The sequence below is a fragment of the Paenibacillus illinoisensis NBRC 15959 genome, assembly GCF_004000925.1.
Lineage (GTDB): Bacteria > Bacillota > Bacilli > Paenibacillales > Paenibacillaceae > Paenibacillus > Paenibacillus illinoisensis.
Genome location: NZ_BIME01000003.1, coordinates 576,714 through 631,660, shown reverse-complemented (window position 1 = coordinate 631,660; position 54,947 = coordinate 576,714). Strand labels below are relative to the sequence as shown.

Annotated in this window: 49 protein-coding genes and 1 tRNA gene (1 of these 50 only partly in view); 37 read left to right on the top strand and 13 right to left on the bottom strand. The window is 45.8% G+C overall.

Annotation, left to right across the window (positions count from 1 at the left end):
* Nucleotides 1-66: 66 nt before the first annotated feature.
* Both PIL01S_RS11395 and gyrA read right to left on the bottom strand, forming a co-directional pair.
* Nucleotides 67-1,173: an HD-GYP domain-containing protein gene (locus tag PIL01S_RS11395; protein ID WP_127537623.1), complete on the bottom strand. Its 1,107-nt coding sequence runs from the start codon at nt 1,171-1,173 to the stop codon at nt 67-69.
* Nucleotides 1,174-1,399: 226 nt separating this feature from the next.
* A complete protein-coding gene (gyrA, locus tag PIL01S_RS11390) occupies nt 1,400-3,952 on the bottom strand; it encodes a DNA gyrase subunit A (protein ID WP_127537622.1) in 2,553 nt (850 codons plus the stop codon).
* Nucleotides 3,953-4,375: 423 nt separating this feature from the next.
* Between gyrA and PIL01S_RS11385 the strand changes: the two genes are divergently transcribed.
* Nucleotides 4,376-5,311 (top strand): YheC/YheD family protein, encoded by a 936-nt coding sequence (locus PIL01S_RS11385; protein ID WP_127537621.1) that lies wholly within the window; start codon nt 4,376-4,378, stop codon nt 5,309-5,311.
* Nucleotides 5,312-5,383: 72 nt separating this feature from the next.
* Here PIL01S_RS11385 and gyrB read toward each other — a convergent pair whose 3' ends face one another.
* The 9 genes from gyrB to PIL01S_RS11340 form a co-directional block, all read right to left on the bottom strand.
* Nucleotides 5,384-7,294 (bottom strand): DNA topoisomerase (ATP-hydrolyzing) subunit B, encoded by a 1,911-nt coding sequence (gene gyrB / locus PIL01S_RS11380; RefSeq protein WP_127537620.1) that lies wholly within the window; start codon nt 7,292-7,294, stop codon nt 5,384-5,386.
* Nucleotides 7,295-7,440: 146 nt separating this feature from the next.
* Nucleotides 7,441-7,689, bottom strand: a complete 249-nt coding sequence (gene remB, locus PIL01S_RS11375) for an extracellular matrix regulator RemB (RefSeq protein ID WP_095293520.1) — start codon at nt 7,687-7,689, stop codon at nt 7,441-7,443.
* Between the two features lie 13 nt (nt 7,690-7,702).
* Entirely contained in the window at nt 7,703-8,815 is a 1,113-nt protein-coding gene (recF, locus tag PIL01S_RS11370) for a DNA replication/repair protein RecF (protein WP_095293519.1), read from the bottom strand.
* A gap of 54 nt (nt 8,816-8,869) precedes the next feature.
* The gene (yaaA, locus tag PIL01S_RS11365) at nt 8,870-9,085 is read right to left on the bottom strand and encodes a S4 domain-containing protein YaaA (RefSeq protein WP_056697580.1); all 216 of its coding nucleotides are present in this window, start codon (nt 9,083-9,085) and stop codon (nt 8,870-8,872) included.
* 16 nt (nt 9,086-9,101) lie between these two features.
* Nucleotides 9,102-10,244, bottom strand: a complete 1,143-nt coding sequence (dnaN, locus tag PIL01S_RS11360) for a DNA polymerase III subunit beta (RefSeq protein WP_127537619.1) — start codon at nt 10,242-10,244, stop codon at nt 9,102-9,104.
* Between the two features lie 220 nt (nt 10,245-10,464).
* On the bottom strand, nt 10,465-11,811 hold the full coding sequence (gene dnaA / locus PIL01S_RS11355; protein ID WP_095362173.1) for a chromosomal replication initiator protein DnaA: 1,347 nt from the start codon (nt 11,809-11,811) through the stop codon (nt 10,465-10,467).
* Between the two features lie 754 nt (nt 11,812-12,565).
* Nucleotides 12,566-14,113, bottom strand: coding sequence for a gluconokinase (gene gntK / locus PIL01S_RS11350; protein ID WP_127537618.1), 1,548 nt, complete (start codon nt 14,111-14,113; stop codon nt 12,566-12,568).
* A 63-nt stretch (nt 14,114-14,176) separates the two neighbouring features.
* The gene (locus tag PIL01S_RS11345) at nt 14,177-15,538 is read right to left on the bottom strand and encodes a GntP family permease (protein ID WP_127537617.1); all 1,362 of its coding nucleotides are present in this window, start codon (nt 15,536-15,538) and stop codon (nt 14,177-14,179) included.
* A gap of 211 nt (nt 15,539-15,749) precedes the next feature.
* Entirely contained in the window at nt 15,750-16,424 is a 675-nt protein-coding gene (locus PIL01S_RS11340; protein ID WP_127537616.1) for a GntR family transcriptional regulator, read from the bottom strand.
* Nucleotides 16,425-17,229: 805 nt separating this feature from the next.
* Between PIL01S_RS11340 and rpmH the strand changes: the two genes are divergently transcribed.
* The 12 genes from rpmH (at nt 17,230) to PIL01S_RS11280 (ending at nt 29,135) form a co-directional block, all read left to right on the top strand.
* The gene (gene rpmH / locus PIL01S_RS11335) at nt 17,230-17,364 is read left to right on the top strand and encodes a 50S ribosomal protein L34 (protein ID WP_024629517.1); all 135 of its coding nucleotides are present in this window, start codon (nt 17,230-17,232) and stop codon (nt 17,362-17,364) included.
* Nucleotides 17,365-17,645: 281 nt separating this feature from the next.
* Nucleotides 17,646-17,996 (top strand): ribonuclease P protein component, encoded by a 351-nt coding sequence (rnpA, locus tag PIL01S_RS11330; protein WP_095293513.1) that lies wholly within the window; start codon nt 17,646-17,648, stop codon nt 17,994-17,996.
* A gap of 74 nt (nt 17,997-18,070) precedes the next feature.
* Complete coding sequence (locus PIL01S_RS11325) at nt 18,071-18,949, top strand: YidC/Oxa1 family membrane protein insertase (protein ID WP_127537615.1); 879 nt, start codon at nt 18,071-18,073, stop codon at nt 18,947-18,949.
* The gene (gene jag, locus PIL01S_RS11320) at nt 18,946-19,647 is read left to right on the top strand and encodes an RNA-binding cell elongation regulator Jag/EloR (protein ID WP_095293511.1); all 702 of its coding nucleotides are present in this window, start codon (nt 18,946-18,948) and stop codon (nt 19,645-19,647) included. Before PIL01S_RS11325 ends, jag begins: the two co-directional genes overlap by 4 nt.
* Nucleotides 19,648-19,795: 148 nt before the next feature.
* Nucleotides 19,796-21,172: a tRNA uridine-5-carboxymethylaminomethyl(34) synthesis GTPase MnmE gene (gene mnmE, locus PIL01S_RS11315; RefSeq protein ID WP_127537614.1), complete on the top strand. Its 1,377-nt coding sequence runs from the start codon at nt 19,796-19,798 to the stop codon at nt 21,170-21,172.
* 215 nt (nt 21,173-21,387) lie between these two features.
* Nucleotides 21,388-23,277 carry a tRNA uridine-5-carboxymethylaminomethyl(34) synthesis enzyme MnmG gene (mnmG, locus tag PIL01S_RS11310; RefSeq protein WP_127537613.1) on the top strand — a complete coding sequence of 630 codons (1,890 nt, stop codon included), beginning with the start codon at nt 21,388-21,390 and terminating at the stop codon, nt 23,275-23,277.
* Entirely contained in the window at nt 23,277-24,002 is a 726-nt protein-coding gene (gene rsmG / locus PIL01S_RS11305) for a 16S rRNA (guanine(527)-N(7))-methyltransferase RsmG (RefSeq protein WP_127537612.1), read from the top strand. The genes mnmG and rsmG overlap by 1 nt, the downstream gene beginning before the upstream one ends.
* Before the next feature lie 494 nt (nt 24,003-24,496).
* Nucleotides 24,497-25,315, top strand: a complete 819-nt coding sequence (gene noc, locus PIL01S_RS11300) for a nucleoid occlusion protein (RefSeq protein ID WP_095293507.1) — start codon at nt 24,497-24,499, stop codon at nt 25,313-25,315.
* A 192-nt stretch (nt 25,316-25,507) separates the two neighbouring features.
* Complete coding sequence (locus PIL01S_RS11295; RefSeq protein WP_095293506.1) at nt 25,508-26,269, top strand: ParA family protein; 762 nt, start codon at nt 25,508-25,510, stop codon at nt 26,267-26,269.
* A complete protein-coding gene (locus PIL01S_RS11290; protein ID WP_095293505.1) occupies nt 26,262-27,107 on the top strand; it encodes a ParB/RepB/Spo0J family partition protein in 846 nt (281 codons plus the stop codon). Before PIL01S_RS11295 ends, PIL01S_RS11290 begins: the two co-directional genes overlap by 8 nt.
* 186 nt (nt 27,108-27,293) lie before the next feature.
* Entirely contained in the window at nt 27,294-28,448 is a 1,155-nt protein-coding gene (locus PIL01S_RS11285) for an aminotransferase class V-fold PLP-dependent enzyme (RefSeq protein WP_127537611.1), read from the top strand.
* Nucleotides 28,449-28,634: 186 nt separating this feature from the next.
* Nucleotides 28,635-29,135 (top strand): DUF4446 family protein, encoded by a 501-nt coding sequence (locus PIL01S_RS11280; RefSeq protein ID WP_127537610.1) that lies wholly within the window; start codon nt 28,635-28,637, stop codon nt 29,133-29,135.
* On the opposite strand, the gene yyaC is transcribed toward PIL01S_RS11280, so the two are convergent.
* Nucleotides 29,110-29,715, bottom strand: a complete 606-nt coding sequence (gene yyaC, locus PIL01S_RS11275; protein ID WP_095362187.1) for a spore protease YyaC — start codon at nt 29,713-29,715, stop codon at nt 29,110-29,112. The genes PIL01S_RS11280 and yyaC overlap by 26 nt on opposite strands.
* 162 nt (nt 29,716-29,877) lie before the next feature.
* On the opposite strand from yyaC, the gene PIL01S_RS11270 reads away from it, so the two are divergent.
* From PIL01S_RS11270 to PIL01S_RS11255, 4 genes are all read left to right on the top strand, one after another.
* Nucleotides 29,878-30,129, top strand: a complete 252-nt coding sequence (locus PIL01S_RS11270; RefSeq protein ID WP_095293526.1) for a putative Se/S carrier protein — start codon at nt 29,878-29,880, stop codon at nt 30,127-30,129.
* Nucleotides 30,130-30,144: 15 nt separating this feature from the next.
* On the top strand, nt 30,145-31,104 hold the full coding sequence (locus PIL01S_RS11265; protein ID WP_246058171.1) for a mechanosensitive ion channel family protein: 960 nt from the start codon (nt 30,145-30,147) through the stop codon (nt 31,102-31,104).
* A complete protein-coding gene (locus tag PIL01S_RS11260) occupies nt 31,094-31,303 on the top strand; it encodes a DUF951 domain-containing protein (RefSeq protein WP_095362223.1) in 210 nt (69 codons plus the stop codon). The genes PIL01S_RS11265 and PIL01S_RS11260 overlap by 11 nt, the downstream gene beginning before the upstream one ends.
* 102 nt (nt 31,304-31,405) lie before the next feature.
* A tRNA-Ser gene (locus PIL01S_RS11255) sits at nt 31,406-31,496 on the top strand.
* Between the two features lie 408 nt (nt 31,497-31,904).
* Here the strand turns inward: PIL01S_RS11255 and PIL01S_RS11250 are convergent.
* The gene (locus PIL01S_RS11250; RefSeq protein WP_095362189.1) at nt 31,905-32,099 is read right to left on the bottom strand and encodes a YjzC family protein; all 195 of its coding nucleotides are present in this window, start codon (nt 32,097-32,099) and stop codon (nt 31,905-31,907) included.
* A gap of 199 nt (nt 32,100-32,298) precedes the next feature.
* Here PIL01S_RS11250 and rpsF point away from each other — a divergent pair, with 199 nt between their 5' ends.
* The 20 genes from rpsF to PIL01S_RS11150 form a co-directional block, all read left to right on the top strand.
* Complete coding sequence (rpsF, locus tag PIL01S_RS11245) at nt 32,299-32,592, top strand: 30S ribosomal protein S6 (RefSeq protein ID WP_024629534.1); 294 nt, start codon at nt 32,299-32,301, stop codon at nt 32,590-32,592.
* Between the two features lie 48 nt (nt 32,593-32,640).
* On the top strand, nt 32,641-33,126 hold the full coding sequence (gene ssb / locus PIL01S_RS11240; protein ID WP_095293499.1) for a single-stranded DNA-binding protein: 486 nt from the start codon (nt 32,641-32,643) through the stop codon (nt 33,124-33,126).
* A 54-nt stretch (nt 33,127-33,180) separates the two neighbouring features.
* Nucleotides 33,181-33,453 carry a 30S ribosomal protein S18 gene (gene rpsR, locus PIL01S_RS11235; RefSeq protein ID WP_062327715.1) on the top strand — a complete coding sequence of 91 codons (273 nt, stop codon included), beginning with the start codon at nt 33,181-33,183 and terminating at the stop codon, nt 33,451-33,453.
* Nucleotides 33,454-33,654: 201 nt separating this feature from the next.
* Complete coding sequence (locus tag PIL01S_RS11230) at nt 33,655-34,245, top strand: M15 family metallopeptidase (protein ID WP_127537609.1); 591 nt, start codon at nt 33,655-33,657, stop codon at nt 34,243-34,245.
* Between the two features lie 727 nt (nt 34,246-34,972).
* Entirely contained in the window at nt 34,973-35,971 is a 999-nt protein-coding gene (locus PIL01S_RS11225) for an ABC transporter ATP-binding protein (protein WP_127537608.1), read from the top strand.
* A gap of 4 nt (nt 35,972-35,975) precedes the next feature.
* Nucleotides 35,976-36,908: an ABC transporter ATP-binding protein gene (locus PIL01S_RS11220; RefSeq protein ID WP_127537607.1), complete on the top strand. Its 933-nt coding sequence runs from the start codon at nt 35,976-35,978 to the stop codon at nt 36,906-36,908.
* A gap of 7 nt (nt 36,909-36,915) precedes the next feature.
* The gene (gene opp4B, locus PIL01S_RS11215) at nt 36,916-37,878 is read left to right on the top strand and encodes an oligopeptide ABC transporter permease (RefSeq protein ID WP_127537606.1); all 963 of its coding nucleotides are present in this window, start codon (nt 36,916-36,918) and stop codon (nt 37,876-37,878) included.
* Between the two features lie 29 nt (nt 37,879-37,907).
* On the top strand, nt 37,908-38,822 hold the full coding sequence (locus PIL01S_RS11210; protein ID WP_127537605.1) for an ABC transporter permease: 915 nt from the start codon (nt 37,908-37,910) through the stop codon (nt 38,820-38,822).
* A gap of 17 nt (nt 38,823-38,839) precedes the next feature.
* Entirely contained in the window at nt 38,840-40,666 is a 1,827-nt protein-coding gene (locus tag PIL01S_RS11205) for an oligopeptide ABC transporter substrate-binding protein (protein WP_127537604.1), read from the top strand.
* Between the two features lie 303 nt (nt 40,667-40,969).
* Nucleotides 40,970-41,863 carry a D-alanyl-D-alanine carboxypeptidase family protein gene (locus PIL01S_RS11200; protein ID WP_127537603.1) on the top strand — a complete coding sequence of 298 codons (894 nt, stop codon included), beginning with the start codon at nt 40,970-40,972 and terminating at the stop codon, nt 41,861-41,863.
* A gap of 105 nt (nt 41,864-41,968) precedes the next feature.
* Nucleotides 41,969-44,401, top strand: coding sequence for a S9 family peptidase (locus PIL01S_RS11195; RefSeq protein ID WP_127537602.1), 2,433 nt, complete (start codon nt 41,969-41,971; stop codon nt 44,399-44,401).
* A 282-nt stretch (nt 44,402-44,683) separates the two neighbouring features.
* On the top strand, nt 44,684-46,276 hold the full coding sequence (locus PIL01S_RS11190) for an MFS transporter (protein ID WP_127537601.1): 1,593 nt from the start codon (nt 44,684-44,686) through the stop codon (nt 46,274-46,276).
* A 257-nt stretch (nt 46,277-46,533) separates the two neighbouring features.
* A complete protein-coding gene (locus tag PIL01S_RS11185; protein ID WP_127537600.1) occupies nt 46,534-47,568 on the top strand; it encodes an LCP family protein in 1,035 nt (344 codons plus the stop codon).
* Nucleotides 47,569-47,743: 175 nt separating this feature from the next.
* Nucleotides 47,744-48,169 carry a CBS domain-containing protein gene (locus PIL01S_RS11180; RefSeq protein ID WP_127537599.1) on the top strand — a complete coding sequence of 142 codons (426 nt, stop codon included), beginning with the start codon at nt 47,744-47,746 and terminating at the stop codon, nt 48,167-48,169.
* A gap of 184 nt (nt 48,170-48,353) precedes the next feature.
* Nucleotides 48,354-48,656: a MazG-like family protein gene (locus PIL01S_RS11175; RefSeq protein WP_095290575.1), complete on the top strand. Its 303-nt coding sequence runs from the start codon at nt 48,354-48,356 to the stop codon at nt 48,654-48,656.
* Between the two features lie 5 nt (nt 48,657-48,661).
* The gene (locus tag PIL01S_RS11170) at nt 48,662-49,573 is read left to right on the top strand and encodes a DUF2232 domain-containing protein (RefSeq protein WP_127537598.1); all 912 of its coding nucleotides are present in this window, start codon (nt 48,662-48,664) and stop codon (nt 49,571-49,573) included.
* Between the two features lie 11 nt (nt 49,574-49,584).
* A complete protein-coding gene (locus PIL01S_RS11165; RefSeq protein ID WP_127537597.1) occupies nt 49,585-51,573 on the top strand; it encodes a DHH family phosphoesterase in 1,989 nt (662 codons plus the stop codon).
* Entirely contained in the window at nt 51,570-52,013 is a 444-nt protein-coding gene (gene rplI / locus PIL01S_RS11160; protein WP_095290578.1) for a 50S ribosomal protein L9, read from the top strand. The genes PIL01S_RS11165 and rplI overlap by 4 nt, the downstream gene beginning before the upstream one ends.
* A gap of 1 nt (nt 52,014) precedes the next feature.
* Nucleotides 52,015-53,376, top strand: coding sequence for a replicative DNA helicase (dnaB, locus tag PIL01S_RS11155; RefSeq protein ID WP_095290580.1), 1,362 nt, complete (start codon nt 52,015-52,017; stop codon nt 53,374-53,376).
* 441 nt (nt 53,377-53,817) lie between these two features.
* Nucleotides 53,818-54,947 carry the 5' portion of an adenylosuccinate synthase gene (locus PIL01S_RS11150; RefSeq protein ID WP_127537596.1) on the top strand. Its footprint extends 157 nt past the window's final position, so 1,130 of the gene's 1,287 nt are visible here — the first part of the coding sequence; its start codon is at nt 53,818-53,820; the stop codon falls past the right edge of the window.

Genomic DNA, 54,947 nt, shown 5'->3' with positions numbered 1-54,947 from the left:
GAAAAGATTTATAAAGAAAAGAACCACTCCTAATAGAATGGCTCTCCTATATATAAAAAATAAATCTTATCCTATAACTTCTTGGATATATAGCTGCCGCTGTTGCATAAGGTTAATGATTGTCCCCTCCACGGAGACCATTGGACGAGTTGGATGATCCCGATCGGAGAAAATGATCTCGCCAACTTGATTATTGCTAAGTTTAACCCGAATGCCGTTATGAATTTGTGTGGAACGCTGTATAAATACATTGACGATGGCAGGATCCAATTTGCCAAATGCCTCGCTTTTGATTTGTTCCAGAACGAGATATGGAGACTGTGCTTTACGATAAATCTTCTCCAGTGTCATGGCGTGGAAAATATCAGCGATGGCAACGATTTTGGCATAGATATGGATCTGCGTGCCGCTCAGCTGTAATGGATAACCTGAACCATCCACTTTCTCATGATGCTGCAGTGCTGCCAGCCTTGCTCCTTCATTAATGGCCTTGGCTTGTTTTAGGACCTGATAGCCATACTTCGTATGTTGTCGGATCTCTTCCTGCTCAGAAGCGGTTAGTGCAGTAGGTTTATGGAGAATCTGTGGGTCTACTTTGCTGTTACCGATATCATGGAACAATCCTGCAAAAGCAACCTGCATCCAGTCCTTGGAGGGTAATTCCATCCACTGAGCCAACTGATACGAGGTCATTGCACTCAGTACAGCATGATGATAAACGTAATCATGCTCCTGCATCACTCTTGGACTAAAAGTCAGTACATTATATTGTTTGAGATGTACAAACAAGGCTTCGAGCTGAGTGCGCAGCTCATAAACAGGTAATTCAGCTGCCAGGGAGGATTGAAAGGCGTTCCTGGTCAATACCACCATCTTCTCATACTCTTCGTGTAGGGAGGATACTGCAGGGGCTGATACAGCAATACTACCTTTACCAGTCTGATCCCCATTTCTCTCACCGCTTGTTGAAGCGGCCGCCTTAGTACCTGCACCATTCGTTCCGACTCTTTCTTGTTCGATATCAATCTGGTGAATCATAAAGGCTCTTAGAACTTCTACATCCTTAGGCAGAATAACCTTGCCTTTCTGAAATAGAACGTTACCACGCACCGTATGTACGTCATTCCCCAGTTTAAGCCCAGGTTTGACTTCAGACAGGGTTATTAATCCCATGTTAATTCTCCTCACTCTTCGTTCTTCTCAATGGTAAACAAGACCATAGTCCCGGTTTTCACGATATTTCCCATTATATTACTCATAAATCAGGCTGTACATCCTATATTCCTATATTTTTATATCAAGGAGAGACTATAAAAAAAGGAGCTCCCGAATGGGAACCCCTCTTTTCTTCATATCTAACTTCCACTACTTCATGACTGGGTCATGCTGTAAAGGTATTTTAAACCTCAGAATCAGAATCGTCGCCTTCAGCTTCCGCCTCTATACCTGCGTCTTCACTTGGGCTTATAGCTGTACCTTCCACATCTCCTGCTTCCAGTCCTTCCAGTAGCTCTTCATCTGGTTCTTCTTCATTTTTGTCAATCCGGCTGACTGTGGCTACGGCATCTTCATCACGAATATGGATCAGCTTCACACCTTGCGTATAACGACCCATCGTGGAAATGCCCTCCATACTCATGCGGATCAATGTACCACTCGACGTGATAATCATCAGATCCTCTTCCGTTTTAACCATTTTGAGACTGACTACCGCACCATTCTTATCTGTAACGTTAATGGTTTTAATCCCTTTACCGCCACGAGTCTGCATACGATAATCGCTGACAGGGGTACGTTTACCGTAACCTTTGGCTGTAACAATCAGAACATCAAGTTCCTGATCGACAACGTCCATACCAATGACAACATCGCCCTCATCCAGCGTGATCCCTTTTACCCCGGTTGCACTCCGTCCCATGGAACGAACATTACCTTCGGAAAAACGAATAGACATTCCGTTTGAAGTACCCATGATGATCTCTTGCTGACCATCTGTGAGTTTAACCTCTATGAGAGCATCGTCATCACGCAAGGAGATCCCGATCAGACCACCTTTACGGATGTTGGTGTAATCCTCAAGCGGTGTCTTCTTCACAACACCCTGACGGGTAGCGAAGAACAGATACTTGTCGCTCTCGAATTCCTGCACCGGAATCACGGCGTTAACCGACTCTCCCTGTTCAATCTGAATCAGGTTGATAATCGGTGTTCCACGAGCTGTACGTCCAAGCTCTGGGATCTCATAAGCTTTTAGACGGTATACCTTACCCTTGTCCGTAAAGAACATGAGGTAGTTGTGAGAATTGGTTACAAATAGATGCTCGACAAAGTCGGTATCCTTGGTATCCATACCCACGACTCCACGTCCGCCACGCTTCTGACTGCGGTATGTTGATACCGGCAGACGCTTCACATAACCTGTGTGTGTAATGGTGATAATGACCTCTTCACGCGGAATCAGATCCTCATCCAGGATACTTTCTTCGCCAATAGTGATTTCTGTACGGCGATCATCACCGAAACGCTCACGAATTTCTTGCAGCTCTTCACTGATAATTTCGAGTACCAGATGCTCATTGGCCAGAATCTCGCGATACTCCGCAATCTTAACCATAAGCTCGTTATATTCATTCTCAATGCGTTCCCGTTCCAGACCTGTAAGGCGCTGCAAACGCATATCCAGAATCGCTTGAGCCTGATCATGACTAAGCGAGAACCGCTCAATCAACCCTTCTCTGGCTGCGTCTGTATTGCTGGAGGAACGAATCAACGCAATAATCTCGTCGATATGATCCAGTGCAATGCGCAAACCTTCCAGAATATGTGCACGGGCTTCCGCTTTTCTCAATTCGAATTGTGTACGTCTGCGAATAACCTCAATCTGATGCTGCAGGTAGTGATACAACACCTCACGCAGGTTCAGGATTTTTGGCTCCTTATTCACAATTGCAAGCATATTGATACCGAAAGTCGACTGCATTGCCGTGTGCTTGTACAGATTGTTCAGTACAACACCCGGGTTCACATCTCTGCGAAGCTCAATGACAATGCGCATGCCGGTACGGTCGGATTCATCCCGAAGATCTGTAATACCATCAATTTTCTTGTCGCGAACCAACTCAGCAATCTTCTCCACCAGTCTTGCCTTATTGACCTGGTAAGGAATCTCGGTAACCACAATACGTGCCTTGTTGTTATTTTCCTCGATGTTCGTTTTGGCCCGCATTGTAACAGAGCCGCGGCCTGTCTGGTAAGCCTGACGAATACCGGAGCGTCCCAGAATATAACCGGCCGTTGGGAAGTCTGGTCCATGAATGTAATCCATCAATTCCATGGACGTAATATCCGGATTTTTGATCATGGCCTGAACGCCGTCAATCACCTCTCCCAGATTATGAGGAGGGATGTTCGTTGCCATACCTACCGCAATCCCGCCGACACCATTGACAAGCAAGTTAGGAAAACGAGCAGGTAAAACAACGGGTTCACTCTCTTCACCGTCATAGTTCGGTTGGAAATCGATCGTATCCTTGTTGATGTCTCTAAGCATCTCCATAGCAATCTTGGACAAACGTGCCTCCGTATAACGCATGGCTGCCGCCATGTCGCCATCCACGGATCCAAAGTTACCATGTCCATCAACATGCATATAACGCAGGGAGAAATCCTGTGCCATCCGTACCATCGTTTCGTATACGGCAGAGTCACCGTGCGGGTGATACTTACCGATAACTTCGCCGACGATTCTGGCTGATTTTTTATGTGGTTTATCGGGTGTCATGCCTAGCTCTGACATTGCGTACAAAATACGCCGGTGAACCGGCTTCAATCCGTCTCGTACGTCAGGCAGGGCACGGCTAACAATGATGCTCATCGCATAATCCATAAACGATTCACGCATCTCGACGCCAATATCCCGATCTTTAATCTGCGAGTTCATTTCTTCCGCCATGCTGGACCTCCTTCTTGTCCTTCAACAAACGTTCCATTCAGTCATTAAAATAGTATATGTGAAAAGCCTAACAAGGCTAAAACCGCGCAAGAACGCTACTCTTTATTATATTACTTTCACAAAAGTTACACAATTAAACGTCCGCTGGGTAATAGCCTTTCTTCCGGGAACTTTAAGCAGTCTGGGGATTAGCCCTGCCTTCCTCTCCGTTTACACATACAATGCTAGAAAAGCGGCATATGTACTGCGTGTATTAAGGCTGGTGCCGTTCCCGTTCTACGTCCAAACTAGCAATTGTGCAGCCAAACGCACAAAACGTCATATTTCTCTATTATACCACTGATATCATCTCTTGTCCTTTGATTTCTCCGTACTGCTGCTCTTAGAGAACTCTGATAAAAACAAGAAAGGACTGGTGGCTTCTTGAGTATCCAGCGTGTCTCCAGCAAATGGACCAAAACAGTTGTGTTGCAGCGCAGCCGTACTGTGAATGAATATATCCCTGTCACAAGGCAATACGATCGCCAAACTCTTGAACGGATGACCGAACTGTTTGAGCTCAATTATATTAAGCCTGACCATGGGACCTACGGTAATGGGGTAATGCGAGTAAAAACAGTCCACTCCTTCAGTGAACCTCCAACCCCTGATCACTCCAATGCAGAGGAGGACATTACTGACGAACCCTCCCTTGCCGAATCCAGCTCACAGGATCTGGAGACTTCCTCACTCCAGGTGACATCCTATGAGCTACAATATGGCACGAAACAGGAGTCGTATTCGTCTCTTGAGGAGCTCCATCAAGCTCTGGAAGAGCGAATTCAGGGACACCTTTACCTTATTCAGCAGGGCATCCCTCTCCTCAAACACGAAGATCTGCCATTTGACTTACGCGTGCTCACGCAAAAGAATCTGAAGAACAACTGGGAGACGACGGGCATTCTCGGCAGAATTGCTGCACCTGGAAAAATCATAACCAATATTCATGGTGGCGGACGGCTGGCCACATTCGAAGAACTGGTTCTACCCCATCTCCAAGCAACCGGATTACAGAAGCTGCGCAGCGAGCTTTACCGACTTGGTGTTCATACTGCTGTTCAGCTGCAAAAGTCGTTTCCAAGACTCAAAGAGATCGGTATTGATATTGCCCTCGATGAAACAGGCCGCCCCTGGATCCTAGAGGTCAACACACTACCTGGTATCTATGCCTTTGGCTTACTGCCTGACAAAGAGGCCTATCGCAGGATTAAACGATATGCAATTGCCTACGGCAGGTTGCCCTCCAAAAAAAAGAAAACATCACGCAATGCTGCCAAACCACAAGCATCCTCTTCAAAAGTGAAAAGTCGGGCACGTTAGCCTTTGGATTTCCTGTTTTCAACAGCCCACTAAAGTGAAAAAGGCGCCCAGCAGGCGCCTCTTCCCGTATCATCAGATATCGAGGTTTTTCACATATTTCGCATTTTCCTGAATAAAGTCACGACGAGGTTCAACATTATCTCCCATCAGGGTGTCAAACATTGCGTCCGCAAGCATTGCATCACTGATCGATACTTGCAGCATCGTCCGGCTTTCAGGGTCCATCGTGGTTTCCCACAGTTGTCCGGCATTCATCTCGCCGAGACCTTTGTAACGTTGGACATTGAACTTGGCATTTTCACCGAGACTCGCAATAATTTCATCACGTTCCTTCTCGGAACCGGCATAACGAATCACTTTGTTGCGCTCAATTTTGAACAATGGCGGTTGTGCAATGTACACATAGCCTGCTTCAATAATTTTGCGCATGTAACGATACAGGAATGTCAGCAGCAGTGTCCGGATATGAGCACCATCGACATCGGCATCGGTCATCAAAATAATTTTGTGATAACGGGCTTTCGAAATATCGAAGTCGTCACCAATACCCGTACCCATTGCAGTGATGATCGCCCTGATCTCCGCATTGCCGAGAATCCGGTCAAGACGGGCTTTTTCCACGTTTAGAATTTTACCGCGCAGCGGCAAAATCGCCTGGAAGTGACGGTCACGACCCTGCTTCGCAGAACCTCCTGCAGAGTCACCCTCGACGATGTACAGTTCACTGATCGAAGCGTCCTTGGAGGAGCAGTCAGCCAGTTTACCTGGCAGGGAGCTCACTTCAAGTGCGCCCTTACGTCTTGTCAATTCCCGAGCCTTACGTGCTGCTTCGCGTGCACGAGCAGCTTGCAATCCCTTTTCCAGAATGCGGCGGGATACCGAAGGATTCTCTTCCAGGAACTCCTGAAGCTTCTCGGCAAACAGGGACTCTACAATTCCGCGCACTTCGCTGTTACCCAGCTTCGTCTTGGTCTGCCCTTCAAACTGCGGCTCAGGAATCTTGACAGAGATAATAGCTGTGAGACCTTCACGTACGTCATCCCCGGACAAGTTACCTGTGCTGTCCTTGATTACACCCGCTTTGCGGGCATAGTCATTAATGATCCGCGTCAATGCACTCTTGAAGCCCGATTCATGCGTTCCGCCCTCATGCGTATTGATGTTGTTGGCAAAAGAATAAATATTCTCGGTGTAGTTGTCATTGTATTGCAGGGCAACTTCCACCTGGATATTATCTCTGGATCCTTCAACGTAGATCGGATTTTCATGCAATACTTCGCGCTTCTGGTTCAGGAAGGAGACGTATTCGATAATACCGCCTTCGTACAGGAACGAATTCGTTGCACCTGTGCGCTCATCTGTCAAAGTAAGACCGATGCCCTTATTCAGGAACGCCAGCTCACGAATACGGGTAAGCAACGTATCGTAATCGTATACCGTGGTTTCCGTGAAAATTTCCGGATCCGGGTGGAACGTAACCGTTGTTCCCGTTTCATCCGTTGTTCCTAATGTTTTCAGGTCATACTGCGGAGCACCACGGCGGTATTCCTGTTGATAAACATGTCCGTCACGTTTAACGGTAACGACCACTTTTTCGGAGAGGGCATTCACAACAGAGACACCGACCCCGTGCAAACCACCGGATACCTTGTATCCGCCGCCGCCAAATTTACCGCCTGCATGGAGCACGGTCATAACAACCTCAAGTGCAGGACGTTTCATTTTGGCATGCTCGCCGACAGGGATACCCCGTCCGTTATCGACGACAGTGACGCTGTTATCTTCGTGAATACTGACCTCAATATGGTCACAGTAACCCGCAAGCGCCTCATCGATACTGTTGTCCACTACTTCCCAGACCAGATGATGCAGACCTTTGGCACTGGTGGAACCGATGTACATCCCCGGACGCTTCCGTACGGCTTCCAGTCCTTCAAGGACTTGAATTTCATTCGCATCATATGACGGTTGATTCATAGACATGCCTTTCACCTACTTCTATAGATTCAATATCGTAAATATGCGTTAACTAAGAATGCATGCTGAATGATCATCTTTGCTTCGTTTCAGCAAGTAGTCAAAACTAAAGACAAGCAGCAGAAGACACACTATACCCTACCTGTAGAGGTCTAAAGATCAGGGAAAATGTGAGCCCGCTTCTTAAGCGTGGCTGAGGAAATAGGTGAATAGTACACAATATTCTTGGTCACGACAATAGACTTGGCTTCCTCTTCACCGATGCGTTCCACTGTTTTTTCCTGCTCGGCATGCGTGACATACTGCTTGGAGATTTTAGAGGATTTTTCAATCGATATATCAAAAATAGCGACCAATTCGGAAGAACGGATAATTTTCTCGCCGCCCAGATGAATGTACATGTACCCTCACTCCTTAGCGTTCAACCTGTCCGGCATGAACATGATAAATACTGGCATCTTTGAGCTTGTCAACGTTCAGGCTCTCGATTCCCGTAGCTGTAATAAAGGTTTGCACCTTGCTCTGGAACGTTTCGATCAGCTGCGTCTGACGAAAAGGATCCAGCTCGGACAACACATCGTCAAGCAGCAGGACCGGATATTCTCCGATTTCTTCGTGGATCAATTCAATCTCCGCAAGTTTAAGGGACAACGCCGTTGTGCGCTGCTGCCCCTGCGAACCATACGTTTGTACTTCCCGGTCGTTAATGAAAAAGGACAGGTCATCCCGGTGCGGCCCACTAAGGGTTGTGCCCCGGCGAATCTCCTGCTCTTTCATTTGTGATAATTTTATCATAAATTGGTCCATTAAAACAGCTTCATCTTCCTCAGCGGCTTCGCTGAAGGATGGAAGATAGGCCAGACGCAGCACTTCCCCGCCTCCGGTGATCCCCTGATGAATCGTTTCGGCCCACTTTTGTAGTTTCTTTATGAATTGTTTCCTTTTTTTGACGATTTTAACACCATGTTCGGCCAGCTGTTCATTCCAGATCTCAAGCATCGTCTGGGCAGAAGCATCCTTGCCCCATAACTGCTTCAGCAGATTGTTTCGCTGCACCAGCACTTTCTGATACTGCTGAAGATGGTACAGGTAGCCTGGTGCCACCTGACCGATCTCCATGTCAAGAAACCGGCGGCGTACCCCCGGTGTGCCTTTGACAATCTCCAGATCTTCCGGTGCAAACATGACCACATTAAGTGCACCGACAAAATCGCTTAACTTTCGCTGCTCAAGCCCGTTGATCTTGGCCTTCTTCCCTTGTTGCGACAAAGACAGCTCCAAATTGACGGTTCCATACTTTTTGTCGACTTCTGCTGCAAGTCTGGCACGTTCCTCACCGAAACGAATCAGCTCCTTGTCGCGGGAAGTACGGTGGCTCTTGGTGAGCGCAAGCACAAAGATGGCCTCTGCAAGATTGGTCTTCCCTTGGGCATTTTGCCCGATTAACAGATTCACTGGACCGAAAGATTCCAGTTTCAGATGTTCATAATTGCGGAACTGCTGCAGATCAATGCTGTTGACAAACAAGCGGTTAACCTCCCTTTTATCCCGTCCGTCAGGAGGCAGCAGGGATCAAACTGTTTATTCTGCGGCAACTTCGAACGCGCCTTCTCCGTCCACCTCAACGATATCCCCAGGGTATAACTTGCGTCCCCGGCGTTCCTCTGGCTCTTTATTCACACGTACAAGTCCTTCCTGAAGCAGGGCTTTGGCCATGCCTCCGGTCGGAATGCAATCTGCCAGTTTCAAAAATTGGTCAAGCTTAATATATTCCGTACGAATCGTTACTCGGTTCACTGGAATCTTCCTTTCGTTAGTTGGTCGTCCGGTAAGGCAAGATGACGTAAAGGCTGTGACTGTCATCCAGCGGTTTCAAAATGATCGGACTCATGACGCCGGTAAAAGCGATCATCAGCTGCTCACTCTCCACCACTTTCAGCACATCCAGCATATATTTGGAGTTGAACGAGATTTTCAGCGGATCACCGGTAAACTCGGCCGGTTCAATTTCTTCTCTTACTTTTCCCAGCTCAGAAGAGCTTGATGAAATTTCGATCGTTCCGGATTCCATCGTCTGCATGCGCACAATGTTGGTTTTCTCTTCACGCGACAGCAAATAAGCCCGGTCAATCGACTCACTTAATTTTTTGGTATCCAAAACAAGTTCTGTTTTGTACGAAGTCGGAATAATTCTAGAAGTATCCGGATATGTTCCGTCCAAAATGCGTGAATAGAACAGGACACGGTCAATTTTGAACAGGACCTGGTTGTCAGCGACTACGATATCCACAAGCGTATTTTGATCAGGCACGATTTTGCTGAGTTCGTTCAGCGTTTTACCCGAAATGACAACATTGTTGAAACGCACTCCCTCTGCATTATCCAGCATTGCTGAACGAGTAGCAAGACGGTGGCGGTCTGTTGCCACAAATTTCAACTCATTGTCAGCAAGGCTCCAGAGTACACCTGTCAGGATTGGAGTCGTCTCATGGGTGGAAATGGAGAATACCGTTTGCTTCACCATGTTCTTAAGCAGATCACCTGGAATGGATACCGTTTGGTTCTCTTCAATGCTTGGCAATACCGGGAATTCCTCCGGATCCAAACCTACGAGCTGAATTTCGGTAGCACCTGCCGAGATGAAGGTGTTGAAATTGTCTTTGACTTCCATGTGGATTTCCTGGGAAGGCAGTTTCTTGATGATCTCGACAAAAAACTTGGCTGGCAGTACAACACTACCTGGTTGTTCAACCTGAACTACGCTTTTATCTCCCTCTTCAAGCGGGATAAAGGATTGAATTGATATATCCGTGTCACTTGCTGTCAACGTCACACCTTGATGATTAACGTCGAATTTGATCCCGCTCAAAATGGGGATTGTCGTACGGCTGGAGATGGCTTTGGATACATGCTGGATGGATTCGTTCAAGTAGCTTTTCATTATGCTGATTTTCATGGTTTCACTCCTAGCGGATTTTTTGGGTGTTTGGGTATTGAAAGGTGTTAAACAAAAGGCCGAAGGCCGAGCTTTAAACGGCGTATTTGGAGATGATATCTTTTAGATCTTTTTAGTAATAATAGTAATAGGGGCACTGAATATGTGGATAAGTGGGTATAAACCCATAAAATTAAGCCTATCCACATGTGTACACGTTGTGCATAGGCTTGGGACTTGTTCAGGTTGGATTCTTAATTTTTTCGGTTAAGTTGTTGATAACTTTGTAGAGCTCCTGATCGGATTTGATCGATTGGGAGATTTTTTCGTGCGCATGAATCACAGTCGTATGATCTCGTCCTCCGAAGGCTTCCCCAATTTTGGGCAGGGAGAAATCGGTCAGTTCACGCGATAGATACATGGCAATCTGTCTAGGGAAAGCAACGGCTTTGGTCCGCTTCCGTGCTTTGAAATCTTCAAGCTTAAGGCTGTAATACTCGCCGACCTTTTGTTGGATGTCTTGAATAGTGATCATTTTAGGACGGCTGGAAGGAATAATATCCTTCAATGCTTCTGCAGCCAGATGAGTCGTAACGTCTTGATTCGTCAGTGAAGAGTAGGCAACTACCCGAATTAGTGCGCCTTCCAGTTCACGAATATTGGTATCGATCTGGTTGGCGATATACATCATTGCTTCGTTAGGAATATCGAGGTTTTCCGCACGCGCCTTTTTCCGCAAAATGGCGATCCGTGTCTCGAGATCCGGAGGCTGGATATCCGTAATGAGTCCCCATTCGAAGCGGGAACGAAGCCGCTCTTCCAGAGTCGGAATTTCCTTCGGTGGTCTGTCGCTGGAGATAATGATCTGTTTCCGTTCCTCATGCAGCGCATTAAACGTATGGAAAAATTCCTCTTGTGTTGATTCTTTTCCCGCCAAAAACTGAATATCATCTATAAGCAGAATATCGACATTCCGGTACTTGTTACGGAAGCTCTCCCCCCGGTTGTCACGGATGGAGTTAATGAATTCGTTCGTGAATTTCTCAGATGACAAATAAACAACCTTGCTCCCCGGATCATGCTCCAAAACGTAATGGCCAATGGCATGCATCAAGTGGGTTTTGCCGAGTCCAACTCCCCCGTATAAAAACAAAGGATTGTATGCTTTGGCGGGCGCTTCAGCGACCGCCAGCGATGCGGCATGGGCAAAACGGTTGCCTGGTCCAATGACAAATGTATCGAATGTATATTTGGGATTCAGCATGCTGAGAACCGCTTCTTCCTGAACTACCGTAGGCGTTGGCGCCGGCAGCTGCGGATCCGGTTCAGCAGGCTTGTTCTCTTCGATGACAAATTTCACATCGACTTGCTTGCCTAGTAGTTCATATACTGTCGAGCCTACCAATTTGGTGTAACGGCTCTCCAGCCATTCGACGGCAAACGTAGTCGGCGCGGAAATGACAATTGAACTGTCATTCAGCTTCGTTGCTTTGGTTGCTTTGAACCAGGTATCGAAGCTGGGTTTGCTGAGCTTGTTTTGTATGATTGATAAAATTTGCTGCCATAAATCAGAAGTATGGCTGTCCACAGACTGTCACTCCTTTTACATGTTCCAAGTGTGGCTTAAGCCATGATGCAGTGTCGAAATACGAGATATATTGCCGGAATTTATCCCCAAACCCCCGCAGGTCGAAAACAAAAAAAGAATGAACAACGGAAAATTGTTCACAACTTTATCCACAGGCTGTTGATAATATTATGGGTCAGATCACATATTCACATCCAAAAGTAATACAATCATAGCAAAAGAAGCCCCGCATTTCAACGTATCGCGAGATTTTATCCACAAATTCAATAACTTGTGTATAATTTTTAATCACAACACAATATATTGTTTATAAATTGTTTAATTTTCGACAGGATGACCCAAAAAGCCAAAATGTTTTATACACAGGTTGTTCGTCGAAAATCGCTAAATTGTGTGTAAAATGACTCCTTAGTTGTGAATAACACATCTGTGGATAACCACGAATTCAGAATGATCGTTTTGGGGATCTGTTGAATTAACCTCTTTAACCTCATGTGGGGGTTGTATGCAATAAGCAGAGATTCGCGGCAATGATAATAGAGGCAGACAAGCTGATTAACACTAAAAAGAGGATGGTTGAAGCGCTGGCTGGATAGGGGAAGGAAGTCATAAAATGTGTCGTAAATGCCGGATGGGGAGAATAGATTGAATCAAATAATTGAATTAAAAAATGGACAAAAAAGAGGTTGTTTCTTAAGGCCAGCGTGTGGTCTAAGTGAACAACCTCTTTTTTGGTGATTAAATGAGGAAACAGTTACTTGGTTCTTAAGGGCAATTTGCGTTGGAATTCTGCAATATCCGCATATTCCTCTTCAAGTTTGCGCGAGATGCGAATGAAAATCGGGAGAAGTTCCCGGTAAATTGCTGCGTTTTCTCTAACAGGGGTATGTCTGTGCGTTGTCCCCACCATAGAAGAGACGGCATGAAGTGACTTGATTCGCCCTGTAGCATACAGACCGAGGACGACGGCACCCAGGCAGGAGCTTTCGAAGCTCTCGGGGACGACGACCTCCTGATTGAAAATATCGGACATCATCTGACGCCAGAGAGGGGAACGTGCGAATCCGCCGGTAGCCTGAATGGAGGTCGGCTGCCCGATCTGTTCTTCCATGGCTAGCAAGACCGTATACAGGTTGAAAATGACCCCTTCCAGGACAGCACGAATCATGTGCTCTTTCTGATGATGGAGGGTTAAACCAAAGAAAGAACCGCGGGCATCCGGATTCCATAATGGGGCACGCTCTCCTGACAAATAAGGATGGAACAGCAGTCCTTCAGAGCCTGGGCTGACTCGCTCAGCAATTTTGGTGAGAACGTCATATGAATTGATGCCCAGCCTTTTTGCTGTTTCCACTTCGGATGCTGCAAATTCGTCACGTACCCAGCGAAATAGCATGCCACCGTTATTCACAGGCCCACCCACGACCCAGAGATCCTCCGTGAGGGCATAACAGAAGGTCCGTCCTTTGGGATCGGTAACAGGACGATCAACGACCGTACGAATGGCACCACTGGTACCAATGGTTGCTGCCACGACTCCAGGCTCGATGGCATTTACGCCGAGATTGGATAGCACTCCATCACTTGCCCCGATCACAAAAGGAGTAGAGGGGGAGAGACCCATTTTCTCTGCACATTCGGTGTCCATTCCCTCTATTGTATATGTCGTAGGAACAAGCTTCGAGAGATGGTCAGGTGTGATTCCTGCAACCTCCAGCGCTTCCGTATCCCAATCCAGTTGTTCCAGGTTGAGAAGACCGGTGCAGGAGGCGATGGAATGATCTACTATATATTGTCCGAACAAACGGAAGAACAGATATTCTTTAATGGAGATGAACTTGGCTGTGCGCTGAAAAAGGTCTGGTTCATCATGACGCAGCCACATGAGTTTGGTTAGGGGAGACATGGGATGGATCGGTGTGCCCGTGCGCAAATAGATCCGATGACCTTGCCCACTCTCCTGTAATCGGGCTGACCAGGCTGCACTGCGGTTATCTGCCCACGTGATGCAGCGAGTGAGCGGCTTATGATCCTGGTCCATGGCAATCACACTGTGCATGGCAGAGCTGCAGGACAAAAACATGATTTGTCCTGCACTTACACTGCTCTGATCCATGACTCCACGTACGGAGCGAATAGCTGCTTGTACAATTTCCTCGGGATCCTGCTCAGCTACATCAGGAGCAGGTGTATATAGAGGATATTCCTGAGTGGAAGTGCTCACAACCTCACCTTGCTCCGTAAATAATACGGATTTGGTGCTGGTGGTCCCAATATCCATGCCAATCATATATTTTTTCATCTGGTGTAATCCTTCTTTCCCTTGATACAGTAAAATTTATCTTCTAAATAGATACGATCTGTCTTAGATCACGGCACTCAGCAGCAAAATAAAGATCAGTCCGACGACGGATAATAGTGTTTCCATAACGGTCCACGTTTTCAGTGTCTGGGAGACGCTCATATTAAAGAACTCCTTAATCATCCAGAAGCCCGCGTCATTCACGTGGGACAAAACAAGTGATCCCGCACCAGTAGCAAGTACAACCAGTTCGATATTGGCTCCTGGAGTCAGCGCAAGAACCGGAGCAACGATACCCGCTGCCGTTGTCATGGCAACCGTTGCCGAGCCTGTGGCAACCCGAATCAGTGCCGCAACCAGCCAAGCAAACAGGATGACGTTGATATTGGCGTGAGTGGCAACTTCTGCGATCGCATTGCCGACACCGCTATTAATCAAGACCTGTTTAAATGCGCCGCCCCCACCAATAATGAGGATGATGGTCGCCGTAGGCGCCAGACATTCACTGGTGAAACGGGAAATATCGTGTTTGGTAAATCCGCGTGCAAAGCCGAGCGAAAAGAGGGCAAACACAACGGATATCAACAGGGCAATAATCTCATGCCCGATAAACTCACAAAAGACCGTAAAGCCACTTGTGGCATTGGGATCTACGATATTGGCAATGGAGCCAATTAGCATAAGGATGACTGGCAGCAAAATCGTAAACAGGGTAATGCCGAACCCTGGAAGATTGGTGTTTTTCTTCGTTGCGAACTGCTCTGCCAGCTCGGCTGGCGGTTCAGTGTGTATTCTTTTGCCGATAAACTTACCAAACAAAGGACCTGCGATAATCGCTGTCGGAATACCAACAATGAGGGAGTACAAAATGGTTTTCCCCAAATCCGCGTTGAATGCATCAATTGCGATCATCGGAGCCGGATGTGGTGGAACCAGACCATGTACAGTCGACAGACCGGCCAAAATCGGAATCCCGATCTGCAGAAGAGACATATTGGTTTTACGTGCAACGGTGAAAATAATCGGAATCAGCAGAATCACGCCAACTTCGAAGAAGACAGGGATACCTACGATAAAACCAACGATCATCATGGCCCAGTGCACACGTTTCACACCAAAGCGATCGACCAGTGTGGTTGCAATGCGCTCGGCACCGCCTGATTCGGCCATCATTTTACCCAGCATCGTGCCAAGCCCGATGACAATGGCTATGGTTCCAAGCGTACCGCCGAGTCCACCTGTAATGGAAGAGATCACATCGGCAGGTTTCATACCGGCAAGCAGACCAAGCATTAAAGCGGATATTAAAAGGGTAACGAAGGGGTTCCATTTATATTTGGAGATCAACACGATCAGAAATACGATCGCAATCAATGTCCACACCAACAATGTTGCATTATGGGATAGTCCAAAAAGAGTGCTCATGATGTATGCTCCTTTGTTTTGAATATAAACGCTTACAAGTGAATTTGCCGTCAGGGAAGTTTGTCTCCCTTTAATATGCCCAAAAATTGAAACTAAATCGCATTTTGTATACTTGTCGACAACTTAAATGACAATCCATCCACTTGGATGTGATTGCAGACAGTGGTCATTATTTAAACCAAAGTCGAAAAATATAAACTTTCTGACATGATCAGGAGTCGAAGCTCTCATGCAGGGTTTTGCCGGAATCCTGAAAGTAAGTACGCACGCCGGCCTGAATGGATGCTTTGTCACCTGACTCTAGTGCTTCAATCAACAATCGATGTTTTTTAATTACAGCGCTTACTTTTGGATCGCCCTGATCAAACACCCTGCGGGTTGTTAGCAGCATAACCGTCATGACAACATAACGAATGCTTCTCCATAAATGTGAAATACGGGAATGCTCGGCTGCCTCAATGATGGTCTCGTGGAAAGTCAGATCCTGAAAAGCAAATTCGACGGCATCCTGATGCCGACCAGCCAGCTCCATTTTGTCCAGTATATTACGAAGCGAAGTAATCAATTGCTCGGGGACAGACCCTGCTAATCGCTGCTGGACAAAGCTTTCAATTAAAAAACGGACGTCGTACAGCTCTTCAACATCCTTGATTTTCAATCCTAGGACAACCACACCCATCCGTTCAAGCCGAATCAGTCCTTCATTCGACAGTGTTCTCAGGGCTTCGCGGACAGGTGAACGGCTGCTGTCAAAATCAGCGGCAATTCGATTTTCAGACAAAATCTCTCCAGGACGCAGGGTTCCACTGATGATGCGCAGCCTTAATTCGCAGGCGATGGCTTCCCCGCGGGAAGCTCCCTGCAGCCAGGAAGAAGGAAACAACATAATGGCTAACGCTCCTATTCAAGTAATCAGTTCTCTAGGTCCAGTACTCGGTAATCCATCCCAATGGACCTGTACACTGATCATAGCATAACCTTTTTGCAGTTTGCATGCTGTCTGATTAGGAAGCGGAAGTCCAAAACCTATTTTCCTAATACCGTTTTCAAAGAGCCGAAGATCAGTCCTTTTGTAAATCAAAAAGAGTGTTAGGTAACGCGGACATTCTCTGCATGAATACTTAAGTATACTTGTATACAAGATGTGATTTTTATCCTACACCTTTCTTGAAAGCTTGTAAACCTTCAGATTAAAGCGGATACATAAAATTTTAAACAAGGTCCAATATTCAACAAAATGTACTACATAAGTTGAGAAAATAATTAGCGAATTTGTAGCCTTCAGTAGAAAGAAAATATTGTATAAAAGGAAAGCGCCCATACGAATAAAGCGTAGTTGAATTCGTTATCCACATGTGAATAACTTCTGGTTACTGAAAGTGGAGGGTGAGAGATGAACGAGAGGTCCAAGTTGGGGTGTGGATAACCGTTGGAGTGATGGATGAAGTGACAGCGTGAGGTTTGTTGGGGATAACTTTTTTCGCTTCAAAAATTATTTTATTCAAATCAAAATCTACTAAAGTGTTACGAGCTCTGAGGGGCAGGCTGGAAAGGGCTATAAAAAGAGGGAGAAGCGAAGTGGGTTAGAGTTGACTTTTCCAGGTGTACGTGGTTAAATGTATAAAGGTGTTTTCTGTGAAGATGAAAATGATTCATCACATAAGTATTTCCTTGTAAGGAGGTGCAATACATTGAGACCTACATTCAAACCGAACGTAAGCAAACGTAAAAAAGTTCATGGTTTCCGGAAAAGAATGAGCACGAGCAACGGCCGTAAAGTTTTGGCTGCACGTCGCCTGAAAGGCCGTAAAGTCCTGAGTGCTTAATGCATGAGAAGACCACCGAGGTGGTCTTTTTTTTCTTAAATGAGTCATTTCAGACTGGATGCTGATATAGATCGGGTCTGAATTGGCTGCGAAAAAGGTCGAAAGTGTCTATTTCTTTTTTTGAAGAAGGATCTAATCCGTCACGAAATTTATAAAAAAGTTTCCTTATATATAATGAAGTTGTCGTTAGAACAGTTTACCGTTATTCAAGAAAGCCTATACTAAATCAGTAATGAGGCCTCCGTCAATATGGATGGTGGAGAACAGCAAGGAGAAGCGCCGTGTATAAAAGACTGCGTTTGCGAAACCGGGCGGACTTTAGCCGCGTATACCGGTATGGGAAATCTTTTGCCAATCATCAATTTGTGGTGTATGGCTGCCGCCGTAAAGATACGGAGCAATTCCGGGTAGGTGTATCATGCAGCAAGAAAATCGGAAACGCTGTCGTACGAAACCGGATGAGACGCATGATTAAGGAAATTATAAGGCACCATGAAAAAGAGATTGTCACACAGATGGACCTGATCTTCATCGTGAGAAAAGGGGCGCTGGACATGACCTATCAGGAAATGGAGAAAAGTCTGCTGCACGTTATGCGCAAAGCGGCTCTTCTTAAGCCTAACAAACGGTAAGCTTCGGTTTATTTGTCCTCCTAATTATGGTATGATTTACGGTGGAATGGAATGGTTAAGAGAGGGGTTATGAAGTGTCGCGATTGAAGACATCAAAGGGGAAGTGGATTCTCCTCATTGCAGTCATTGCAATGGTCACCGTACTAGCGGGGTGTACTCCGCAAGGATCCGGGGTTACGACGGAAGATCTGAAAAACAGTGACTCATTCTGGCAAAGCAATGTTGTTTACTGGTTCTCACTGGCGCTCGATACATTCGCCAACTGGTTTAACGGTGAATATGGACTAGCTGTCCTAGTCATGGTGCTGATTGTGCGGACGTTGATTTTGCCACTAACAATGAAGCAGGTCCGCAGTTCCAAAGCCATGCAGGCAATACAGCCGCAGTTGAAGGAGATTCAAGCCAAGTATAAAGATACACCTGAGAAAGTTCAGCAAGAAACGATGAAGTTGTTTCAGGAGAATAAAGTTAATCCGATGGCGGGTTGTCTACCACTTCTGATTCAGATGCCGATTTACATCGCACTTTATAACTCAATTTACGGTAACTCCAGTCTGAGAACACATGACTTCTTGTGGCTCCAGCTCGGAGCGCCGGATCACCTGTTTATACTGCCTGTGCTGGCTGCCATCACAACATTCGTACAAACATGGATGATGATGCGCATGAATCCTGCACAACAGGTTGGACCAATGCAGTTCATGCTATGGGTTTACCCAATCTTGATTTTCGTAATGTCTTACCAGTTCCCGTCAGCGTTGCCGCTGTACTGGTTCTACAGTAACATCTACACGATCGTGCAAAACTATTTCCTTTACCGGAATAATGATAAAGTCGTGGCTGAAGTCAACGTGAAGCAGAATAGTTCCTCCAAAAATGGAGCTAAACGCAAAAACGGTGGCAAGGCAACCGTCTCTGGAAAAGGGTCGAAAGGGGCCAAAAAATCGAAATGACCAAAGTCATTGCGTCAGGAAAAACCGTTGAAGATGCTGTAAACCAAGGATTGGCTGAGCTTGGCGTGAGCCGGGACAAGGTCGAGATACAAGTGTTAGAGCAGCCGTCAAAAGGATTCCTGGGTTTGATCGGGGTAAAGGCGGCGAAAGTTGAAGTAAAACTTCTGCCTGTGCCCGAAGCTGTACCACAGCGGGTCGAGCCGGCCGCACATGTACCTCAGGTTGAAGCTAAACTTGAGGATGTCGCAGCTAAAAATCCCTATGAGGAAGCGGCTGCTTTCTTAAAAGAAGTAGCAGCAGGTATGGGACTGGATGTTGAAGTGGATATCAAAAAGCAGCGGGATGGACATATCTTCAATATTGCCGGGGAAGATCTTGGCATGATTATTGGCAGACGTGGACAGACACTCGATGCACTTCAATATCTAACGAACATTGTAGCTAACCGTTATTCGGAAAGTTTCGTTCGAATCGTACTGGACGCGGAGAATTTCCGCCAACGCCGCCGGAAGACGCTTGAGGATCTGGCTGAACGTCTGGCTGGACAAGCGATCCGTTCTGGCAAGGAAGTTGTTCTGGAGCCGATGCCTCCACTCGAACGCAAGGTCATTCATGCGAAACTGCAAAACCACCCGCAGATTAAGACGTACAGCAAGGGCGAAGAGCCCAATCGGCGCGTGGTCATCATGACGAAATAACACGAAATTGAAGACGCAATGGCTTCCTGCCCGGTGCAGAAGCCATTGCTTTTTTCGTAGATAAGTATATTGGTGAGAACTTATAAAGTGAAATTCACATGTGGTCCGTAAGGACAACCATTTTAAAATAGAGCAGGGAGAGATAACGATGATCAGTGATACGATCACAGCGATATCCACGGCTGTTGGGGAAGCGGGCATAGCAGTTATCCGGGTCAGCGGTCCGGATGCAGTATCGGAGACGGAGAAAATTTTCCGTAGTAAAACCCCTTTGACCGAAGCAGCATCTCATACAGTTCACTACGGTCATATCATTGAACCTGGCAGTGGGGAGAACATTGAAGAAGTACTGGTTACAGTAATGCGGGCACCTCGTTCGTTTACGACAGAAGATGTGGTTGAGATTAGTGCTCATGGTGGAGTAGTCTCAGTGAAGCGGGTTCTGGATCTGCTGCTTCAGCTCAATATTCGCCTTGCAGAGCCTGGGGAATTCACAAAGCGTGCTTTCCTGAATGGACGGATCGATCTGTCACAGGCGGAAGGCGTTATGGATCTCATTCGTTCCAAGTCGGATAGAGCATTTTCGGTAGCACTCAAACAAGTGGAGGGAAAGCTCTCCTCCAAACTGCGTGATCTGAGACATACGTTGGTGGAAACGCTGGCTCATATCGAAGTGAACATTGACTATCCCGAGCATGATGTGGAGTCCTTAACTGCTGATTTTATTAAAGAAAAATCCAGTCTGGTCATGACTGAAATTGATAAATTGCTGGTAACGGCAGAACAGGGCAAGATACTACGTGAAGGAATTACAACGGCGATTGTAGGGCGGCCAAACGTAGGAAAATCCTCTTTGCTGAATGCACTCGCTCAGGATAATCGGGCTATTGTAACGGATATTCCGGGAACAACACGTGACGTTATTGAGGAATTTGTAACGATTAACAACATTCCGCTCAAGCTGCTGGATACAGCCGGCATTCGGGAAACGATGGACGTTGTCGAGAGAATCGGGGTAGAACGTTCCCGCTCCGCAGTAGCAGAGGCAGATCTGTTGTTGATGGTCATCAATGCGGCGGAACCATTGCACGAGGATGAGATTGAATTGCTGGAACAAATCCGCGGTAGACAATCAATTATCATTATGAATAAAATGGACTTAGCTCCGCAGGCTGACCGCGACATTTTGCTACGCTACATCCCGGAAGAGCGCCTTGTTCCGATGTCAGTGAAGGATGATCTGGGTGTTGATCGTCTGGAAGATGCCATTTCCACCTTGTTCTTTAGCGGTAAGCTGGAATCGGCTGACTTGACGTATGTCAGCAATGTGCGTCATATTGCTTTGCTCAAAAAGGCAAAACAGTCCTTGATTGACGCTTATGAAGCTGCTGAACAGTTCATTCCAATTGACATGATTCAGATTGATGTACGTCTGGCGTGGGAGCACCTTGGTGAGATTGTGGGCGATACGGCACATGATGCATTGATTGACCAGATTTTCTCCCAGTTCTGTCTAGGAAAGTAAAATGAACAAACATACTTCCTGTGAAAAGTAGTATGATAATGAAGTCCATTTCTTGTGAATGGTCAGCATGGCAATGACGTCTGTAGGAATTACAGACTTGATGGCTTGATATAGATCGGAATGTCCCCTGGCTGAATAGGGAGAGCATTCAATTTTTTACAATAGACCGTGGGCATGGGATTCAAACGTGCTGCGGCATAAGGAGGTAAACAAGAATGGCTTTTGATGGCGGCAGCTATGATGTAATTGTCGTTGGTGCGGGACATGCGGGTGTGGAATCGGCACTGGCCGCAGCCCGTATGGGTTCCAAAACACTGATGATTACAATAAATCTGGATATGGTGGCCTTCATGCCTTGTAACCCATCCATTGGGGGACCGGCTAAAGGACATGTTGTGCGCGAGATTGATGCGCTTGGCGGTGAGATGGGACGGAATATCGATAAGACGTTTATTCAGATGAGAATGCTCAACACAGGGAAAGGTCCTGCAGTTCACGCTCTGCGTGCTCAGGCAGACAAGTTCTCTTATCAGCATAAGATGAAAGAAACGATGGAGAATGAGCGCAACCTCACTATGCGTCAAGGTATGGTGGATCGCTTGATCGTCGAAGACGGGAAATGTGTGGGGGTAGTGACTCAGACGGGTACAGAGTACCGTGCCCAAGCTGTTGTTCTAACTACAGGCACTTATCTGCGCGGTAAAGTTATTATGGGTGAATTGATGTACGAAAGTGGACCGAACAACCAACAGCCTTCACTCAAATTGTCCGAGCATCTGCGGGAACTTGGATTCGAACTTGTTCGTTTCAAAACAGGTACACCACCTCGTGTGCATAAGGATACAATTGATTTCAGCAAAACGGAAATTCAGCCTGGCGATGATGAGCCGAAGTTCTTTTCGTATGAGACAGAATCTTCTGAAAATGAACAGCTGCCATGTTGGTTGACCTACACTTCGGTTGAAACCCATCAGATCATTAATGATAACCTGCATCGTGCACCGATGTTCTCGGGTGTTATTGAAGGTACGGGACCGCGTTACTGCCCATCCATTGAAGACAAAATTGTTCGTTTCAGCGACAAGCCGAAACATCAGATCTTCCTGGAGCCAGAAGGAAAAAATACATCCGAGTATTATGTACAAGGACTATCTACCAGTCTGCCGGAGGATGTTCAGCTTGCCGTTCTTCGCTCGATTCCGGGAATGGAAAAAGTGGAAATGATGCGTAATGGATATGCCATTGAATACGATGCGATGGTACCTACACAGCTCTGGCCTTCACTTGAAACAAAACGTTTGCCAGGTCTGTTCACGGCCGGACAAATCAATGGGACTTCCGGTTATGAAGAAGCGGCAGGACAGGGGATCATGGCTGGAATTAACGCTGCACGCAAAGTACAAGGCAAAGAGCCTGTTATTTTGGATCGTTCCCAAGGTTATATTGGCGTGTTGATTGATGATCTGGTGACTAAGGGAACAAACGAGCCGTATCGTTTGCTCACATCACGTGCCGAGTATCGATTGCTGCTTCGTCATGATAATGCAGATCTGCGTTTGACCGAGATTGGTCATGATATTGGTCTGGTTTCAGAAGAGCGTTATGCTAAATTCCTCGACAAAAAAGCCAAAGTGGATGCAGAGGTTGAACGTCTAAAAGCGGCTAAAGCACGCCCTGCGGATGTGAATCCGAAGCTTGAAGAGTTTGGCTCGACTCCAATTCAGGATGGAAGCACACTGCTTACTCTACTGCGTCGTCCGGAAATTACGTATGACTGGGTTGAACAGGTTTCACCTTCTGAGGTAGAACTGACAGCAGATATGAAGGAACAAGTGGAGATTCAAATTAAATATGCGGGATATATTGAGAAACAATTGATCCACGTGGAACGTTTGCAAAAGATGGAGAAAAAGAAAATTCCGGATACGATTGAGTACAATGATGTTCATGGTCTGGCTATGGAAGCGAAGCAAAAACTATCCACGATCCGTCCCATTTCAATTGGGCAGGCTTCCCGGATTGCTGGGGTAACTCCTGCGGACATTTCCATTCTGCTCGTCTACTTGGAGCATTATAACCGTGTAACCGCAGCAAGGGGACAATAATGGACGATATTCAACAGCAATTGCAGCTTCGACTGAAAGAGCATGGTTTGGATCTTGATGAACGTCAACTGGAACAGTTCGAACTATATTTTCAGGAGCTGGTATCCTGGAATGAAAAAATGAACCTGACAGGCATAACGGAACGGGAACAGGTGTATACGAAGCATTTTTATGACTCGGTATCCTTGGCCTTCTATACGGATATGACCAAAGTGGAAAAGCTTGCGGATATTGGATCTGGAGCAGGCTTTCCTGGCATTCCACTCAAGATCTGCTTCCCGCATATCAAGCTGACCATTATTGATTCGCTCAACAAACGCATTGGCTTTCTGCAGCATGTCGTGGATACACTCGGTCTAACCGAGGTTGAATTAATTCATGGCCGGGCAGAGGAGCTGGGGCGCAAGGAAGGATATCGGGACAGCTACGATCTGGTTACTGCGCGCGCAGTAGCTAAGCTGGCAGTGCTGAATGAATTCTGTTTGCCTTTCGTTCGCAAGGGTGGGATGTTTGCCGCAATGAAAGGCGGAGACCCTCGTGAAGAAATGAAGGAAGCAGAATTTAGCTTCAACCAGCTGAGAGGACGGGTAAAAGCGGTTCATCCATTCCAGCTGCCAGTAGAAGAGTCAGCGCGTCATATCATCTTGATACAGAAGTTTGATAAAACGCCTCACAAATATCCTCGTAAACCGGGGACTCCACTCAAGACACCATTGGTACAGTAAATTAATGTTGGGTAAACCAATATGCTTTGCTTACTTTGGCCGGATTATAAAATTAATACTTGTGCCATATATAAAGTCAGACTAGAAAAATATTGAAGGGGATGTTTCACGTGAAACATCCTTTTTTTTATTTTCAGATACATATTACAAAGCGAGTACCATTTCAAAAATAAACAGATGAAAAAAGGAGAAAACGAGGGTAAAACCGACAAGATGCTCGGATGAAAAGCAGGAAAATTAGGAGGGTTTAAAGAATAGGTTAGAATAGGATTATGATAGAAAAGATGATAGAATAGAAGTAGCCGATCCTGTATATCAGAGATCATAGATTATATATAAATAGAGTTGGCAAGAAGTATAGACAATTTCATCAGAACGTGATGTAGAAAGCAAAACTTATTCGAAGAACGACAACATATGAGGGGTCGCATATAGAATAGGAAGCACCTGCACTGCTGCGGGAGCTATTACGAAACTAGGTGGTAATATACGGAATGAAAGAACAATTTTCGAAGTTGTTTGGTTTGGCGGAGCGCAATAACGGAGATGAAGTGAAACAAATTCCGGTAGGCGAAATAGTAAGCAGCCCTTATCAACCGCGTACGATTTTTGACGATGATAAAATTGATGAGTTGTTGCAGACAATCAAAACCCATGGAGTCATTCAACCCATTGTTGTCCGTGTGCGGAATGGATCATATGAGATTATTGCCGGGGAACGTCGCTGGCGTGCGGTTCGAAAACTGGGACTAGAGCATATTCCAGCCATTGTGCGCGAATTTAATGACTCTCAAGCCGCTTCCATTGCCTTGATTGAGAACCTGCAGCGTGAAGGGCTTACAGCTATTGAAGAAGCGGTTGCTTATCAAAAGTTGATTGATCTTCATCAATTGACACAAGAGAGTCTTGCACAGCGATTAGGCAAAAGCCAATCAACCATTGCTAATAAAATTCGGTTGTTACAACTCCCGGAAGGAATTAAGACTGCACTGATGGAACGGAAAATATCCGAACGTCATGCAAGAGCTTTGCTTTCACTGGACTCGGAAGAACTGCAAATGAAATTGCTCAGCGAGATTATTGAAAAAGAGCTGAACGTAAAACAAACCGAAGCAAGGGTCGCCTTTTACAAGGAAGCTTCCAAAATCAAAAAGTCCAAACGCATCTCATTTACCAAAGATGTCAGACTCGCACTAAATACCATTCGCCAATCTATTGATATGGTATCTGGCTCTGGTATGGATATTAAAACAAAAGAAGCCGATCACGAAGATCATTATGAGATCGTCATTCATATTCCTAAACGCAAATAGTTGAAGCTTAAGGCGGCAATGGGCCGCTTTTTCTGTCTATAGAGCTGGTTGAAGTCTGAAGTCTGTATTGAAGAACGTGCTTGAAGAACGGAACGGTAGTTGTTGTTTGTGTGGACGATAGCCACCTGCTTTTAGTTAACTGTATCTCACAACCTACAAGAAAAGACTCCTATTTTATTTGAGGTGAAGTAATTGTCTAAGATTATGGCCGTAGCAAATCAAAAGGGCGGTGTGGGGAAAACGACGACATCTGTTAACTTGGGTGCAGGACTGGCTTCACTCGGGAAAAGGGTACTGCTTGTCGATATTGACCCTCAGGGAAATACGACTAGTGGAGTCGGAATCAACAAAGCAGATGTGGCCAATTGTATATATGATGTCATCATTAATGAAGTACATCCTCAGGAAGCCATTGTGGAAACCCAAATTGAAGGGCTTCATATCATCCCTGCAACGATTCAACTTGCCGGAGCCGAGATTGAGTTGGTATCCACCATATCACGTGAAGTTCGTTTGAAAAAATCACTCGCCATGGTGAAAAAAAACTATGATTACATACTGATCGATTGCCCACCATCTCTTGGCATGTTAACGATCAACTCGTTGACCGCTTCCGACTCGGTGATCATTCCGATCCAGTGTGAGTACTACGCACTTGAAGGGCTGAGCCAACTGCTTAACACGGTTCGCCTCGTGCAGAAACATTTGAATACCTCTCTGCAAATAGAGGGAGTACTGCTCACCATGTTTGATGCCCGTACGAACCTGGGGATCCAGGTGATTGAAGAAGTGAAGAAGTATTTTCAACAAAAAGTGTATCAAACGATTATTCCGCGTAATGTGCGACTTAGTGAAGCCCCTTCACATGGGCAGTCCATTATTACGTATGATCCCCGTTCACGAGGAGCAGAAGTGTATTTAGAGCTCGCAAAGGAAGTGATATCGTATGAGTAAGCGGCTCGGAAAAGGTCTCGATGCCCTCATTCCATCGCTTTCAATAAATGACGATGACAAGGTTGTAGAAATTCCAATTGCCCAGTTGCGGGCAAACCCTTATCAGCCACGGAAGGTATTTGATGAGGATGCGATTCATGAATTGGCAGAATCCATACGGCAACACGGTGTGATACAGCCAATTATCGTGCGTACTGTACTGAGAGGTTATGAGATTATTGCTGGGGAACGGCGGTTTAGAGCTTCTCAATATTGCGGTAATGCAACAGTGCCCGCAGTCGTTCGTAATTTTAGTGATCAGCAGGTCATGGAAATCGCTCTTATTGAGAATTTGCAACGGGAAAATCTCAACGCGATGGAAGTGGCAGTAGCCTATCAAGGCCTGATGGATCAGTTCTCGCTGACACAGGAAGAGTTGTCAGTCAAAGTGGGAAAATCCCGTTCTCACATTGCAAACTTCTTGCGTTTGCTTTCGTTGCCGGAAGAAGTGAAAGACCATGTTTCACGTGGAACATTGTCCATGGGTCATGCACGTGCCATAGTCGGTGTGAAGGATCAGGATATGGTGAAACAGCTGGCCAAACAAACCATTGACCAACAATGGAGTGTACGTGAGCTGGAAGAAGCGGTACAGCAGCTGGATCGTTCCAAGACGGGTGAAGCCAAGGCCAAATCCAAACTCAAGAAAAAGGATCCATTCATTGACACGGTGGAGGAATCCTTGCGTGAGCGTTTCAAAACAACAGTGAAGATAAAGCACAACAAAGATAAAGGCAAAATCGAGCTCAACTACTACAGCAAACAGGATCTGGAGCGATTGTTGGAACTGCTGCAATAGATAATCCTGTAGATTAACTTACAACACGCGGGGCTTTTTTCATCTGATGACATATCGCCTCTGTACGATGGAGAAACGATATGTCATTATTTTTTCTGTAAAGGTATTGTTTTCTTATTCGGCACTGGCGTTTATGATTGGTTTTATGATGGATCGCTCAATGAACAGGACAGAGGTGGTTGTGAGGTGAAGGAAGTCATTTATCTGGATCATGCTGCGACATCATGGCCTAAGCCGCCTGCTGTTGGTGAAGCCATGCTGCATGCCCTTGATGTCGCTGGAGCCAATCCGGGCAGAGGCAGCCATCGAATGGCTGTTCAAGCAAGCCGTGTACTTTTTGACACGAGAAAGGTTCTATCCAGTCTTTTTGGTATCAGTAATGCCAATGATATTGCACTCGGTTCCAATACGACAGAAGCGTTGAATCTTGCAATTCAAGGCCACTTGCGAGAAGGTGATCATGTCATTGCTACAATGGCGGAGCATAACTCGGTCAGGCGGCCTTTGGAATACATGCGACGGATCCGAAATGTAGAAGTGGATTATGTACCTGTGAATGCTGCAGGTGATATTGATCTGGTTCAACTCGAACGTTTGTTTCGTCCAAACACGAGATTGGTTGTATGTACACATAGTTCCAACTTGCTGGGTAGCATTTTACCTATTGGTGAAATATCGCTGATTAGTCGTAAATATGGGGCGACATTTCTCGTAGATGCCGCTCAGAGTGCTGGCATTATGCCAGTGGATGTACAACAGCTAGGTATAGATATGCTGGCGTTTCCAGGACATAAGGGTCTTCTCGGTCCACAGGGAACGGGAGGCCTCTACATTGCTCCGGAGCTTGATCTCGAACCGCTTCTTCATGGGGGGACAGGCAGTCAGTCTGAAGCGATTGAACAGCCGCTTGTTCGTCCAGACCGATATGAGGCAGGAACTCCGAATACTGTAGGTATGGCAGGGCTGGCAGCCGGCGTGAAGCATGTGATGGAATTGACTCCTGAAGCAATCTATAAGCATGAGTGGGAACTAACTCAACATATGATGCAAGGGTTATCATCTGTAGCAGGAATTCGGATGCTTGGGCCAGAGCTTGGACAACCACGTACCGGGTTGGTATCCTTTACAGTAGAGGGATATGATTCTGCTCAGCTAGCTTTTCAACTGGACCGTCGTTATGGTATTGCTGTGCGTTCCGGTTTTCACTGTACACCTCTTGCGCATGAATCTGCCGGAACCACATTGAGCGGAGCGGTCAGAGCCAGTGTAGGATATTCAACAACTAGCCAAGAGATAGATGCTCTAATTCATGCAGTAAACGAACTAACAATGCCGCGTTAACTACGACGATCGGTATGAAGGGGCAGCGGATTAGAGAGATATCTTTTGAAATTGGAAAATAGTTGATTAATTACTATAGATAAAGGGTTTATTTATTAGGGGAAGGTCTAACGAGTGCAGGATCGCTCGTTGGCAAAATGAACGGACAGGTTGATGAACAAACAAACAGAGGGGTAGTTGCACTACATGGCTGAATTAAACGAGCTGATTCTGGAACAGCTGCTATGGATTATTGGCGGAATGGCATTATTATTGGTGATCTTACTGATTGTAAGTATTGCCCAAGGCGCAAAGTTACGCAAGTTCAAACGGAAATACGAAGCGATGATGGCTGGCAGTGGAGTAGAGGACCTGGAATCGTTGTTGATCAATCTGAAAATTCAGATGGACAGCATTGAGGACGAGCATAACTTGCAGACTAGTCAGATCCAGGAAGTCATGCAAAAACTGACCCGTATCCAGGGTAAAGTGGGTGTGAAACGGTATAATGCCTATGGAGAAAGAGGCAGTGATCTGAGTTTCTCCATGGCCATGATTAACGATAATAACGATGGGATGATCCTCACAGGGATCTATAATCGTGATGGTTCTTATGTGTATGCCAAACCTCTTAAAGGGGGAGAGTCATCTTATACACTATCCCCTGAAGAGAAGGAAGCCATTACTCTGGCACAGCAAGCAGAGTAGAGCGTGTATGCCATTCGCGAATGGCTGAGTAAAGACTGCTCGCGATAATTTCAGACATGCGCATGACAAGACTGAGCCGTGTGTTTTGCAAAACAAAGTATTCCATAAAGCCGCCGACGTTAACGATACCTGTAAGATGGATATCGCCGACCGGCGGTAATTCTTTATTTACACCCGCACCAGGCTTGAGCGGCCCATTGACCACCTGAATACAGCCTACACTGGAGGATTGCCCGAGGCAGGCGTCTATTCCTATTACATAGGGGTTATGGTGTGTATTTTGAATGGTGTTCAGGGTGTCCTGAAGGTTCATTGCATGTACAGGTTCGTCCAATGTACCATAGAGGTGAAATAGGGGGCTGTCCCACTTGGCAAGCGAAGAGCCTACCAGAGGACCAAGACAGTCTCCTGTGGAGCGATCTGTGCCGATGCAGACAATAACGACATTTTGAAGAGAATGGGCCTTATAGAGATGAAACATTAAACGATGTATAATGGCGGAGTGTATGCCTGGGTCGGTATGTGGTATCTTCAAACTGGTCATATCTTGGGATGAATAAGAACGCGAATTGGGATTCATAGGATCTATCCTTTCCCCTTGAGAATGGTAGTAACAGTATATGGAAGGATAGAAGGTTTTATACTTCGTAAGGACAAGCTTTTTCCTAAAGGTTTACACCGAGAGAGAACAACCCATGGATGATGCTTGGAAATCGGAAAGGAGCCGGATATGGACGAGTGGATGGATGATTGGATGCTAATTGCCTTTGATTCTACCCAGCAGGCTTTGCGGGCGGAAATGCTGCTAGAATTTGCCGAGATTGAAATTGATTTATTTCCGACCCCGAAAGAGATTACGGCAGGCTGTGCCCTCTGTATACAGTTTCCAAAAGAAGATCTGGCAAGAGTGCAGCAGATTATTCGCAACGAGTTTGTAGAGATCCGGGGCCTCTATTTCAAAACCGAAGACAGCTATGATAACATACCCATGTAGAGGAGGTCGGAATTGATGCTGCCTTTTAAATTTTTTGCTACAGCTCCTGCTAACCCCGCGGATGAGCCTACTGCCTTAGAAGAAACAGTAAAAAGTGCTGTCAGCTGGACCGATAAGTTATGGAATTCCGTCACCGATGCAGATATGTGGCTAAACATTCTGTTCAGCTCGATTCGTATTGTTATTATTTTTATTATCACGCGAATTGTAATCAAGATTGTGTACCGCATTATTGATCGCAGCCTGGAACGGAAGCAGGAAGGCAAAGTCCGTGTAAATCCGCGCAGGTTTGTCACGGTAGGTGAATTGCTCAAAAATGCGACCTCCATAACATGTAATTTCATTATGATTCTGTTACTGTTATCAGAGATCAACATACAAGTTGGACCCCTACTGGCCAGTGCAGGTGTGCTTGGACTTGCCATCGGTTTTGGTGCACAGGGTTTAGTGAAGGATGTTATTACGGGTTTCTTCATTATATTGGAGGACCAGTTTGCTGTAGGGGATGTAATTCAGACAGGTACCTACAAAGGAACCGTTGAAGTCATCGGCTTGAGAACAACCAAGCTGGTTAGCTGGCAAGGTGAAGTTCATATTATTCCGAATGGTACGATTGCCAGTGTAACAAACTTCTCCATGTCCAATTCGCTTGCTGTGGTGGATATTCCAATGAAGGGGGATCAAACGTTGGATGAATCTGTTCACTTGGTCAAACAGGCCCTGGTTGGAATTGAAGACCGGGATCTCAATATTGTAAAAGTCCCGGATGTGCTCGGCATTCAATCGATGACCACTTCAGAGTATGTCGTTCGGATCGTTGCAGAGTGTATGCCAAATTCCAGAGCCTCTGTAGAGCGCCAAATTCAGAGCGATGTAAAGAAAACGATGGAGTATCATGAGATGGGTAAGCTCGCAGCATTGGAACAGGCAGCCGGGCAGGAGAAGGATGAAGGGGATGGTACTGGTGGAGCGTAAGAGTTTCCAGCTTGGAGACATTGTACAGATGAAGAAGCAGCATCCCTGTGGAAGCAATGAGATGGAGATTATTCGGATGGGGATGGATATTCGAATCAAATGTGTAGGCTGTAAACACAGTGTACTCATTCCGAGAGCAAAGTTTGAGAAAAACATGAAAAAAGTTCTTCGCTCGGCAGAGGATGCTGCCGAATCATAAATGCAAGTCTGTGGTCAAATGCATACCGTAATAACGTTTTCATGCATGCGCAGCACAGGTATTGCGTTCTGTATGTGATCATGCTATAATCAGTATTGCTGCGGAAAGGTACCCAAGAGGCCCAAGGGGGCTGACTCGAAATCAGCTAGGCGTGTCACAGCGTGCGTGGGTTCGAATCCCACCCTTTCCGCCACTTACAGCATTTATGCAATGGCATTTCAATGAACTTAGTTATATTGAGTATAATAAAGCGATCAGACCTTCCTCGAATGGAAGGTTTTTTTATTTATTTTAAACAACCAAAAAAGTCTACGACATAAAACAAAAGAGCCCCGAAGGGCTCCTTGTAGGCGATACATCGGTTAGTTAGGAAACAATCGGTCGTAAGATCAGAAACCTGGCGTACTGCTCATGCAATACTCGTGCTCAGACGAAGGGCCTTACACACTACCACTTGCTTCTTAGATTACGTGATGAATCTCCAACATTACACGATCGGCTGCGTTGTCCAACGGAACCACACCTCTCTCGTGTACCGCCTGATTGTATTATGTGCATTATTACGTTTTATATACATGTGTTATTAAATAATAATTTCCTTCTAATGAACACGGGCCTTCGTTAATCTCTTCCACTTCCGGTTTTGGTTGCTCGTTTCAGGAAAGGATTCCCCCTTTTTGAGGGTTATCCGTTTAGGATTTTGTATTTCGGTATGGAAGCTTTTTTCTCCGACTTCCGTGTACTCTCCATCATTCGGTGCTTTGTCACCTTTTTCAAACTCAGTTTGTTCGCCCATGGTAAGACCTCCTCAGATATTTTTCTTATTACTGCATCCATAGTGTCTCCAGAACTCGAATGAACATGTGCCAATACAAACAGGGAACGTTTGCTTGCATTGATGTCTTATTTTTGTTATATTAATATAGTTCGAGTTTGTGCTCGTTCCTTGCTCTCAACCTGGATTGAGGGCCAGAGTCCATAAGGAGGTGAAAATTATGCGCAAATATGAAGTGATGTACATTATTCGTCCTGACGTTGAGCAAGAAGTTGTTCAAGCTACAGTCGATAAATTCCAAGGCATCATCTCCAACGGCGGTGGTGAAGTTACAGCTCACGACGTTATGGGTAAACGCCGTCTTGCGTATGAGATCAAGAAATTCCGTGATGGTGTTTATGTTCTGGTACACTTCACTGCTGAACCAGCAGTAGTTACTGAGCTTGAGCGTCTCATGAAGATTTCTGACGAAGTAATTCGTTATCTCATTACGAACGATGTTAAGTCTGCCTAAGACAACTCGTGATTAACGCACCAATACGCTCTGAAGGAGGGGATTACATTGTTGAACCGTGTCATTCTGATCGGCCGGTTAACCCGGGATCCTGAGTTGCGTTACACTCCAGCAGGAGTAGCAGTTACGCAATTTACTTTGGCGGTGGACAGACCGTTTACAAGCCAAGGGGGAGAGCGGGAAGCGGATTTCATTCCGGTCGTAACCTGGAGACAGCTTGCTGAGACTTGTGCAAACTATTTGCGCAAAGGACGCCTAGCTGCAGTCGAAGGACGCATTCAAGTACGGAACTACGAGAATAACGAAGGTAAACGTGTATACGTGACCGAAGTCATTGCCGATAATGTCCGTTTCTTGGAGTCAGGTAACCGTGATAATAACGGTGGCGGCGGTGGGCAACCGATGCGTGAAGAGCCTTCTTATGGAGGCGGCGGGCGCGCGAACAATAACAATAATTCGCGTAGCAACAATCAGGATCCTTTTTCCGATGACGGAAAACCGATTGATATATCGGATGATGATTTGCCATTTTAACGTGAACCGACACTCTAGAGTGGATGGTTTAACGATAGGAAAGGACTGAAAAGCATGAGCTTCAAGCAAAGAGAAGGCGGAGACAACGATAAAAGACCGGCTCGCCGTGGCGGCCGTAACAAACGTCGTAAAGTGTGCTTCTTCACAGCTAACAAAATTACTCACATCGATTATAAAGATACGGACTTGCTTCGTAAATTTATCAGCGAACGTGGAAAAATTTTGCCACGCCGTGTAACAGGTACTAGCGCTAAATATCAACGCATGCTGACGATCGCGATCAAACGCTCCCGTCAAATCGCATTGCTGCCATACACAACTGAGTAGTCTTACTCAGCTTGCATACGAAGCAGCCGGCTTATAGCCGGCTGCTTTTTTGTGTTGTAAAACGAACGCGAACCTGAGCGAAATGATCGTGGAGAAGTAATTGAAATGCAAATCATTTATAATAGAATAGATTATGATTTGAGTAAGTGATGAGTTAACGCCGTATTCCATTTATAACAGATCAAAACATCAGGAGTGCATATGAAGAAAATCAAGAAAAAAGAGCAGCGGAAGCAAAAGAAAAGTTTGCGTTTTTGGCTAATAGCTACGCTGCTAATTTCCGTTTTATACGTGTGGCTACAACAGAAAGAAGATACTTACGAAATTTGGCCAGATTATACGAGAGAAGCTGCACCCATCACAGGTCTCCATCCCGTCGTGGCAGAGAGTGAGCAGTTACTGGTACGCAAAGCAACCCGGCGTGGTATAGATGTCGTTATCACCCATGGTTATCGAAGTATAGAAGAGCAGAATGAGCTGTTTAATCAAGGTCGCGCCACGACTGGGAATATAGTTACGAATGCCAGGGGCGGGGAGTCATATCATAATTATGGACTGGCTATTGATTTTGCACTTCGGACACCAGATGGTGATGTAGTATGGGATATGGAGCGTGATGATAACGGCAATGGACAAGCAGACTGGATGGAAATTGTCGATATGGCCAAGGAGTTAGGATTTACATGGGGAGGCGACTGGGCTAACTTTCCGGATTATCCTCATCTGCAGATGGATTTTGGCTTAAGCATCAATGAGTTGAAGCGTGGCAAACGCCCGCCGGCATCACCATAAAGAGTATAATTAATATACAATATATTGTATAAAGATCCGAAAAGCCTTGCATTTTGCAGGGCTTTTTTCATTCTTTTGTAAAAAAAATGATAAAAGATTACAATTAGTCCTTTACAGCAGCAAATAAATAAAACTATACTAGAATAACTAGAATTTTAACACAGACTTAATGAATAGCATAAAAATAATCGCATAGGCATAAATTTGCTAAAAAGACAGCTGACATAGAAGAAACAAATTAAATCGAATATTTACCACAAACCTAACATATATATTCTAAAATTAAATTGATTCGACATGTAAGTACGTAATATACGTAAGGTGCATGTTATATATTTAGTATTCTCACTCTCCTACTTCAGAACCTCACGCGAAAAAAGTCGAAATAATATCGAAAACCCCTTGATAAAGCACCTTAAAAATATAACTAATACCCAAAACTATGATATAAAAAACATTTATACCAAAAATCTCAAAATACTTATTGACGTCACCTAAATTTACACGTATGATTACATTAATTATTTTCCTATATAATTCCGCTAGGATTTATCAGCATTAATTGACCAATGGTCTAAATAGCAATATCGAAACTCGTTTCTCCTAAAGGATTAGTATTTTGTATAAACTTTTGTTCGTCTTCTTCAAGAACATGGAAATATACAGTGGATGCATTCTTATATATATGAATACAGTCTGCGGAAATTTTGGGGTTAGGGTGATTGATTTGAACACAGAGCTATTGGAAGTCAGAAATCTAACTACATCATTCAGAATTGAAGATGACTATTATGCAGCAGTTGATCACGTTAACCTTACGGTTAAGAAAAACGAAGTACTAGCGATTGTTGGAGAATCAGGATCAGGCAAAAGTGCGTTCGCATTTTCAATTATGGGTCTTCACAACAAAGCCAAAATTGATGGTCAGATTCTATACAAAGGGCAGGATATCGCGAATATCAATCCTAACAAAATGAACAAGCTTCGCGGAAAAGAGATAGGGATGATCTTTCAGGACCCCCTTTCCGCATTAAATCCTCTGATGATTATTGGTGACCAGATCGATGAGATTCTGACACTTCATCAACCTAAAATGTCTTCTAAAGAAAAGAAAGACAAGGTTATTGATCTGCTTAACCAAGTGGGCATCCCACGCCCCGAACAAATTTATAAGCAGTATCCTCACGAACTATCTGGTGGTATGAGACAGCGGGTTGTTATAGCGATTGCAATCGCCAATAAACCGGAATTGCTGATCGCTGATGAGCCAACAACAGCACTTGACGTTACGATTCAACTGCAAATTCTTGAACTTATACGTGAGTTGAAGAACGAAATTCACGCCGGCATCATCTTAATTACGCATGATCTTGGAGTGGTCGCCGAGATGGCGGATCGTGTGGCAGTTATGTACGCAGGTGAGATTGTTGAAATTGCTGATATCTACACGCTAATGACCGATGCGAAGCATCCATACACAAGATCTCTATTAAACTCTATTCCTACCATTACTGAAGAAAAATCGAAGCTGCATGTCATTCAAGGCATTGTACCTTCTTTAAAGAATCTTCCTCGCTACGGGTGTCGATTCAAGGCCCGAATTCCATGGATTAGTGATTCGGCCCATGAAGATAACCCACAGATGCATGAAATTGCTCCAGGTCACTTTGTACGCTGCACCTGTTACCAGCACTTTCATTTCCCTGATCAAGCTGAGGAGGAATAACATAATGGCACTACTCGAAGTTGAAGGACTCAAAATACACTTTCCGATTCGCGGTGGATTGATCAAACGTGAAATTGGAAGTATCAAGGCAGTTGATGATGTAAGCTTCTCCATTGAACAGGGACAGACTTACGGACTCGTTGGTGAGTCAGGCTCAGGCAAAACGACGACAGGGAGAGCCGTCATCGGACTCAACCATGTGACAGCTGGAAGGATTCTTTTCAACGGCAAAGATCTTGCCAAAGAGCGGCGAAAAGACCGACAACTCCAGCGAGACGTGCAAATGATCTTTCAGGATCCATACTCTTCATTAAATCCTAAAAAGAGGGTTATCGACATTATCGCTGAACCTCTTCGCAACTATGAGCGACTGACAGCCACAGAAGAAAAGAGACAAGTGAGGGATTTACTTGAAAAGGTCGGACTGAGTCCGGAATCCATCTATAAGTATCCTCATGAATTCTCCGGAGGACAGCGGCAGCGGATCGGAATTGCCCGGGCAATTGCATTGAAGCCGAAACTGATCATTGCAGATGAGCCCGTATCCGCACTGGATGTATCCGTACAGGCACAGGTACTAAATTTCATGCAGGAGATTCAAAAGGAGTTAAATCTGACCTATCTGTTCATCAGCCATGATCTCGGAATCATCCGTCATATGTGTGATCAGATTGGAATTATGTATAAAGGTCGCTACGTAGAGCAAGGAACGACCGATGATATTTTTGAGAACCCACAGCATATCTACACCAAACGTCTCATAGCAGCCATTCCGGATATGGATCCAACCAAACGTGACGAGATGAATGCTTTCCGTCAGATGGTTAAATCCGAGTACGAGAATTCATACCGAAACTTCTTTGATGAGGAAGGGCTTGCATACTCGCTCAAATCCATTTCCGATACTCACCGAGTAGCTCTACCTCAGAAAGGTTGAAGGCCATATGTGGAAAACGATAGTACGTAGAATTATCATAATGATCCCTCAAATCTTCTTACTAAGCCTTTTGGTCTTCCTGATGGCAAAGGCCATGCCGGGGGATGCGTTAACTGGATTGCTTGACCCAAGCGTTGACCCGAAAGCACTTGAGGCTCAACGTGAAAGACTGGGATTAAACAATCCTTGGTATGTACAGTACTGGGATTGGATCAAAAATGCTGTCCAAGGCGACTTCGGTCAATCTTTCCGGTTTAAGATGCCGGTAACAGATCTTATTGGTCAGCGTGTTGCCAATACCTTCTGGTTGGCACTTGCGACACTCATATTAACTTATTTGATAGCCATTCCACTTGGTATTATCAGTGGTCGTTATAACGATACTTGGTCTGATCGATTGATCACAGGTTATACCTATCTGGGATTTGCCGCTCCGCTGTTTATTTTCGCTCTAGTGATGGTTTGGGTATTCGGCTTTCATTTTGGCTGGTTCCCTACAGGGGGCAGTGTGGAGCCGGGACTTACGCCAGGAACATTTAATTACGTTGCAAGTAAGTTCTATCACCTATTATTACCGGCCCTTTCCATGGCACTTATTACTACGGTTTCCACCGTACAGTACTTGCGTAGCGAAATCATCGATATTAAGCACAAAGAATTTGTTCTTACTGCGAGAGCAAAGGGTGCTTCGGAATCCAGAATTTATAATAGGCACATTTTAAGAAACTCTTTGCTGCCGATAGCAGCATTCTTCGGCTATGAGATTACAGGACTTATTGGAGGAACCGTATTTATCGAAAGTATATTCAGCTACCCCGGTATGGGACAGTTGTTCCTTAACTCCATTTCCCTGCGGGACTTCAGTGTTGTGACTGCACTCGTGCTTCTATATGGTGTGGCTTCAATTCTAGGGGCGCTGTTGTCTGACATAATTTTGGGCATTGTGGATCCACGCATACGGATCAAGTAAGAACTTGAAGATTTCGGGGTGAAAACAAGATGAGCAAGGCCAATGATGTCATTGTAACTTCACAGAATTCACAGAAACTGGATAAAAGCCCCTCTAGCTTGAGTATCTTGTGGAGAGAGCTAGTGCGAGATAAGGTGGCGTTAATCTCTCTCATATTTTTGGGCCTGGTCATCCTACTCGTATATGGTACTTCCCTGATCCTGGATCAGGAGGAGATTGTTAAGGTGGATTTGTTTGCATTGTATGAGCCACCTTCCGCACAATACTGGCTTGGAACGGATTATGGTGGTCGTGACGTATTCGGCCAACTGGTTATTGGTACACGCAACTCGTTGACAATTGGTATTATCGTTACGCTAATGACTGGATTTATAGGTATCTTAGTCGGCCTTTTATCCGGTTACTTCGGTGGCATGATTGACAACCTGTTTATGCGTGTAGTTGATTTCTTCATGATCCTTCCGATGTTGATGATTGTTATCGCTTTTGTAACAGCGGTACCAAAATATAATATCGTTTCGTTCTCACTCATTATGACCGCCTTTTTATGGATGGGTATTGCCAGGTTGATCCGCTCCAAAGCATTGCAGGAACGAGAACTGGACTATGTAAAGGCATCAAAAACGTTGGGTTCTTCCCATCTAAAAATCATGCTTTCACAGGTTTTACCCAATCTGAGCTCCATCATCATCGTAACGATGACATTGAACCTCGCTGCCAATATTGGTCTTGAATCCGGGCTGTCTTTCTTGGGATTTGGATTCCCTGAGAGCACACCAAGTCTTGGAACACTCGTAAGTTATGCACGTAATCCGCAAACCCTGGAATCCAGATGGTGGATATGGCTACCTGCGTCAGTACTTATTTTGGTATTGATGTTGAGTATAAATAATGTCGGTCAAGCCCTTAAGCGTGCGACTGATGCAAGACAAAGAAGAGGTTAAAAAGGGAGGAAAGGTTCATGAAAAAGAGATTTTTTTCACGGGGACTATTTTTCACGATGATGTTGGTCTTCGTACTGGCGCTTGCGGCGTGCTCGGAGAAAGAGGCAGCAACACCAACGCCTTCTTCGAACACAGGGGAGACGAAGACAGAGGAGAAGCCTGCTAACGAAGAAGGCGTATACTCCATCGAGGATTTTAACAATGTTAAAACCAACGAGGGCACTGCCATTGAAGGTGGATCCATCACTTACGGGCTCGTGTCCGACACAGCGTTTGAAGGAACACTAAACTATAACTTCTACTCCGGTAATCCGGATGCGATGGTTCTGGGTTGGTTCGATGAAGGTTTGCTGACTTGGGATAAAGACTATGTATACACTAATGATGGTGCAGCAACGTATGAAACATCCGAAGATGGCAAAACGTTCACACTGACCATTCGTGATAATGTAAACTGGCATGATGGTAAGCCGGTAACAGCAGAAGATTTGCAATTTGCTTATGAAGTTATCGGTAACAAGGCTTATGATGGTCCTCGTTACGATTCCAACTTCACAAGTGTAGTAGGTATGGATGAATACCATGCTGGTAAAGCAAAAACGATCTCCGGTATCAAAGTGCTGAGCGACAAACAAATCAGCATCACATACAAAGAATCTACACCGTCCCTGCTGACAGGTGGCGTATGGACATATCCGCTGGCTAAACATATCTTCGGTGATATGGATGTAGCAAAAATGTCCTCTTCCAAAGAAGTTCGTGAAACTCCAATCGGTTTTGGTCCATTTAAAGTGGAAACCATCACTCCAGGTGAGTCTGTAACATTTGTGAAAAATGAAGACTACTGGCGTGGAGCTCCAAAATTGGATAAAGTGACTTTGAAAGTTATCAACCCAACAACGGTTGTTCAAGAATTGAAATCTGGCGGGGTAGACCTCGTGGATGCATTCCCTACAGATCAATATAAAGACAATGCAGATATGTCCAATGTGGAATTCCTGGGTGCAATCGACCGTGCTTATACGTACATCGGTTTCAAACTGGGTACATGGGATGAAGAAAACGGAAAAGTTGTAACGAATCCTGATGCAAAAATGGCCGACAAAAACTTGCGTAAAGCGATGTGGATGGCTGTAGACAACGACCAAGTCGGTAAACGTTTCTACAACGGTCTGCGTTGGAACGCAACAACATTGATTCCGCCGTCTCACCCTGAATTCCATGATTCCAACAATCCAGGTGTAGCCTATGATCCTGAAGCAGCAAAAGCTTTGCTTGATGAAGCAGGCTACAAATTGGACGGAGAATTCCGTACCAATCCAGATGGATCGCCACTTGAGATCAATTTCGTATCTATGACAGGTGGCGACACCGCTGAACCACTGGCACGTTATTATGTTCAATCCTGGGCAGCAATCGGTCTGAAAGTGAACCTGGAAATGGTTGAGTTTAACAGCTTCTATGACCGTGTAGGTAACACAGGTAAAGATGATCCAAACATCGATGTATATCAAGCAGCATGGGGCGTTGGTATTGACGTAGACCCAGCAGGCTTGTATGGTCGCGATGCACTGTATAACTTCTCCAGATTCTCAAGCGAGAAAAATGATGAATTGCTCGCAAAAGGTATCTCTGCTGAAGCATTCGATGTAGAGAAACGAAAAGAGATCTACAATGAATGGCAGCAGTACATGGTCGATGAAGTTCCAGTATTCCCGACATTGTACCGTGCTGTAGTAGCACCAGTTAACAAACGTGTGATGAACTACGCGATTGGTGATGGAACAGGTATCTACCTGAACGATCTGGCTGTTAACGCAGATAAACCAGTAGTGGCTGAGTAATTATGAATTTCTTATTCTAACTATAAGTGCCTTGTTCTCAAGGAAAGGTTACTTTCGAATCTATATAGCAACCATAAGGATTGGGGTCCTTTGACGAAGTCGGTTGCTAGATCGGGTAAATGAATTCCTCTGGGTACGATAAAAAGTGTCAATTAAAACATGGACTCTATCACTCTGGCATGGGGTGAATAGAGTCCATGTTTTTTTGATGACAAAAAAATAAAAAAAATTTAACTTTTTTGCAAAAAAGTGCAGACCAAATGCCTCTTTCATTCGTCTATATCTATAAGAGGTGATTCACGGATGAAAAGATGGTGGAAACGGGCAGGAATGCTGCTGGCTCTGCTGGTCATTATATATGTGGGTGTTAAACCGGACATACTGATAGGCAAACCGGGAATCAAGGCGGAATCTGCGGTACTGATGGATTTGAGTACAGGCAAGATCTTGATGGATTATAACGGTTCAATAGAAATGGCCCCTGCAGGTATCAGCAAATTGATGACAGAGCTTCTCGTCATGGAAGCTGTTATGAATGGCGAGGCAAGCTGGGATGATGCGGTTAATGTTAGCCTGTACGCCAGTTCGGTGGGAGGCACTCAGGTTGCACTTAAGCAAGGTGAGAGATTTACAGTACAGGAGCTTTTCCAGACGATGGCAGTGTATTCCGCTAATGATGCAGCTGTCGCGCTTGCAGAGCATATTGGTGGTACAGAGCAGTCATTTGTACAGATGATGAACGAGAAATCCTCGGAGATTGGCATGTCAATGGATACCGTCTTCAGGAACTCCACGGGACTAAGTGAGAAACAGCTAGGTCCTCATCGTCCTGATGTAATTCAGGGACAGACCGTCATGACAGCTACGGATGCATGCAAACTTGCACAATATCTGATTGAAAATTACCCCGAAGTACTTCAGGTCTCCAGCCAAACTCAGGTATCCATGCATCAAAAAGGGATTTATATGAGTAACAAGAATTGGATGCTATCCTCCATTGGAGGACCTTACGCTTACGATGGCAATGACGGATTGAAAACTGGCTATGATCCACTTACAGGCTACCACTTTGTAGGAACAGCAGAGCGCGATGGCAAAAGACTAATCTCGGTCGTATTTGGTACAGAAAGCCGTGAAAGCCGTTTTAACGAAACGCGCAAACTGCTCAATTATGGTTTCTCTGGCTCAAAGAATTAAATGTTGCCGTATTCCCCTAACTGTAAACTTATGGATTATCATGGTAAAATGATTTACGAATAATTCCAAATTATTCTGTAATTCACTTATAAGGGGGACTTAATATTGAACGCAATTAGCAAGAAGGTATATGCTGTAACGCTAACCATGGCCATGTCGATTGCTCTGATTCAGCCTGCAGTTCTGGCAGCCGAAGCAAGCAAGCCTACAGCAGCCGTTGCTGAAGCCATAACTTCGAAGGCAGCACAGACGCTCCAGCAACTGGGATACATAGATGGTACAACAGATGGAATGCAACAAACACAGACACCGATAACACGTGCTCAAGCAGCAATTATCTTACAACGTGTACTTAAGCTGGATACACCTGCTTCTCTTACAGGCTTCGCTGATGTTCTGGCTCAAGATGAAGCCGCACCAGCCATCTATGCATTGAAGCAGAGTGGTCTCATTCAGGGACAAGCCAAAGGCTATGCACCGGATGCACCCCTTACGCGAGCACAGATGGCCTCATTATTTACCCGTGCATTTGAGTTGAAGGATAACGGAATTCAGGTCGTATACAGTGATATGAAACAGATTCCCGCAGTGCATGCCGAGGATGCGGTCCGCCTCAAGCAGCATTTTATCATTGAAGGCACTGCGTTTAATGCCAAGGGTACAGTAACTCATGGTGAATTTGCCGAAGCATTGTATCTGGCACTAGGGCTTGATGTAGCAGCGGAGGGTCTTACACCATTAGAGGATTTCTTCAAGCAGCCTGCTCAGGCTGGATTCCAGATGTCACCGGACGGCAAACATATGGCGTATCTGGAACCGTGGAATAACCGTATGAACGTTGTGGTTAAGGAAAATGACGGTACAGGCAAGCCAATCCGGATTACAAGTGAAACCGATCGCAATATTGCTGCCTTTGTATGGGCTACCGATGACAAATTGCTCTATGTGAAGGATGAAGCCGGGGACGAGAATTATCATATTTATGTTACGGATATTGATGGGAAAAACAGCAAGGATCTTACCCCATACCCCAATACAAGAGCCATGTTGGTTGATCCACTGGAGAGCATTCCAGATGAAATTTTGGTGGGCATGAATAAACGTGATCCTCGGATCTTTGATGTATACCGCATCAACATTAAGACAGGCGAAGCTGTGCTTGCTGCTGAGAATCCAGGTAATATCTCGGGCTGGTTAACAGATCACGAAGGTAAGATTCGTGTAGCCGTATCCAGTGATGGCAACGTATCCTCGTTAATGTATCGTGATTCGGAGGATAAACCGTTTGAGCCATTGCTAACCACAGAGCTAGGAGAGACGTTTGTTCCACTGATGTTCACCTATGACAACAAAAATATCTATGTTGCGTCCAACCTGGATCGGGATAAAACAGCTATCGTGGAATTTAGCCCGAGCACCAAGAAGGTAACTAGAACCATTTATGAAAACAAAGATGTGGATGTAACCAGCTTCGTACCTTCGAAAGAGAAGGGGACAATTCTTGCAGCAGTTTATGAGACAGACAAGGTAAACTATGAATTCTTCGATGACGAGTTCAAAAAATTAATGCAGGATCTTCAATCCAAAGTGCCCGGCAAGGAAGTTAGCATTTCCAACATGAGCGAAGAAGGTCAGGTCCTATTCGCCGCTTATAGTGACAAGTCGATGGGCACCTATTATTTCTACGACTCGAAGACAGGCAAGCTGGATAAACTGGCTGATGCTGCACCATGGATTGATGAGAGCAAAATGTCGGATATGAAACCTGTGACCTATACGTCACGTGATGGTTTAACCCTTCATGGCTATCTGACACTACCTAACGGGGCGGAAGCTTCCGGGCTACCACTCGTTGTTGTCCCGCACGGCGGTCCATGGGCTCGTGACTCATGGGGCTTCAGTCCGGAAATCCAGTTCCTTGCCAGCCGCGGGTATGCTGTACTGCAGGTGAACTTCCGTGGCTCCACCGGGTATGGCAAAGCGTTCCTGGATGCAGGAAACAAAGAGTGGGGCAAAGCGATGCAGAACGATCTTACGGATGGCGTAAACTGGCTGGTGAAAGAAGGGACAGTTGATCCAGAACGTGTAGCCATTTATGGAGGATCTTATGGAGGTTACGCAGCGCTAGCCGGACTGGCATTCACGCCGGACGTGTATGCTGCCGGAATTAGCTATGTGGGACCTTCCAATCTGTTCACCCTGCTGGATTCCCTTCCACCCTATTGGGAGTCTGAGCGGAACATGTTCTATGAGCGCATGGGTGATCCGGTGAAAGACAAGGAGCTGCTGACCGCAGCCTCACCATTGTTCCATATCGATCAGATGAAGGCACCGTTATTTGTCGTACAGGGTGCGAATGATCCGCGGGTTAAACAGGCAGAGTCTGATCAGATCGTGGAAGCACTGCGCGAACGTGGTGTGGATGTACCTTACATGTTAAAAGCGAACGAAGGTCATGGTTTCGCTAATGTTGAGAATCAGCTTGATCTGTATCGAGCCATTGAGAAATTCCTCAATCGTCACCTGATGCAGGAATAGTGTACATCCAAGTTATTTGTTTCGCTAAATTAAGCAGCCATAGGTAATCTTTATAAGGCGGCGAGCTGTCCCTCAGGTTAGATTCAAACACAATCTGGGGGCAGCTTTTTTTCATTAAAATTATGCTAATAACCAGTGTAAATTCATATTAATGAATTGACATATGAAATCCGTTTGTTTTAAAATGACCAGTGAGTCATTAATGTTCTATTTTGTTTAATATATATGTAACATCCCGGCATATGCTGGGCAATTGTGATCTGATCGGGGAGGTAAGTAGAGATGCAAAAACAAATGAAATGGCCGCTCATTTTATTTGCGATAGGGGTATTCATGGCTGCACTCGATAATGGTATTATCACGTCATCGCTGACGACGCTAAATGCTTCATTTGGAGTATCTCCGACGTGGGGAGCATGGACAATTACTCTCTATACGCTTGGTCTTGCGGTGAGTGTACCGATTGCAGGGAAGCTGTCGGACCGTTATGGCCGCAAAAAGCTGTTTTTAATTGAAGTCGCATTGTTCGGCATAGGTTCATTGCTTGTCGCAATGAGTCCATCATTTACCTTCTTCCTGGTTGCGCGTGTCATTCAGGCGCTGGGTGGTGGCGGGATCTTTATCATTGCCAGTTCGTATGTGCTGAGCAAGTTTCCCGCTGAACGTCAGGGAACAGCCTTGGGTTTGCTTGGAGGCATGAATGGTGTGGCTGCCATTCTGGGACCGAACATTGGTGCTTTTATTTTGGATATTACGGGAAACTGGCACTGGTTATTCCTCATTAATGTACCGATAGCAATCCTCTTATTTATCGCGGGCATTCGATTCATCCATGAAGAACAGGAGCTAAACCGTGCTGCTGTGGACTGGAGTGGTATTGCTGTTCTCACACTCGGGGTACTGAGTTTGATGTACAGCTTCAGTAATCTGGACGGTGTAGATATGCTGCAGAGCCTCGGTTCTCCGATGTTCTATGGTTTCTTCCTGGCAGGTGTGGTTATTCTGGTGCTCTTTTACTTTTTGGAAAAAAGGCTGGAAGGCTCACAACGTGAACCTGTCGTATCTACTCAACTTCTTGGCATTGCGTCCTTTCGGTGGACGCTGCTGATTGCCTTTTTCTCGGGAGCGATTCTGGCATCCGTAATCTTCATTCCAGGCTTCGTGGAGCAATATCTGGGTGTATCCAGTACGGCTTCAGGTTATTGGTTTACCCCGCTTGCCTTGGCATCAGGAATTGGCGCAGGTGGTGGTGGTTACCTGGTTGACCGCAAAGGACCGATCTGGACCTTATCCGTCGCTGGTTTGCTGTCTGCCATTGGATTCTTGCTATTCCCGCTATGGGTAGAGCATATCTGGCAGTTTGTGATTGCGAGTGTACTTGTGGGGATCGGTTTCGGCATGATGCTGGGGGCGCCGGTAAACGTGCTCGTCACGGAACAGGCTGGTGAGAACAACAAGGGCATTGCCGTGGCAACCAGTTCCTTATTCCGCCAAATGGCAATGGCCATTGCACCTACCATCTTCGCAGGATTTCTCGCCCGCTCGTTCTCCAATTTGGGCTCCAATATTCAGACAGGTCTTGCGGATCAGGGAATCCAGGTTCCTCCAGAAGTGCTTCAACAATATGCCTCAGGAGCAGGCGGAGCATCGGGAAGCGATGTGGCGAGTCTGACGGAAGGATTGTCCCAAATTCCCGACCCGGGTATTCGGGATGTGCTGCTCCAAGCCGTTCATCAAACGACCGGTCAAGGTTACAACGGGCTGTTCTGGTCTGCCGTTATTTTCAGTATACTGACCCTGGCAGCTGCCCTGATCACTGGACGTTTGCGTACACGAGAGAAAAACAAACGTGTGAATACAGTATCCACCAATTGACCTTATAGAATAGATATACGTATAATTTGAAGAGAACAGCCTAACCTTTGAACGAACCAAAAGGAAGTGCTGTTCTTTTCAATTTAACCGTATTGTAACTTTTCGTCCTGTAGCAATGTTTAAAATAGAACGAGCGTGAGCGTTGTTCCTGTCCAAGATAAAGAAAAGTTCAGAGAGCACCGTGTCATAAGCAGTTTCAGACGTTTAATGATATGTAGTATCGAATTTCATTTTGACAGTGAAGAAGGAATCGATGAATGAAAAGCAGAACTAAAGAAAAGAAGAAGAAAAGAAGAAAAGGCATATATATAACTCTCGTGTCGCTCGTTGTTTTGTTGATTGGCGGGTATTTGTTTCGCCAGCAGCTTGCTGTAGCTGCATTTGACCTGTTCCTGGCAGGCTCTGTAGAGGGCCAATTGTCCAAATCGTATGTTCCGCAGGAGGGAAATAAAACGCCTGACCCAACCGTCTATCGCAAAGAGCCGTTTTCGGTGCTGCTGCTTGGTTCTGACAAACGTGCGTACGAGAAAACGCGTGGTCGCTCGGATACGGTCATTTATGCCGTGGTCAGACCGAAGGAATCACGTGTATTGCTCGTATCCATCCCCCGTGATACTTATGTACAGATTGTTGGACGTGATGCCAACAAGGATGGCGTAGATGATTACGACAAGCTTGCGCATGCCTACGCTTTCGGAGGGGAGAATATGTCCATCAATACGGTGGAGAAGTTTCTGGATGCGGATGTAGGCTACTATGCAACGATCAATTTTGACGGAATCAAAAAGGTCGTGGATGCGCTTGGTGGGGTGAAGCTGCCGATTGAAGAGGATATCGTGAACAAGGATCCGAATCACGTACAATTCACGATTGAAGGCGGCAAGCCGATCTATGATGGTCAGGAAGCCCTGTATTATGTAAGATACCGTGAGGATAGTGATTTTAATCGTACCAAACGGCAGCAGATTTTCCTGAACGCCATGGCAAACGAAATGCTGAGTTTGAATCAGATTACGAAAATCCCGGAATTGATTCAGATTATGGGAGAGAACTTCCAGACAGACATGCAGCCATCATTTATTACTGATCTGGCCAAACAGGTCATGACCCAGGATAAACCGCAAATCTCGAGCTTCACCATTCTCGGCGAAGGAATGCGCAAAGACGGTATTTATTATGGTCAGGCGGATGAGAAGGATGTCCAATATGCCAAAGAGCTGATTAACAACTGGATGGATGAATCGACCCCAGCCGGTGAAGTCATGGTTCCAGACCGGCAAGCGATCGACTAATGAATTCCATACAGACCTTGTTTATGACTACAATCAGCAGTACGTTAATGAGCGGGCTGCTGATTTTTTTCATTGGAGGGCGATTTCAACCTTTTGGAACATCTTGCGTTTTGATCCGTATAATATAAGTTGAGGCGTAACTTGAAGTAGAAATACAAGGAGGATACGTAAGGGTATGAACATCGCATTTTTTTTGCTGCCTAAGCAAGAGGTTACCTGTGTAACGTCGGATTCTACTCTGCGGCAAACGTTGGAACGGATGGAATATCACCGGTTTACGGCGGTACCCATTTTGAATAAGGAAGGCAAATATATAGGCACGGTCACTGAAGGCGATCTATTGTGGTATATGAAAAACGCTGAGGGAAAGATTACATTTGAAAACGCTTCAAAATTTCTGCTCAAAGATGTACCTCTTCGCCTCGATATTAAGCCAGTATCCATTGATGCCAATATGGAAGACCTGATCAATCTGGCCAAGGTACAGAACTTTGTGCCTGTGGTCGATGATATGGAACGTTTTATTGGTATTGTGCGGCGCAGTCAGATCATTGAATACTGTGAAGGCATTGTTGCCAAAGAGTCCATGAAAGCCAAGTAAGAAATCATTAATTGAAATTAAGCTTCAGTGAACGCGGATAATCAGAGCCTCTCAGTATCATGTTAAGCATTAGGAAGCATAAGAAGCGCGGGCATTTTCCTGCCATGGGGGATGATTTTGTGGACCCCCTTTTTATGCTATAATGGAGAATAAAGCTTTTTCGGGGAGAGTGACTTTCGCCAATATGCCTAAAGAACTGGATGTAGCCAAACGCGCTAAAGTGATTGAATGGCTGAAAACCGAAGTACTTGACCAGGTATCCCGATTGTTTAAAGCGTTATGGGAAGGCAGTACCTCCCGCATCGGGGACAGTCTCGCCAGTCTGATGATGAGTAGTTACATATTGGGCCGCAGGCTCGGTATTCCTTTCAAGGATCTGGATGCATTGTTAATTGAGAAGTTGAGAAAGCACAAATCGGAAGGTCACCAGCTTGAAGACTGGTACCAGGATATATCCGCGCTAGAAGATCATATGCGTAAGAGGTGAATTTGTTGAAATTTAGCTTGAAGTCAGCCGTCTGGAGCGCAGTATACCTGCTCTTGCTGCTTTCGCTGTTAACTCCTTTATCGGTTCTCGCCATATTTTTCATGATGGTACCCGGAGTTATTTTGTATGCTTCCTTATCTGTAAAATCATTTATATGGCACCTTGTTCCGGTAGCGGTCATATTAGTCTTGTTTCATCCGATCTATTTATTACTGCTGCTGCTATTCACCCTGCCTGCGATCATTATGGGTAATGCCTATAAGAAAAGGAAATCGGCCTTGTTCGCATTATTGGCAGGAACCGGAGCCATGCTGGCAGAATACCTGCTGCTCTTGCTGATTGGAAGTGTCATCTTCCAATTCGATCTGTCGAGTTATATTGATGATGTGGTGAGACTTACAATTGAACCACTAACGAATACGTCTAATCAAATGGTAAATGGCTTTGCGTGGACACCTGAAATGACTCAGGATGTCGCAAGGCAGACACAACTCATGATTCCGTTCGCTTTGGTTGTGACATCCATGGTGATGTCGCTTATCACACACGTGATTGCTCGTCCTATTCTGAATGTGATGGGTGTATCCGTATCGAAGCTGCCACCAGCGCGCGAATGGCGTATGCCTCGTGCTCTGATCTGGTATTACTTCCTGGCACTGCTCTTCGAGGTCATCTCCAGACAGAGCGATGGGACATACTGGACCATGATTGCGATGAACTTGTCGCCTTTGATTAATCTGGGCTTCATGATTCAAGCCATCGGTTTCTTCTTCTTCCTGGCACATGCGAAGAAGTGGAACCCGGTTATACCGTATTTGCTGGCGGTTGCGGTCTTCTTCATTGGGCCGCTTCGGATTATCGGGATTATCGATCTGGCGTTCCCGCTTCGCGAGGCAATATCGAGACCAAAACGTTAGGGTGATGAGTCATGCCTAAATTTCTGAAGAAACGCTGGCACGGCTACTATACCGTATGGGCGTTCATACTGCTGCTTCTGCTTGTTATGTTCGTGACCATCTATAACTGGGCGCTTGGTTTGATTAGTCTGATACTGGCTTCAGCGCTGGGAATCGTCATGATTAAGGCGGAGATGGCGTTCCGCCGCGAGCTTAACGACTACATTAACGGCCTGTCTATTCGGATCAAACGAATGGAGGGCGAAGCAATCAGCATGCTTCCATTCGGGATCGTGCTGTACAGCGAGGATCGTACGGTAGAGTGGCACAACCGTTTCGTTGGGGAGATGTTTCAGGAAAAGACGATGGTGGGCAATCCACTGCTTAACCTTTTCCCGAAGCTGCCTCAGCCGAAAGAAAAAAAGGATGGAACCAAAGAACCGGCCAAGGAACTTCATGATGAGTTCCAGTTGGATGACCGGTTCTATGGCGTTATTCATAATCCGCAGGAGCGGTATGTATATGTTTACGAGATTACGGAGCTTGCCATACTGCGCGATAAATATGAGAATGAACGCATTGCACTGGGTATTCTGGTATTGGATAACCTGGACGAGGCAGCACAGGGAATGGACGATCAGCAGCGTACTGCGCTTATTGCGCGGGTAACAAGCGAGATTACATCCTGGGCGAAGAGATATGAAGTTTACTTACGCCGTCTCTCTTCCGACCGCTATCTGATGATGCTGAATCATAAATCGCTGCAGGAGCTCGAACAGAGCCGTTTCGTCATTCTGGATGAAGTGCGAGAGATGACGGCGGATCTTAAAGTTCCGATGACACTCAGTATTGGACTCGCATTTGGTTCGGATACGATCAGTGAGATGGGTGAACTGGCACAGTCCAGTTTGGATATGGCGCTTGGACGCGGCGGGGATCAGGCTGCTGTGAAGTCCGGACAACGCTTGTCCTTCTACGGCGGAAAATCCAATGCTGTGGAGAAACGTACACGGGTCAGAGCCCGGGTAATTGCCCATGCCTTGCGTGATTTGATGCAGGAGAGCGATCGAGTGCTGATCATGGGTCACAAGATGCCCGACATGGATGCAATCGGAGCTTCAATCGGCGTGTGGAAGGCAGCAAGCTTATACAATGTAGAAGCAAGAATCGTCCTGGATGGAATCAACCCATCCATCGAACGATTAATGGAGCAGGTGAACAAGGATGAGAAATTGTCCAAAGCCTTCGTCTCACCTGAACAAGCGACACAAATGATGACGGAGCATACGTTGCTCGTGGTGGTGGATACCCATAAGGCATCGATGACGATGGAACCGAAGCTTGTGCAATCGGCCAATCGCGTCGTGGTGGTGGATCACCACCGCCGCGGAGAGGAATTTATTAACGATGCGGTATTAATCTATCTGGAGCCATATGCTTCTTCGGCTGCGGAGCTTGTGACTGAGCTCCTGCAATATATTCATGACAAGGTACAATTCACTCCGCTTGAAGCAACGGCCCTGCTGGCCGGGATTACGCTGGATACAAAGCATTTTGCACTGCATACAGGTTCGAGGACATTCGAAGCCGCAGGTTTCCTGCGCCGCAGTGGTGCAGACACCATTATGATCCAGCGTCTCATGAAAGAGGATTTGTCAGAATATATTGCTAAGGCAGAAATCATAAAGCATGCTAAAATGGTATACGGGAATATTGCGCTGGCGGTCACGGATCCCGGCAGCAAGATTTCACAGATGATGATTGCCCAGGTGGCAGACACATTGCTGAATATGACGGATGTGGTCGCTTCATTTGTTATTAGTGAGCGTCCGGATGGACTGATTGGCATCAGTGCAAGGTCACTGGGCCGCATGAATGTTCAGGTCGTCATGGAAAGACTTGGCGGTGGCGGACATTTGACGAATGCTGCCGTGCAATTGGAAGGAACGCTTGGAGAGGCAGAAAAACGGCTGATGAACGTACTGGCTGAAATCGAAAAGGAAGAGGGGCTGTTCGAATGAAAGTCATTTTTATAAAAGATGTAAAAGGTCAAGGGAAAAAAGGACAAGTGAAGGAAGTATCCGAGGGATACGCACAGAATTTCCTTCTGCCACGGGGAATGGCACGCTTGGCAACAGACGGTAACATGAAGACGCTGGATAACCAGAATGCAGCGGAGGAAAGACGCAAGCAGGAAGAGAAGGCTGAAGCGGAAGTACTCGGCAAAAAGCTGGAAGCAGAAGTAACTGAACTGAAAGCAAAATCCGGCGAAGGCGGCCGATTGTTCGGTGCAATTACAAGCAAACAAATCGCTGAAGCTTTGGCTGCAAAAGGTCTGAAAGTCGACAAACGCAAAATTGAGCTGGACGAGCCTATTCGCACACTCGGCGTAACGCAAGTAACCGTCAAGGTTCACCCTGAAGTGAAAGCTACCTTGAAGGTACAGGTAACGGAGGAGTAAGATGGGCGGCGAAATGTTATTCGACCGGATTCCCCCACAGAACCTGGAAGCCGAACAGGCTGTGCTGGGTGCAATCCTGTTACAGGGCGAGGCCCTGATTACAGCGATGGAACGGGTGCAAACCGAGGATTTCTATGATAAGCCCCATCAATTGATATTTGAAGCGATGATCCAGCTTGGAGAGGAAAATCAACCGATTGACCTTGTCACGCTGACTTCGCGTCTAAAGGATAAAGGCGAGCTGGAGGACATTGGCGGCGTTAGCTATCTAGCGAAGCTGGCTCATGGTGTGCCTACGGCTGCCAACGTGGATTACTACGCACAGATTATTGAAGAAAAATCAATGCTGCGGCGCTTGATCCGTACAGCTACGCAGATTGTTAGTGAAGGCTATACGGGCGGTGAAGACGTTGCTGCGATGCTCGGTGAAGCAGAGCGGCGCATTTTGGAGATTTCCAACCGACGTTCCAGCAGCGGTTTTATCGCCATTCAGGATGTACTGATGGAAGTGTTCGACAAAGTCGAGACGCTGCATCAGAACCGGGGAACCACAACAGGCATTCCGTCCGGATTTATCGATCTCGACAAGATGACTGCCGGATTCCAGCGTAGTGACTTGATTATTGTAGCTGCGCGTCCTTCGGTAGGTAAGACAGCCTTTGCCTTGAATATCGCTCAGAATGTTGGCATTCGGGCGCAAGAGACGGTAGCCATCTTCAGTCTGGAGATGTCAGCCGCGCAGCTGGTACAGCGTATGATCTGTGCGGAAGCCAATCTAGATGCAGGGGTTCTTCGTACCGGTGAATTCAAAGGTGATGAGGACTGGCAAAAGCTGACGATGGGGATCGCTGCATTAAACGAAGCAGAGATCTATATCGATGATACACCAGGGATTACGGTAGCCGATATTCGTGCCAAATGCCGTCGTCTCAAAAAAGAAAAAGGTCTTGGCATGATTCTGATCGACTACCTCCAGCTGATCAGCGGCCGCGGTAAAGCGGGCGAGAACCGTCAGCAGGAAGTATCAGAGATCTCGCGTACACTGAAACAGATTGGCCGGGAACTTGAAGTTCCGGTTATTGCCTTGTCCCAGCTGAGCCGGGGTGTAGAGCAGCGTCAGGATAAACGTCCGATGATGAGTGACTTGCGGGAATCGGGTTCGATCGAGCAAGATGCCGATATCGTAGCCTTCCTGTACCGGGATGACTACTATAACCAGGAGACCGAGAAGAAAAATATTATCGAGATTATTATCGCCAAGCAGCGTAATGGTCCGGTAGGTACGGTTGAGCTGGTGTTCCTCAAAAACTTCAATAAGTTCGTTAACTATGAGCGGGCACATAATGATGCCTTTGCGATGTAGATGATAGTTACGTTATCTTTTTCTAGATAATAGAGAAGATTCTGTGCTCATCAACTACTAGTTAATATGGACTTATAAATAGATTCCTAATACGATATGTAGAGCCTTAATTCTATCGTGCAATTAAACCGGGGTTAGCCGTCAAGCTAGTTTTGACAGGCAGCCCCGGTTTTTTGCGAGGGAATATGGGGTTAATTCCGAACATTAAACTAGTGCGATTACCAATTGTTCGCCATTTCATTTGACTTTGAAATAGGGGACTGGTACACTAGAATTGCTGCGTTAAAGCAGCGAAAACCTTCCTTGATATGTAACACGAGGGGGATTTTCACTGTCCGTTAGCACGCTTCTCCGCCGGTATTTTCACTTCGAATTCCTGCCGAGATAGAGGACGGACAGACCAATACAAAGGTGCGCAAGGCACCCACGGAGGTATGTACGATGTCAACGGTAGTTGTAGTGGGAACGCAATGGGGAGACGAAGGTAAAGGTAAGATTACGGATTATTTGGCTGAAAGCGCAGACGTGGTCGCTCGTTACCAAGGTGGTAACAACGCAGGACATACGATTCTGATCGACAACAAAAAATATAAACTGACGATGATTCCATCGGGCATTTTCTACACGGATAAAGCTTGTGTCATTGGTAATGGCATGGTTATCAACCCGAAGGCACTTATTGAAGAAATTAACTATATTCATGATAATGATTTTACGACTAAAAACCTGTTCATCAGTGAACGCGCACATATCATCCTGCCATACCACATGGTTCTGGATGCACTGGAAGAAGAGAGCAAAGGTCCAAACAAGATTGGTACAACTGGTAAAGGGATTGGTCCAGCTTACATGGATAAATCAGCTCGGATCGGTATTCGGATGGTTGACCTGCTTGATGCGGAAGAGTTCGAACTGAAATTGCGTCATCTGGTAAAAGAGAAGAACCGTGTGATCGAGCAAGTCTACGGCGGTCAGCCAGTAGATGTAGAAGAAATTCTGAAAGATTATCTGGGATATGCAGAAATCCTGCGTCCATACGTGCGTGATACATCCGTTGTACTCAACGATTCCATTGATGAGAACAAAAAAGTATTGTTTGAAGGTGCACAAGGTGTGATGTTGGACCTTGACCAAGGAACGTATCCTTATGTAACTTCATCCAACCCTTCTGCAGGCGGTGTATGTATTGGTTCCGGCGTTGGTCCTGCTCGCATTCAGCAGGTCATCGGAGTAGCTAAAGCCTACACCACACGTGTAGGAGATGGCCCATTCCCTACGGAGCTGCATGATGCAGTTGGTGATCAGATCCGTGAGACTGGACATGAGTATGGTACCGTAACCGGACGTCCGCGTCGTGTGGGGTGGTTCGACAGTGTTGTCGTGCGTCACGCTCGTCGTGTCAGCGGCATTACAGGACTGTCCCTGAACTCTCTGGATGTGATGACAGGTCTTGAAACGGTGAAAATCTGCACAGGATACAAATACCGTGGAGAGATCATCACACACTACCCAGCCAGTCTGAAAATGCTGGCCGAATGTGAAGCGGTATACGAAGAGATGCCAGGCTGGAG

What these genes read in the sequence shown, in the direction of transcription:
- PIL01S_RS11395 (WP_127537623.1), bottom strand. Translation starts at nt 1,173, where the DNA reads ATGGGATTAATAACCCTGTCTGAAGTCAAACCTGGGCTTAAACTGGGG.
- gyrA (WP_127537622.1), bottom strand. Translation starts at nt 3,952, where the DNA reads ATGGCGGAAGAAATGAACTCGCAGATTAAAGATCGGGATATTGGCGTC.
- gyrB (WP_127537620.1), bottom strand. Translation starts at nt 7,294, where the DNA reads ATGTCTATGAATCAACCGTCATATGATGCGAATGAAATTCAAGTCCTT.
- remB (WP_095293520.1), bottom strand. Translation starts at nt 7,689, where the DNA reads ATGTACATTCATCTGGGCGGCGAGAAAATTATCCGTTCTTCCGAATTG.
- dnaN (WP_127537619.1), bottom strand. Translation starts at nt 10,244, where the DNA reads ATGAAAATCAGCATAATGAAAAGCTACTTGAACGAATCCATCCAGCAT.
- gntK (WP_127537618.1), bottom strand. Translation starts at nt 14,113, where the DNA reads ATGAAAAAATATATGATTGGCATGGATATTGGGACCACCAGCACCAAA.
- PIL01S_RS11345 (WP_127537617.1), bottom strand. Translation starts at nt 15,538, where the DNA reads ATGAGCACTCTTTTTGGACTATCCCATAATGCAACATTGTTGGTGTGG.
- PIL01S_RS11340 (WP_127537616.1), bottom strand. Translation starts at nt 16,424, where the DNA reads ATGTTGTTTCCTTCTTCCTGGCTGCAGGGAGCTTCCCGCGGGGAAGCC.
- jag (WP_095293511.1), top strand. Translation starts at nt 18,946, where the DNA reads ATGACCAAAGTCATTGCGTCAGGAAAAACCGTTGAAGATGCTGTAAAC.
- mnmE (WP_127537614.1), top strand. Translation starts at nt 19,796, where the DNA reads ATGATCAGTGATACGATCACAGCGATATCCACGGCTGTTGGGGAAGCG.
- mnmG (WP_127537613.1), top strand. Translation starts at nt 21,388, where the DNA reads ATGGCTTTTGATGGCGGCAGCTATGATGTAATTGTCGTTGGTGCGGGA.
- rsmG (WP_127537612.1), top strand. Translation starts at nt 23,277, where the DNA reads ATGGACGATATTCAACAGCAATTGCAGCTTCGACTGAAAGAGCATGGT.
- noc (WP_095293507.1), top strand. Translation starts at nt 24,497, where the DNA reads ATGAAAGAACAATTTTCGAAGTTGTTTGGTTTGGCGGAGCGCAATAAC.
- PIL01S_RS11290 (WP_095293505.1), top strand. Translation starts at nt 26,262, where the DNA reads ATGAGTAAGCGGCTCGGAAAAGGTCTCGATGCCCTCATTCCATCGCTT.
- PIL01S_RS11280 (WP_127537610.1), top strand. Translation starts at nt 28,635, where the DNA reads ATGGCTGAATTAAACGAGCTGATTCTGGAACAGCTGCTATGGATTATT.
- yyaC (WP_095362187.1), bottom strand. Translation starts at nt 29,715, where the DNA reads ATGAATCCCAATTCGCGTTCTTATTCATCCCAAGATATGACCAGTTTG.
- PIL01S_RS11270 (WP_095293526.1), top strand. Translation starts at nt 29,878, where the DNA reads ATGGATGATTGGATGCTAATTGCCTTTGATTCTACCCAGCAGGCTTTG.
- PIL01S_RS11265 (WP_246058171.1), top strand. Translation starts at nt 30,145, where the DNA reads ATGCTGCCTTTTAAATTTTTTGCTACAGCTCCTGCTAACCCCGCGGAT.
- PIL01S_RS11250 (WP_095362189.1), bottom strand. Translation starts at nt 32,099, where the DNA reads ATGGGCGAACAAACTGAGTTTGAAAAAGGTGACAAAGCACCGAATGAT.
- rpsF (WP_024629534.1), top strand. Translation starts at nt 32,299, where the DNA reads ATGCGCAAATATGAAGTGATGTACATTATTCGTCCTGACGTTGAGCAA.
- rpsR (WP_062327715.1), top strand. Translation starts at nt 33,181, where the DNA reads ATGAGCTTCAAGCAAAGAGAAGGCGGAGACAACGATAAAAGACCGGCT.
- PIL01S_RS11230 (WP_127537609.1), top strand. Translation starts at nt 33,655, where the DNA reads ATGAAGAAAATCAAGAAAAAAGAGCAGCGGAAGCAAAAGAAAAGTTTG.
- PIL01S_RS11220 (WP_127537607.1), top strand. Translation starts at nt 35,976, where the DNA reads ATGGCACTACTCGAAGTTGAAGGACTCAAAATACACTTTCCGATTCGC.
- opp4B (WP_127537606.1), top strand. Translation starts at nt 36,916, where the DNA reads ATGTGGAAAACGATAGTACGTAGAATTATCATAATGATCCCTCAAATC.
- PIL01S_RS11210 (WP_127537605.1), top strand. Translation starts at nt 37,908, where the DNA reads ATGAGCAAGGCCAATGATGTCATTGTAACTTCACAGAATTCACAGAAA.
- PIL01S_RS11205 (WP_127537604.1), top strand. Translation starts at nt 38,840, where the DNA reads ATGAAAAAGAGATTTTTTTCACGGGGACTATTTTTCACGATGATGTTG.
- PIL01S_RS11200 (WP_127537603.1), top strand. Translation starts at nt 40,970, where the DNA reads ATGAAAAGATGGTGGAAACGGGCAGGAATGCTGCTGGCTCTGCTGGTC.
- PIL01S_RS11190 (WP_127537601.1), top strand. Translation starts at nt 44,684, where the DNA reads ATGCAAAAACAAATGAAATGGCCGCTCATTTTATTTGCGATAGGGGTA.
- PIL01S_RS11185 (WP_127537600.1), top strand. Translation starts at nt 46,534, where the DNA reads ATGAAAAGCAGAACTAAAGAAAAGAAGAAGAAAAGAAGAAAAGGCATA.
- PIL01S_RS11180 (WP_127537599.1), top strand. Translation starts at nt 47,744, where the DNA reads ATGAACATCGCATTTTTTTTGCTGCCTAAGCAAGAGGTTACCTGTGTA.
- PIL01S_RS11175 (WP_095290575.1), top strand. Translation starts at nt 48,354, where the DNA reads ATGCCTAAAGAACTGGATGTAGCCAAACGCGCTAAAGTGATTGAATGG.
- PIL01S_RS11165 (WP_127537597.1), top strand. Translation starts at nt 49,585, where the DNA reads ATGCCTAAATTTCTGAAGAAACGCTGGCACGGCTACTATACCGTATGG.
- rplI (WP_095290578.1), top strand. Translation starts at nt 51,570, where the DNA reads ATGAAAGTCATTTTTATAAAAGATGTAAAAGGTCAAGGGAAAAAAGGA.
- dnaB (WP_095290580.1), top strand. Translation starts at nt 52,015, where the DNA reads ATGGGCGGCGAAATGTTATTCGACCGGATTCCCCCACAGAACCTGGAA.